Genomic DNA, 56,959 nt, shown 5'->3' on the forward strand with positions numbered 1-56,959 from the left:
CGCGGTCGCGACACCCATGCACAGGATCGCGCCCGTCAACGCCGGCACCGACAACGGCGTGCGTGTGACGAACAGCATCCATACGATGCCGGCGAGCGCTGCGGGCAGTCCGCTCACGATCACGAACGCGTCTCGCCACGAGTGGAAGTTCACGACGATCAGCAGATAGATCAGCAGGACCGCACCGGCGAGGCCGGCGAGCAGCCCGCCGAATGCGCTGTTCATCGTCTGCACCTGGCCACGCACGGTTACGCGCGATCCCTTCGGCAGATCGACTGCGCTCGCCCGCAGCACGCGGTCGATGTCCGTGCTGACCGCACCGAGATCGCGGCCCTGCGTCGTTGCGAAAATGTCGAACAGCGGCGCGATGTCGTAGTGCGACACGACCGCGTCGGTCTGGCCGCGCACGATCGTCGCGAGGCCGCCGAGCAGTTGCGGGGCGCCCGCGCGGCCCGTGACGGGCAGCGCGCGCAGGTCCGACAGCGACGTCATCCGGTACTGCGGCGTCTGCGCGACGATCGGATAGGACACGCCGTTGTGCGGATCGAGCCAGTAGGTCGGCGACACCTGGCTCGTGCCGGACAGGCTCGCCACCACGGCATTGGTGACGTCCTGCTCGGTGATGCCGAGCTGCGCGGCGCGTGCGCGGTCGACCGATACCGTAAACTGTGGATAGGTCGACGCCTGTTGCACGCGCGCGTCGGCGACTCCCGGCACCGTCCGGATGCGCCGCAACAGCTCGGTCGCATAGGCGCGGTTGGCGGCACGGTCGGGGCCTGTCACCTGCACGTCGATCGGCGCGGGCGCGCCGAAATTGAGGATCTGGCTCACGATGTCGGCGGGCAGGAACGCGAACGTCACGCCCGGGAACGCGTGCGGCAGCACGGTGCGCAACCGCTTCACGTAGTCGGCCGTCGGCGCGTGGTCGCCCGTGAGCGACACGAGGATGTCGCCGTCCTGCGGGCCGATCGTGCCGCTGTTGCTGTACGTGAGGTTGATCCCGCTGTTCGGCAAACCCATGTTGTCGACGATGCTCGCGAGCGAGTGCGGCGGCACGACGCCGCGCACCGTGCGCTCGACGCGGTCGAACAGTGCGGCCGTCTCCTCGATGCGCGTGCCGATCGGGGCGCGAACGTGGATCGCGATTTCGCCCGCGTCGACCGACGGGAAGAAATTGCGGCCGAGCCACGGCACCAGTACGAACGACAACGCGACCGCGGCGAGGAACAGCATGACGAAGCGTGCGCGGTGGGCGAGTGCGAGGCCGAGCACGACGCGGTAGCCTGCACACAGTGCCGCGAAGCGGCGTTCGAATCCCTGCTGGAACGCAACGAGCGGATTGCGCGCGCGTGACGGCGGGAACGGTGCGCCTTGCGGCGCGAGCACAGCCGCCGGATGCGCGGCATGCGGTCTCAGCAGGTAACGGGCCATCATCGGCACGAACGTGCGGGACAGCACGAACGACGCGATCATCGCGAAGATCACGGCTTCGGCCATCGGCACGAACAGGAAGCGGGCCACGCCGTCGAGCAGCAGCATCGGTACGAACACGATGCAGATGCACAGCAGCGACACGAAAGCCGGCGCGACGATCTGCGACGCGCCGTCGAGGATCGCGCTGCGCACGTCCTTGCCCTGTTCGAGATGCCAGTTGACGTTCTCGATCGTGACGGTCGCATCGTCGACGAGAATGCCGACGGCGAGCGCGAGCCCGCCGAGCGTCATCACGTTGAGCGTCTCGCCCGCGGCGGCGATCGCGGCGATCGCCGCCAGCACTGCGAGCGGAATGGACGCGGCGATGATCAGCGTCGAGCGCCAGCTGCCGAGGAACAGCAGGATCATCGCGGAGGTGAGCGCGGCGGCGATCAGGCCTTCGCGCGCCACGCCGCTCACGGCGCCCTTGACGAACACGGACTGATCGCCCATCACGACGAGCCTGAGCGACGGCGGCAGCGTTGCCTCGATGCGCGGCAACTGCGCCTTGACGCCTGCGATGATGTCGAGCGTCGACGCCGAGCCGCTTTTCAGCACGCTCATCAGCACCGCGCGGCGGCCGTCGACGCGCACGATGTTGCCCTGCGGCGGAAAACCGTCGCGGACGTGCGCGACGTCGCGCATGAAGATCACCGCGCCGTTCACGGTCCGGATCGGCAGCGCATTGAGTTCGTCGATCGTCAGCGGACTGTCGTTGAGCCGGATGTTGTATTCGAAGCGGCCGATCTTCTGTGTGCCGGCCGGGATGATCTGGTTCTGCTGCGCGAGCGCGGTCGCGACGTCCTGCGCGGACAGCCCCTTCGCCTGCAGCGCCCGCGGATCGAGGTCGATCTGCACCTGGCGCACCTTGCCGCCGTACGGCGACGGAATCGCGACGCCCGCGACCGACAGCAGCTGCGGCCGGATCACGTTGGTCGCGTAGTCGCCGAGCTGCTGCTCGTTGAGCGTGTCGCTCGTCAGCGCAAGCTGCAGCACGGGTACGGTCGACGCGTTGTAGTTGAGGATCTGCGGCGGCGTGGTGCCGGGCGGCATCTGCTTGAGCACGGTCTGCGAGATCGACGTGACCTGTGCCGTGGCCGTGCGGATGTCGACGCTCGGCTGGAAGAAGATCTTGACGATCCCGAAGCTGCGGAACGACTGCGACTCGATGTGCGCGACGTCGTTGACCGTGGTGCCGAGCGTGCGTTCGTAATACGTGACGATGCGCCCCGACATGTCGGCTGGCTGCAGGCCCGCGTAGTTCCACACGACGCTGATGACCGGAATCCGGATGTCGGGGAAGATGTCGGTCGGCGTGCGCAGCGCCGAGAGTGGTCCCGCGATCAGGATCAGCAACGCGAGTACGATGAATGTGTAGGGGCGCGCGAGCGCGAGTCGGACGAGTTTCAGCATCGGCGAGGTCTCCGCCGGCGCGGGGCGCCGGCCTGTCAGCGAGGTGCCGAAGCGTGGCGGGAACCCGGTTCGGCTCGCGCAGTGTGCGTGGCGCCGCTTAACGCCGGGCGCGGACCAGGATGAAAGATGTTTTAGGAAAGCCCGCGGTGAGGGCGGGGCAGGCGCCGATTGTTACAAGACGTTAGCGCACGCTTCCCGTTGCGATGCCGCGCATCAGTTCTTACAAACTTGAAATATGCGGAGACGGCCCTGGCAGTTATAGTCGAATCACACATGACACAACCAGAAGAGGAATCCATGAAGACCTTGCGTGTTGCCTCGCTCTTGAGCGGTATGACGGCCTTGCTCGTGTCGGGCGCAGCAATGGCGGGAGTCAATGTCGGGATCAACGTCGGCGTGCCGGCACCGGTTTACGTCGCGCCCGCGCCCGTGTATGCGCCGCCGCCTCCGCCGGTCATCTATCAGCCGGCGCCCGTGTATGCACCTGCGCCCGTGTATGCGCCGGCCCCGGCGATCATAATCGGCTGGCACGGCGACCGCTACTGGGACGGCCGCCGCTACTGGGGCCGCGACGAGTGGTATCGCCGCCATGGTCGCGGCTGGGGCGGCGATCGCGATCGCGGTCACTGGGATAATGGCCGCCACAACGGCTGGCGCTGATCGACACGCCGCGCACGCGCGATGCGTGCGCGTTGTCCGCTCGTGAAGAAACCGCCCGCGTGGCGGTTTTCTTTTGGCTCGCAGGATTGAATGGGTAGAATCGTCCCACGTTACACCCCTCATTCGACCGACAGGGCCTCTATGACGAAGGGTTCGCCCCTGGCCGCCGCCGCGCGCGTCCGCTTCGGCGCGCTGCGTGCCGTACGGGCCACCGGCCGCGTTGCCGCGGTGTTTGCGATACAGGCGGCGCTGGCCGCGACGGCCGCGCACGCGGCCTACGCCATTGCGCAGTACGGCGAACCGAAGTATCCGCCGGGCTTCAAGCATTTCGACTACGTCAACCCCGACGCGCCGAAGGGTGGCACGCTCGTGCTCGCGAACCCGAGCCGGCTGACGTCGTTCGACAAGTTCAATCCGTTCACGATGCGCGGCAACACCGCACCGGGCATCGACATGCTGTTCGAGAGCCTCGCGACCGGCAACTCGGACGAACCTGCGTCCGCGTACGGGCTGCTTGCCGACGACATCGACATCGCGCCCGATCGCCGTTCGGTCACGTTCCACCTGAATCCTCGCGCGCGTTTCTCGAACGGCGATCGCGTCACGGCCGACGACGTCAAGTTTTCGTTCGACACGCTGAAGAGCAAGCTGGCCGCGCCGCAGTTCGGCGCGTATTTCGCGGAGATCGCGAAGGCGGTGGTCGTCGATCCGGCCACCGTGCGTTTCGAGTTCCGCAGCGCGAATCGCGAGCTGCCGCTGATCGCCGGCGGCGTGCCCGTGTTCTCGCGCAAGTGGGGATTGCGCGCGGATGGTTCGCGCATCCCGTTCGACCAGCTCGCGTTCGAGCAGCCGATCGGCAGCGGCCCATACCTGATCGAGCGTTACGACAACGGCCGTAATATCACGTACCGGCGCAACCCCGCATACTGGGGCGTCGACCTGCCGGTGCGGGTCGGCACCAACAACTTCGAGCGGATCGCCTACAAGCTCTACGGCGAAGGTGTTGCGCGGCTCGAGGCGTTCAAGGCGGGCGAATATGATGTGCTCGTTGAGAACATCGCGCGCAATTGGGTACGGCAGGATATCGGCAAGCGCTTCGACAGTGGTGAGTTGATCAAGCGCGAGTTTCGGCAGCACAATGGCGCGGGCATGCAGGGTTTTTTCATGAACCTCCGCCGGCCGTGGTTTCGCGATGTGCGTGTGCGTCAGGCGCTCGATCTCGCGCTCGACTTCGAATGGCTGAACCGCCAGGTGTTCTATGGTGCCTATACGCGCCTCGACAGTTATTTCGCCGACACCGACTTGCAGGCGACCGGTCTGCCGGGGCCGGGCGAACTCAAGCTTCTCGAACCGCTGCGTGCGCAACTCGATCCGGCCGTGTTCGGCCCGATGGTCGTGCAGCCGAACACGAACCCGCCGAATTCGCTGCGCGCGAACCTGCTGAAGGCGCGTGCGCTGCTTGCGCAAGCCGGCTGGACCTATCGCGACGGCGCGTTGCGCAATGCGCAAGGAGAGGCCTTCACGTTCGAGATCCTCGACGACGCGGGTTCCCCGTTCAAGGGGATCGTGGCCGCTTACCAGCGCAATCTTGCTAAGCTCGGAATCGAGGCGCGCTTTCGGACGGCCGATTTCGCGCTGCTGCAGAAACGCCTCGACGCGTTCGACTACGACATGACGCCGGTCCGCTACATTGGCGTGCAGGTGCCGGGCGCCGAGCAGTTCTCGCGTTACGGCAGCAAGTTCGCCGACGAACCGGGCTCCGACAACATCATCGGGCTGAAGTCGCCGGCCGTCGACGCACTGCTGCACGCGCTCGGCGCCGCGCAGACGCGCGACGACCTGCTCGACGCGACGCACGCGCTCGACCGCGTGCTGATGCACGGCTACTACGCGGTCCCGCAGTGGTACAGCACGACGCACCGAATCGCGTACAAGCGCACGCTCGCCTATCCGCAGACGCTGCCGCTGTACTATTCGGCCGAGGGCTGGGTCGTGTCGACGTGGTGGGCGAAACCCGCTCACTGAACCGCGCCGGTCCTTCGTCCAACCCAGCCTACCGATCACGAGTCGACGCCCTATGTGGAGCTACATCCTCAAACGCCTGCTGCTGATGATCCCGACGCTCGTCGGCGTGCTGACCCTCACGTTCGCGGTGATCCAGTTCGTGCCGGGCGGCCCGGTCGAACAGGCCGTGCAGGAATTGCGCAAGGGCGCGACGGAGCAGGGCGCGGTGCCGTTCGGGATGCGTGCGCACACTGGCGTCGACGCGCAGCAGCTCGCGCAGCTCAAGGCACTGTACGGTTTCGACAAGCCGCCGCTCGAGCGCTACTGGCTGATGCTGAAGCGCTTTGCGCGCTTCGATCTCGGCGACAGCTACTTCCGCCACCAGAGCGTGTGGTCGCTGGTCGTGCAGAAGCTGCCCGTGTCGATCAGCATCGGGCTCTGGACGTTCTTCCTCACGTACCTCATATCGGTGCCGCTCGGCATCGCGAAGGCGGTGCGCAACGGTTCGCCGTTCGATGTCGCGACGAGCCTGGTCGTGCTCGTCGGCTATGCGATTCCGGGCTTCGTGCTCGGCGTGCTGCTGCTCGTGCTGTTCGGCGGCGGCTCGTTCTGGCAGCTCTTTCCGCTGCGCGGCCTCACGTCGGACAACTTCGCCGAGCTGTCGCTCGTCGGCAAGGTGCTCGACTACCTGTGGCACATCGCGCTGCCGATCACGGCGTCGGTCGTCGGCAGCTTCGCGGTCATCACGATGCTCACGAAGAACGCGTTCCTCGACCAGATCCGCCGGCAATACGTGCTGACCGCGCGCGCGAAGGGGCTCTCCGAGCGCAGCGTGCTGTGGAAGCACGTGTTCCGCAACGCGATGCTGCCGCTGATCGTCGGCTTCCCGGCCGCGTTCATCGGCGCGTTCTTCACCGGCAGCCTGCTGATCGAGACGCTGTTCTCGCTCGACGGCCTCGGGCTGCTGTCGTACGAGTCGGTCGTGCGGCGCGACTATCCGGTCGTGCTCGGCACGCTGTACCTGTTCACGCTGATCGGGCTCGCGACCAAGCTGATTTCCGACCTCTGCTATGTGTGGGTCGACCCGCGCATTCAATTCGACAACCTGGAGCGCTGACATGAAACAGTCCGTCCGCATGCCTGGCGTTACCGGGCGAGGGTCGCGATGAACCGGGCCGTCGTGTCGTCCCGCATCGACGCGGCGCGCGCGCGCGTGTCGCCGTCGCCCGCGCGCCGCGTGTGGCAGCGCTTCAGGCAGCAGCGCCTCGGCTACTGGAGCTTCGTGATCTTCGTCGTCGCCTTTGCCGCGAGCCTCGCGGCGCCGCTGTGGTCGAACGACAAGCCGCTCGTCGTGCGCTACGACGGTCAGACCTATTTCCCGCTGTTCCAGACGTACCCGGAGACGACCTTCGGCGGCGATTTCCCGACGCCGGCCGACTATCTCGATCCGTATGTGCGCAAGCGGCTCGAGGCGCCCGGCAACTTCGTCGTCTACCCGCCGAACCGCTACTACTACGATACGCTGAACTACTTCTCGAACGTGCCGAACCCGGCGCCGCCGTCGCGCCAGAACTGGCTCGGCACCGACGCGCAGGGGCGCGACCTGCTTGCGCGGCTCGTGTACGGGTTTCGCATCTCGGTCGAGTTCGGGCTGATCCTGACCGTGATCGGTACGCTGCTCGGGATCGCCGCGGGCGCCGTGCAGGGCTTCTTCGGCGGGCGCATCGACATCGTCGGGCAGCGGCTGATCGAGATCTGGAGCTCGCTGCCCGAGCTGTACCTGCTGATCATCTTCGCGTCGATCTTCGAGCCGAGCTTCCTGTTGCTGATCGTGCTGCTGTCGCTGTTCGGCTGGATCGGGCTGGCCGACTACGTGCGCGCGGAATTCCTGCGCAACCGCACGCAGGACTACGTGCGCGCGGCGCGTGCGATGGGGCTCACGAACTGGCAGATCATCTGGCGCCACGTGCTGCCGAACAGTCTCACGCCGGTGATCACGTTCCTGCCGTTCCGGATGAGCGGCGCGATCCTCGCGCTGACGAGCCTCGATTTCCTCGGGCTCGGCGTGCCGCCGCCGACACCGAGCCTCGGCGAGCTGCTCGCGCAGGGCAAGGGCAACCTCGACGCATGGTGGATCTCGCTGTCGACGTTCGGCGTGCTGGTCGCGACGCTGCTGCTGCTGACCTTCATGGGCGACGCGCTGCGCAACGCGCTCGATACGCGGATCGCCGATTCGGTGCGCGCGGCGGGAGGCCAGCGATGAGCGAAACGGTCGTAACGAGGCACGACGAGCCGCTGCTGTCGCTCGAACGCCTGCATGTGCGCTTCGGCGACACGGTCGCGGTGGAGGACGTGACGCTCGCGATCGGTCGCGGCGAGCGCGTCGCGCTCGTCGGCGAGTCGGGGTCCGGCAAGAGCGTGACCGCGCTGTCGATCCTGCGGCTGCTGCGCGACGCCGACGTGAGCGGCGCGATCCGCTTCGCGGGGCAGGACCTTTCGGCCAAGAGCGAGCGCGAGATGCGCGGGCTGCGCGGCTCGGACATCGCGATGATCTTCCAGGAGCCGATGACGGCGCTCAACCCGCTGTATACGATCGGCGTGCAGATCGGCGAGACGATCGTGCTGCACGACGGCGTATCGGCCGTCGAGGCACGCAAGCGCGCGATTGCGCTGCTCGCACGCACGGGCATCGCGGAGCCGGACAGGCGCGTCGACAGCTACCCGCACCAGTTGTCGGGCGGCCAGAGGCAGCGCGCGATGATCGCGATGGCGCTCGCGTGCCGGCCGCGCCTGTTGCTCGCCGACGAGCCGACCACCGCGCTCGACGTGACGATCCGCGCGCAGATCGTCGACCTGCTGCTGGAGCTGCAGCGCGAGGAAGCGGAAAAGCGCGGGATGGCGATCCTGCTGATCACGCACGACCTGAATCTGGTGCGGCACTTCGCCGAGCGCATCGCGGTGATGGAGCACGGCCGGCTCGTCGAGAGCGGGCCGGTCGAGCGAATCTTCGCGGAACCCGAGCATCCGTATACGCAACGGCTGCTGAACAGCCGGCCGCAACGCGCGGTCGTGCCCGTGATGCCGATTGCGCCCGTCGTGCTCGACGCGCGCCACGTGAGCGTGCGGTTCGCCCGCAAGCGGCCGGGTTTCGCGGGCTGGTTCGGCACGGTGCCCGTAGCGGCCGTCGCGGACGTGTCGGTGTCGGTGCGGCAGGGCGAGACGCTCGGCATCGTCGGCGAATCGGGTTCCGGAAAATCGACGCTCGCGATGGCGCTGCTTGGGCTGCAGAAGACGGCCGGCGGCGAGATCGAATTCCAGGGACGCCCGCTGTCGACCTATCGCGGTCGCGAACAGACGGCGCTGCGCTCGAACATGCAGGTCGTCTTTCAGGATCCATTCAGTTCACTTTCGCCGCGTCACACGATCGAGCGGATCGTCGGCGAGGGGCTCGAGCTGCATCGCCCGGAAATGACGCCCGATGCGCGCCGAGCGAAGTCGCTCGCGGTGCTGCGCGAAGTCGGCCTCGACCGCACGGTGCTGCACCGTTATCCGCACGAATTCTCGGGCGGGCAGCGCCAGCGGATCGCGATCGCGCGTGCGCTGGTGCTGGAGCCGCGCATCCTGATCCTCGACGAGCCGACTTCCGCGCTCGACGTGTCGATCCAGCAGCAGGTGCTGAAACTGCTCGCGAATTTGCAACAGAAATACAACCTCGGCTATGTATTCATCAGCCACGATCTCGAGGTGATCGGTGCGATGGCGCACCGCGTCGCCGTGATGCAGGACGGCGCCGTCGTCGAGTCGGGAGACGTGGCCGACATCTTCACCAAACCGTCACATCCTTACACACAAAAGCTGTTGAAAGCGGTCTGGAAAGCGTGATAGGCGTCCAATGGTCTGATCATCTCGATTGAATTTATTAATTTGTTTTGACAAACGATTACGCGCTGGCTAGTATCGACCGAAATTTTCCGCCAATCAGCTGATTTTTAAGCACAATCCATCGACCAATGCAGCATCGATCCCTGACCCAGGCATGCGCGCGCACCATCGCCGGGCTGTTCATCGGCGCCCTGTTCGCAGCAGCTCCCGGCGCGTTCGCCGACGAAGTCAGCAGTTTTAACCAGAATGTCACGAATTCGACCCAAGTCGGGTCGGGTTCCTCCCTCCAGCAGACCAATGCCCAGCCGTCGAGCGGCGGCGCGAAGTCGTTCCTTGCCGGCATGGCGGGCAAGGCAGGCGACGTCGTCGTCGGCGCGTTGAACATGATCGGCGTGCGCTATCGCTGGGGCGGCAACTCGCCGGATTCGGGCCTCGACTGCAGCGGCTTCGTCCGCTACGTGTTCCAGGACACGCTCGGCATGTCGCTGCCGCGTCGCGCGGAAGAGATGAGCCGCGTCGGCGAGAAGGTGAGCATGAGTAACCTCAAGCCGGGCGACCTCGTGTTCTTCAACACGATGCGCCGCACGTTCTCGCACGTCGGCATCTACATCGGTGACAACAAGTTCGTGCACTCACCGTCGACGGGCAGCACCGTCCGCGTCGACGATCTCGATAGCGGCTACTGGGAAAAGCGTTTCACCGGCGCACGCCGGATCGAATCGGAGTTCCCGATGAAGCCCGAAGATCTGCGCCAGCGCGTGCGCGCGACGCTCGGCAACGATTCGGCGAGCGGCAACAACTGACGACGTTCGCCGGTCAGCCGGACCGGATTGAAAAAACCCTGTCACCGAAAGGCGGCAGGGTTTTTTGTTTTGGGGCCGGCGCCGGCGCCGGCGCCGGCGCCGGCGGCGACGCGGAAGTCGTTCCGCCGGTCGCGGGGCGGCGGCGCATGCCGTCCCGCCTCGCGAATGGCGTGCTTCTTACGCGGCAGCCGTGCCGCGCGCCGCCGCGAGCTTGCGCTGCAGTTCCGGCATGATGCGCGCGACCGCTTCCTCGCCCGCGAGGATCGCTGCGTTGCGCTGGTTGAAGTCGCTGCCGCCCATGGCCGCGAGGTTCGGGCGGATCACGACGTCGGCGTATTTGTCGAGTTCGTAGGTCTTGATCGTCTGGCCCATGATCGTGAAGGTCTGCAGCAGCATCTCGATCGGGTTGTTGGTCGCCGCGCCGTCCGGCCGGGCCGAGATGTCGACCGCGATCACGAAGCTCGCGCCCATCTTGCGCGCGTACGACGCGGGCACCGGGCTCACGAGGCCGCCGTCGACGTATTCGCGATTGCCGATCTTCACCGGTTCGAACACCGACGGCACGCTGCACGACGCGCGCACCGCGAGCCCCGTGTTGCCTTGCTGGAACAGGATCGGCTGGCCGCTCTGCAGATCCGTCGCGACGACGCCGAGCGGCTTCGCCATCTTCTCGATCGGCCGGTTGTTGAGCGTCTTGTTCAGGAAATTCTGCAGTGCGACGCCCTGCAGGAGGCCACGCGAGCGGAACGGCAGCGCCCAGTCGCTGATCGATGCCTGGTCCATGTCGAGCGCGATCTTGTTGATCTGCAGTGCGCTCATGCCCGACGCGTAGAGTGCGCCGACCACCGAGCCGGCGCTGGTGCCCGCGACGATCTCGATCGGGATGCCGCGCGCCTCGAGCGCCTTCAGCACGCCGATGTGCGAGAAGCCGCGCGCGGCGCCGCCGCCGAGCGCGATGCCGATCTTCACGGGCTTCTCGTGCGGCTGCGTGGGGCTGGATGCGTTGTCGGGGCGGGACTTGCCGCCGAACGACGTACAGGCGGCGAGGCTGGCGGACGCGCACGCGATCGTGAAGTGGCGGCGCGACAGGCGAGGGGACGACATCGAATGGTTCTCCGGCGGCTTGGCGGCGGGTCATACGGCCCGCGGCGGCGATAGGTTCCGAGCGGCCGCGCGGCGGGTTCCGGGCGGTCGGCGCCGCGCCGGCTGGCGGCCACGGCGCGCACATCATAAAGCAAGCGGTGCGCTTGGCGCGATGTCAGGCACGAGTATAATTCCGGCTTCTTTTCCGTTCCGGGCGTCGCCGGCCCCGTTGTTGTCCGCGCTGCCGCCGTCGATCCCGCGTCGAATCATTCATGCGCCCCAGGCGTTCGAGTTACCGTTTATGACCCGTCCTGTCCGTACCCGCTTCGCGCCGAGTCCCACCGGCTTCATCCACCTTGGCAACATTCGCTCCGCGCTCTATCCGTGGGCGTTCGCCCGCAAGATGAAGGGCACGTTCGTGCTGCGCATCGAGGATACCGACGTCGAGCGCTCGTCGCAGGAAGCGGTCGATGCGATCCTCGAGGGGATGCAGTGGCTCGGCCTGGATTTCGATGAAGGCCCGATCTACCAGATGCAGCGGATGGACCGTTATCGCGAGGTGCTCGCGCAGATGCTCGAGAAGGGCCTCGCGTACCCGTGCTACATGTCGGCCGAGGAACTCGACGCGTTGCGCGAACGCCAGCGCGAGGCCGGCCTGAAGCCGCGCTACGACGGCACATGGCGCCCGGAGCCCGGCAAGGTGCTGCCCGAGCCGCCGGCAGGCGTGAAGCCCGTGCTGCGCTTCCGCAATCCGCTGACCGGCACGGTCGTGTGGGACGACGCCGTGAAGGGGCGCGTCGAGATCTCGAACGAGGAACTCGACGACCTCGTGATCGCGCGCCCGGACGGCACGCCGATCTACAACTTCTGCGTGGTGGTGGACGACATGGACATGGGCATCACGCACGTGATCCGCGGCGACGACCACGTGAACAACACGCCGCGCCAGATCAACATCCTGAATGCGCTCGGCGGCGAGGCGCCCGTCTATGCACACCTGCCGACCGTGCTGAACGAGCAGGGCGAGAAGATGAGCAAGCGGCATGGCGCGATGAGCGTGATGGCGTACCGCGACGCGGGCTTCCTGCCCGAAGCGGTCGTCAATTATCTCGCGCGCCTCGGCTGGTCGCACGGCGACGCGGAGATCTTCTCGCGCGAGCAGTTCGTCGAATGGTTCGATCTCGAGCATCTCGGCAAGTCGCCCGCGCAGTACGACCACAGCAAGCTGAGCTGGCTGAACGCGCATTACATCAAGGAAGCCGACAACGCGCGCCTCGCCGCACTCGCGAAGCCGTTCCTCGACGCGCTCGGCATCGACGACGCGGCGATCGCGACGGGCCCGGCGCTCGACGCCGTGGTCGGCCTGATGAAGGATCGCGCGACGACGGTCAAGGAGATCGCGGAGGGCGCCGCGATGTTCTACCGCGTGCCGGCACCGGAAGCCGACGCGCTTGCGCAGCACGTGACCGATGTGGTGCGGCCGGCGCTGGCCGATCTCGTCGTCGCGCTGAAGGCGGCCGACTGGACGAAGGAAGCGGTGTCCGCTGCGCTGAAGGCGACGCTCGGCACGCACAAGCTGAAGATGCCGCAACTCGCGATGCCGGTGCGCCTGCTGGTGGCGGGCACCACGCACACGCCGTCGATCGATGCGGTGCTCGTGCTGTTCGGTCGCGACGTCGTGGTGTCGCGCATCGCGGCCGCGCTGGCCTGAGGTTCGTGCGCGAGCGAAGCTGTCTGCGCGTGAGATCGCGGCAGCTTCGCAAAAAATTTCGCTCGAATCGCAAAAAGGGTATTTACAAGTTCAAAGTCGGTCCATATAATCTCATTTCTGTTCTGCAAGGGGGTATAGCTCAGCTGGGAGAGCGCTTGCATGGCATGCAAGAGGTCAGCGGTTCGATCCCGCTTACCTCCACCAACAGAACAAATTGGATTGATTTGCGAAGCAGCAGTGGTAGTAATAAATGCTTCACAGAACGATCTAAAGCAGTTAGAATTCCGGCCTTCGCTGTTGATGAGAAGTGAATAGCGAAAGTCAGACAGATCTGAAAAGATTTTGTCCCCTTCGTCTAGAGGCCTAGGACATCACCCTTTCACGGTGAGTACAGGGGTTCGAATCCCCTAGGGGACGCCAGATTCAGCGGCGTTTCGTAGAAGTGTCGCGAGGCTCGCAGGAACGTAACCGACGTCCCGCGGGTTGGGTAAGAAAGCTGGAGCGGTAGTTCAGTCGGTTAGAATACCGGCCTGTCACGCCGGGGGTCGCGGGTTCGAGTCCCGTCCGCTCCGCCAGAACGAAGCCCGTTCAAGACGTTTTTGAGCGGGCTTTTGCATTAAGGATGTAAGCAGTACGTTGTCCCCTTCGTCTAGAGGCCTAGGACATCACCCTTTCACGGTGAGTACAGGGGTTCGAATCCCCTAGGGGACGCCAGATTCAGCGGCGTTTCGTCAGAAGTGTCGCAACGCTTGCAGGAACGTGAACGAGGTCCTGCAAGCGGGGTGAAGAAAAAGCTGGAGCGGTAGTTCAGTTGGTTAGAATACCGGCCTGTCACGCCGGGGGTCGCGGGTTCGAGCCCCGTCCGCTCCGCCAGAACGAAGCCCGTAAAAAAAACGTTTTTGAACGGGCTTTTGCATTAAGGATGTAAGCAGTACGTAGTCCCCTTCGTCTAGAGGCCTAGGACATCACCCTTTCACGGTGAGTACAGGGGTTCGAATCCCCTAGGGGACGCCAGATTTCGGCGTCGTTCGAACAAACGACGCGCCGGCAGGAAGCAACCGACGCCTGCCAGGCAAGCAGCAAGACTGGAGCGGTAGTTCAGTCGGTTAGAATACCGGCCTGTCACGCCGGGGGTCGCGGGTTCGAGTCCCGTCCGCTCCGCCAAACAAACGAAAGTGCCCGCCTTGTGCGGGCATTTTCGTTTGTGCGTCCCGTTGTTGCGCCCGTTTTCGGGCGCGTGACTGTGGAGTGGAGGAAGCCGCCTGCGCGGCTTCCGGCGGGACTCGAAGGGCTGCGCTTGCAAGCGCAGCCGCGGCCTGCGGGATGTAGGCGAGTCCCGTCCGCTCCGCCAGAAAATGAAGAAGCCCGCCTCGCGCGGGCTTTTTCATTTGCGTTTCCGGTTGCGTCTGCCGCCCCCCGCGCCTCTACGTCCTGCGCCGCGCCGCTACGAGAAATTCGCGATTGCATCCGCGCGCGACTGCGCTATCGTGGCGGGATGCGTTCTTGACCCCTGCGCGATGCTCGATCCGACCGACCTGCGACTCCTGTATCAGCTCCGGCCCGCGGAGCCCGGCGATTTCCCGTTTGCCGAAGCGCTGACGCACGGCAACATGGGCGGCTACTACAAGCGCCATGGGCTCGTGTGGCGCAGCGACCTGTTCTTTGCGAGCTGGCGCGAATCCGAAAATTTCATCCTCGAGGCCGACGGCGAGCGCATCGGCGTGCTGCGCGTGACCGAGGAAGGCGACTCGCTGCATATCCGCGACGTCCAGATTGCGGCCGGCCATCGCGGGCAGGGCGCCGGTACCTACATGCTCGACATGTCGCACCGCTGGGCGCGTGCGCGCGGTCTGCACGAACTGCAGTTGCGCGTGTTCGTCGACAACCCCGCCGCGCGTCTCTACCTGCGCATGGGCTACCGGGTCGCCGGCTCGCGGCTCGCGCAACTCGGCTCGATTCGCCACATGGTGCGGCCGGTCTGAAGGGTTGACGATCCGGAGCGCGGCGCTCAGCGGGCAGCGTCGATCGCGTCGTCGTCCGGCGCTTCGTCGTCCGCGCTGCGGCCTTCCGCGCCGCGGTGCTCGTAGCCGCGCAGCATGAACGCGCGCGGGCTTTCGCCGAATGCACGGCGGAACATCGCCGAGAACGCGCTCTGGCTCTGGTAGCCGAGTTCGCGCGCGATATGCGACAGCGGGCGCCCCTGGTTCAGCAGCGGGATCGCCCGCGCCAGCAGCGCCTGCTGGCGCCACTGCGAAAAGCTCACGCCCAGTTCCTGCTTGAAGAGCCGCGAAATCGTGCGCGTGCTCGCGCCGACCTCGCTGGCCCAGTGTTCGAGCGATTCCGCATGCGCGGGTTGCGCGAGTACCGATTCGCACAGCATGCGCAGCCGTTTCTCGTCGGGCATCGGCACCGCGAGCGGCAGCGGCTCGGCATGGCTCAGCTCGTCGAGCACGAGCCCGCACAGCAGGCGCTCGCGCGCGGTGCTCAGGTCGCGCGCATCGAGTGCGACGATCAGTTCGCGCAGCAATCCCGTCACTTCGACGACACGGCACGCGTCGAGCCCGTCCGGCACGATCGACTCGTCGATATACAGCGTACGCAAATACGCTTCCTCGACGATCACGACCTCGTGCGTCACGCGCGGCGGCACCCAGATCGCGCGGGACGGCGGCACCATCCACGTCGTACCGGTCGTCGCGACGCGCAGCACGCCGCGCGACGCGTACGCGAGCTGTGCCCACGCATGCGTGTGCAGCGGGATGCGGCGGCCGGCGTCGACCTGCCGTGCGCGCACGCGCATCGGATGGACGGCGGTCGGCGCGAATTCGGGCGGGATGTCGATGACGTCGTATGGGTTCGATACGTCGGCTTGGACGGGCGGATTCATGGACGGTTCGGGCTGCGCGGCGGCGATGCCGTTATTTTAGAAGGCGCCGCGCAAGCGCATGCGGCGGTTTTTCGGGCGATCATGCCGTGGTCAAATGAACTTTGTATGGGGCCGGGCTAATTCGGGGCGACTATCCGGGGCCGCGCGCTTGCCGGTCAGAACCATCGGGCCGATCCCGTGGTCTATCGATGCGTGCGCAATTTCGCACGAATCGCGCGCGAACACGGCAACACACGAATCGAAGAGGAGAACCAAGATGCGCTACGTATTCGTCTACGGCACCCTGAGAGCCGGAGAGACCAACGACATCGGCCATGCGGCCGCGCGGCACGGGATCGCCGCGCCGATGCTGCTTGGCGCGGTCGCGCTGCCGGGCGAGCTGTACGATTTCGGCACGTATCCGGGGATGATCGTCGGGCCGGCCGGCAAGTCGCTGGTCTGGGGCGATGTCTACGAGGTCGATGAGCAGCTCGTTCCCGTGCTCGACGAGATCGAGCGCGTTTATCCGGGCGTCGACTCGCTGTTCAAGCCGGAACAGGTGACCGTCGAGCTCGGCGGCCGACAGTACGCATGCCTGTATTATCCGGTCGCCGCGCACGCGGCAGCCGGGCGTCCACGCATCGCGTCGGGCGACTGGGTCCAGCACCGGCGCGAGCGGGAAACCGCCTGAGCATCCATGCGGCATCGGGTCTTGCCGCAAAAGGAAAAGCGCCCCGCGGGGCGCTTTTTTCATGTGGTCGCCGCGTGCGACCGGCGACAGACGTGGCCGGCCGCCGATCGCAGCGGGCCGCTTCGTCAGATTTCCTCGTACAGCGGCAACGTCAGGAATTCGGTGAAGCCTTCCGACGTCGACATCTGCTCGAAGATCGCCGCGGCGCGCTCGTACGGCTGCGTGTTGCCGCCGACCGAACGCTTCACGTTGCCCAGCTCGATCTTCGCGAATTCACGCACGAGTTCGGCCGTGACCTTGCGGCCGTCGTCGAGCACGCCCTTCGGCGAGCGGATCCACTGCCACACCTGCGAACGGGAAATCTCGGCGGTGGCCGCGTCTTCCATCAGATTGTGGATCGGCACGCAGCCGTTGCCGTCGAGCCACGCACCGAGGTAGTGGATGCCGACGTTGATGTTGTTGCGCAGGCCGGCTTCGGTGATCGGCGCTTCGGGCTGGAAGTCGAGCAGGTTCCTGCCTTCGACCTGCACGTCGTGGCGCTGCTTCGCGATCTGGTTCGGCTGGTCGCCGAGCACCTTGACGAATTCTTCCATCGCGATCGGCACGAGGCCCGGGTGTGCAACCCAGCCGCCGTCGTAGCCGTCGGTCGCGTCGCGCTGCTTGTCCGAGCGCACGCCGCCCATCGCCTTGTCGTTCGCTTCCGGATCGTTCTTGATCGGGATCAGCGCGCTCATCCCGCCGATCGCCGGCGCGTTGCGCTTGTGGCAGGTCTTCAGCAGCAGCAGCGCGTATGCGCGCATGAACGGCACCGTCATCGTGATCTTCGAACGGTCGGCCAGGCAGAATTCGCGGTCGTTCCTGAACTTCTTGATCGCCGAGAAGATGTAGTCCCAGCGGCCGGCGTTCAGGCCCGAGCTGTGCTCGCGCAGTTCGTACAGGATCTCGTCCATCTCGAACGCGGCGAGGATCGTCTCGATCAGCACCGTCGCGCGGATCGTGCCGCGCGGCACGCCGATCGCTTCTTGCGCGGCGACGAAGATGTCGTTCCACAGGCGCGCCTCGAGATGGCTTTCCATCTTCGGCAGGTAGAAGTACGGGCCCGAGCCGCGCGCGATCAGTTCCTTCGCGTTGTGGAACAGGAACAGCGCGAAATCGAAGATGCCGCCGGACACGCGCTGGCCGTCGACCGTCACGTGCTTCTCGTCGAGGTGCCAGCCGCGCGGACGCACGATCAGCGTCGCGACCTTGTCGTTCAACCGGTACGACTTGCCGTTCTGCTCGAGCGAGATCGTGCGGCGCACCGCGTCCTTCAGGTTGATCTGGCCGTCGATCTGGTTGGTCCAGCTCGGCGCGTTCGAATCCTCGAAGTCCGTCATGTACGAATCGGCGCCCGAGTTCAGCGCGTTGATGATCATCTTGCGCTCGACGGGGCCCGTGATCTCGACCCGGCGGCATTGCAGGTCGGCCGGCAGCGGCGCGACCTTCCAGTCGCCTTCGCGGATCGCCTTGGTATCGGCGAGGAAGTCCGGGCGCTCGCCCGCGTCGAGGCGTTTCGTGCGCTCGACGCGCGCCTGCAGCAGCGCCCGGCGGCGCGGTTCGAACGTGCGGTGCAGCGCTGCGACGAGTGCGAGCGCTTCGGGCGTCAGGATCGCTTCGTAAGCCGGCTTGATTTCGCCGGTGATCGCCATGCCTTGCGGCAGCGTGATCGGGGTGCTCATGAGTCTCATCTCCTTGGTCGGTCAGTTGCGGTTTCGGTGAAGGGGGAAGGCGGCAGCTGCGAGCGTCATGCACCCGGGCCGGGGCGCGTGCGGTTTGCGTGTCTGCCGGACGGAGCCGGGGTGGCGAGGAATGCGAGCAGGTCGGCCATGCCGGTGCCCGTGCCGTCGGGCGGCGCCCCGAGTTCCTCGGCGGGCGCGCCCGTGCGGTTGAGCCAGAACGTCGTGTAGCCGAACCACGCGGCACCGGTGACGTCCCAGGCGTTCGACGACACGAACACGATGCCGCGCGGGTTTGGCCCGAACGCGGCGGTGCCGAGCGCGTAGACGGCCGGACTCGGCTTGTACGCGCGCACGGTGTCGGCCGACAGCACGCGATCGAACAGCCCGGACATGCCAGCGCTCTTGATCGCGATGTCGAGCATCTGCGGGTTGCCGTTCGACAGGATCGCGAGCGGCGGGCGCGGCTCGAGCGCGCGCAGCTTGCGCAGCGCGGGCACCGTATCGGGATAGGTGGACAGGCACGCGTATTCGTCCATCAGGCGCTTCTCGGCCGCGCTGTTCAGCGCGAGGCCGAGCGCGCGCGCGGCGAACCGCAGCGCATCGAGCGTGATGTCCCGGAACGGGCGATAGCGGGCGCCGGCCGGATCGGCGAGCGTGCGCAACTGCGAGTATTCGATTTGCTTGCGTCGCCACAGCTGCGACAACCGTTCCCCGTGACTGGGAAACATCTGCTCTGCCGCGGGCACGACCGCGCGCACGTCAAACAACGTGCCGAATGCGTCGAAGAGGATTGCGTCGGGAGAGGAGAGTGTCGTTGTGGCCGACATAGCCTTGCGCTCCAGTTTCAGAGGTCGAATCGATTCTATTCGTGATCGTAGGTACTAAAAAAGACGCTAATCATCACTTGATCTTTTACTTTCATATACCTAATCTTGAACGGTTTAAGCTATTTGAAGGGCGGCGGTGCCGCCCTGCGAGTCATGGACCGGTTCAAACAGATCGAAACGTTCGCCGCGGTCGCGACGAAGGGCAGCCTGTCGGCGGCCGCGCACGCGGAAGGCGTCGCGCCGGCGATCATCGGCCGCCGCCTCGACGCGCTCGAGGAGCGGCTCGGCGTCAAGTTGCTGGTGCGCACCACGCGCAAGCTCACGCTGACGTTCGAGGGATCGGCATTCCTCGAGGATTGCCAGCGGATCATCAACGACATGCAGAACGCGGAGGCGAGCGTGTCCGCCGGCGGCGTCAAGGCGAGCGGCCACCTGCGCATTTCCGCGCCGGCGGGTTTCGGCCGGCGGCACGTCGCGCCGCTCGTGCCCGAATTCAGCGTCGGGCATCCGGACGTGTCGGTCACGCTCGACCTGTCCGACCGGATGGTCGACCTCGTCAACGAAGGGTTCGATTGCGCGGTGCGGCTCGGCGAACTGCCCGATTCGTCGCTGGTGTCGCTGAAGCTCGGCGAGAATCGCCGCGTGTGCGTCGCGTCGCCCGCGTATCTCGCGCGGCGCGGCACGCCGGCCACGCTCGCGGAGCTGGCGCGGCACAACTGCCTCGCGCTCGCGGCGAACGCGAACCAGCAACGCGGCTGGGCGTTCCAGGAGGACGACAAGGTCGTGTCGATCCGCGTGAACGGTACGATGGAGTGCTCGGACGGCGCGGTGCTGCACGAGTGGTGCCTCGCCGGATACGGCCTGGCGTGGCGTTCGTGGTGGGAAGTCGGCGAGGACATCGCGGCCGGCCGGCTCGTCAGCGTGCTCGACGCGTTTGCGGCGCCGCCGATCGGCATCCATGCGGTATTTCCGCAGCGCCGGCACCTGCCGCTGCGCGTGCGCCTGTTTCTCGATTACCTGAAACACACGTACGAGCGGCCCGGTTACTGGGGCGAGTAGGCCGCGTGTGCCCGCGCGTTTCCGATATGAGGGCGAACCCGCTGCCGGTGCCGGTTGCGCCGTTTCGCACACTACAATCGTAGGTGACGTAACCGACGCGTCGCGGCCGGCTCGAACGGGATCGCGGCGCGCGGAGTGCGATTGACGAAGGAGGGCGCGATGTTCCAGCACATCCTCGTTCCAACCGACGGTTCCGAACTGTCGCAAAAGGCGATCGACGGCGCGATCGACCTGGCTCGCGCGGTCGGCGCACGCGTGACGGCCTACGCGTGCCTGCCGCAGTATCCGTACTCGCCGTTTTCCGAAGTGATCATCGAGCCGCCCGCCGATTTCCGGGCGCGCAGCGAGCGCGAGGCGCGCGCGCATCTCGACGGAGTCGAATCGGCCGCGAAGGCGGCCGGCGTCGTCTGCGACACGTGGACGAGCGTGCATCCGTCGCCGTATCTCGGCATCATCGAGGCGGCCGAACGCGGCGGTTGCGACGTGATCTTCATGGCGTCCCACGGACGTCGCGGGCTTGGCAGCCTGCTGATCGGCAGCGAGACGCAGCGCGTGCTGACCCATACGAAAATTCCGGTGATCGTCTATCGGTAGGGCGGCGCCGGTTGTGGCCGCGCGGGCGGCAACTGGATCGGCAGCGCAGAAAAAGGGCGCGCCGGACAGAGCCGGCGCGCGTCGTTGCTGGCGGCCCGCAGGCCGCGCGGCCGGTCGCGCGATCTGTATCGCGCGCCTGCCGTCTCCTCCCTGATTGTTGTTCTGTGGCCGATGCCGCGCCGCTTGCGAGACGGCGCGGCATCGGCGCGACGCTTGCGCGTGTTACGCGACCTTCTTGCCGTCGAAGAACTGTTCGTCCTCGGTCGAGCCGTGCAGCGCGGTCGTCGATGCTTCGCGCTCGACCGTCTGCGTCACTGCGTCGAAGTAGCCGGTGCCGACTTCACGCTGGTGCTTGACGGCAGTGAAGCCCTTGTCGGCTGCCGCGAACTCGGCCTGCTGCAGTTCGACGAACGCGCTCATCTGCGTACGGGCATAGCCGTGCGCGAGGTTGAACATCGAGTAGTTCAGCGCATGGAAGCCGGCCAGCGTGATGAACTGGAACTTGTAGCCCATCGCACCGAGTTCCTTCTGGAACTTCGCGATCGTCGCGTCGTCGAGGTTCTTCTTCCAGTTGAACGACGGCGAGCAGTTGTACGACAGCAGCTTGCCCGGGAACTGCTTGTGGATCGCTTCCGCGAACTTCTTCGCGTACTCGAGATCCGGCTTGCCGGTTTCGCACCAGATCAGGTCGGCGTGCGGCGCGTACGCGAGACCGCGCGAGATCGCCTGCTCGAGGCCCGGCTTCGTGCGGAAGAAGCCTTCCACCGTGCGCTCGCCCGTCAGGAACGGCTTGTCGTTGTCGTCGACGTCGGACGTGATCAGGTCGGCTGCTTCCGCGTCGGTACGTGCGACCAGCACGGTCGGCGTGCCCATCACGTCGGCCGCGAGACGCGCAGCCGACAGCTTTGCGACGGCTTCGCGCGTCGGCACGAGCACCTTGCCGCCCATGTGGCCGCATTTCTTCACCGAAGCGAGCTGGTCTTCGAAGTGAACACCCGAGGCGCCTGCCTCGATCATCGCCTTCATCAGTTCGAAGGCGTTCAGCACGCCGCCGAAACCGGCTTCCGCGTCAGCCACGATCGGCGCGAAGAAGTCGACGTAGCCTTCGTCGCCCGGGTTCTTGCCTTCCGACCACTGGATCTGGTCGGCGCGCGTCAGCGTGTTGTTGATGCGCTTCACGACGAGCGGCACCGAATTCGCCGGGTACAGCGACTGGTCCGGGTACATTTCGCCCGCGACGTTCGCGTCGCCGGCCACTTGCCAGCCGGACAGGTAGATGGCCTTCAGGCCGGCCTTCACCTGCTGCATCGCCTGGTTGCCGGTCAGTGCGCCGAGTGCGTTGACGAACGGCTCATTGTTGACGAGGCTCCACAGCTTTTCCGCGCCGCGCTTGGCCAGCGTGTGCTCGATCGGGATCGAGCCGCGCAGGCGGACCACGTCCTCGGCCGAGTAGCCGCGCTTGATGCCCTTCCAGCGCGGATCGGTTTCCCATTGCTTTTGCAGTTCCTGTGCCTGTTGCTGACGCGACATGATGAGCTCCTTGATGCGGTGTGTTGCCTAATGGGTCGAATCTGACGGTGGTGATGCCGTTCTCGAAGCGGGGAGCGGTGCGTTCCGTTTCGTGAAGTCTTGTATAAGAGTCTAGGCAAATCGGCCGGAGCGAAACAGGGGCTGCCTCAGGAAGTGCGTAATTTTTTAGTTGTTTTAAATCAATGGCTTGAATTTGTAATTTCGAGATAAGAAATGACTTTTCCCATCCTGCAATCGTCTGGGTTGTGCCACGCAACATGATTTTTTACGACGCAAAAAAATTTTCCGCATCGTGAAATGTGCGGCAAGGCGAAAAAAAAACCGGCGCAGATGCGCCGGTTGGCTGGATTGGCGGGGTGGCCATCCGTGGGGCGGCCAGCGGCCGCCCGTGCGTGCTTACGACGCGGAGTTGCCGCGGCGCGGGCCGCTGCTACGCTGGCCGTCGCGACGCGGGCCGCCGTCACGGCTGCCGCCCGGCTTGCCGCTCCAGCCGCCGCCATTGCCGCCGCCGTAGCTGCGGCCGTTGCCGCCATGACCGCCGCCCGGCTTGCCGCCGAAACGTCGACCGCCGCCGTTACCGCCGCCCGGACGGCCACGGCCGCCGGTGCCGCCGTTGCGCGGGGGAGCCTTGCGCGGCTCGAAACCTTCGATCACGTTGACCGGCAGCGGCGCGCGCACGAAGCGCTCGATGCGCTTGAGCGCGCCCTGCTCGGCGTGGTGCACGAGGCTCACCGCGGTGCCCGAACGGCCCGCACGGCCCGTACGGCCGATACGGTGCACGTAGTCTTCCGCGAACTTCGGCAGGTCGTAGTTGAATACGTGCGTGATGCCCGGGATGTCGATACCGCGTGCCGCGACGTCCGTCGCGACCAGCACGCGCACGCGGCGCTCGCGCAGCGCACGGATCGTGCGGTTACGCGCGCCCTGCGGCAGGTCGCCGTGCAGCGCGGCCGACTCGAAGCCAGCGTCGGCGAGACGGCCGGCGAGCTGGTCCGCGTCGATCTTGGTCGCCGTGAAGATGATCGCCTGGTCGAGCGCGTCGTCGCGCAGAAGGTGATCGAGCAGGCGATCCTTGTGATCGCGGTCGTCGACGTAGTGCACGGTCTGCGCGATGTTCGTGCGCGATTCGAGGCGCTGCTGGATCTCGATGCGTTCCGGATCCTTCAGCAGGCGGCCCGTCAGCGAACCGATCTTGCCGTCGAGCGTGGCCGAGAACAGCATCGTCTGGCGCGACGCGGGCGTTGCCGCGACGATCGTTTCGATATCGTCGATGAAGCCCATGTCGAGCATGCGGTCGGCTTCGTCGAGCACGAGCATCTTCAGCTCGGACAGGTCGATGCGGCCACGCTCGAGGTGATCGAGCAGGCGGCCCGGCGTGGCGACCAGGATTTCGGGGTTCTTCGCGAGCAGCATCAGCTGCTGGCCGTAGGCGACGCCGCCGAGGATGCTGACCGTGCGCAGACGCTTCAGGTGCTTGCCGTAGGTCGATGCGGCCGTGGTGACCTGCATCGCGAGTTCGCGGGTCGGCGTCAGCACGAGCAGGCCCGGGCGCGCGACGGGTTGCGGGCGGCGCACGCGGCGGTCGCCCTGGTTCGGTTCGCGCGGCGCACGCGGTTGCTGCGCCTGCGTCTTCTGGAGCTGCGCGAAACGTTCGATCGCCGGCAGCATGAATGCGGCCGTCTTGCCCGAACCGGTCGGGCTCGACACCAGCAGGTCGCGGCCGGCGATGCCGGCCGGAATCGCGCGCTGCTGGACCGGCGTCGGCTTCACATAGCCGGCGGCCTCCAGCGCGGAGACGATCTCCGGCGACAACCCGAGCGACGCGAAGCTCGGCTCGTCCGACGCCGGTTCGACCGCGGCCGGTGCGGCGGCGTCGTCGAGACCGAGCGCCTGGTCGGCGATCGCGTTGAGCGGGCTGGAGTTGATGCTCGAAGTCATAACAATCCTTGAAACACAGTGGGTGAAACGTCGGCGCCAATCGCGCATACCCAAGTCGTCGGATTCAGCGAGCAAATCGGGAAACGGGTGCAATCCGCCGAACAGTCGGCGGATGAGGCATTAGAAGCTGTTTTGGGTGCGGCGCGCTTCAGGAGCGGGGCCGCCAGCCTGATAAGTGACGACCGCGAGGGTCGAAGCAGGAGGGGACAGGTTCTAAACCGGATTGGAGCTTAACGCTACGAGGCGTCGGGCCGGAACGGCTTGCGAGCCGAGCGCGGGAGGTGACGCAGGCCGCATTATAAAGAAATTTGCTGCGCTGCGCCACTGATTTGATTGCCTATTGCGTCGGGAGCGGTTCGGTCAGGAGGCCGTGCCGTTTTTCAGCGATTCGACGAGTTCGATGTACTGCTGCTTCGCCGCATCCTGCGACGTGCCCTTCAGCGCATCCCATGCGTCGTACTTGTATTTGCCGACGATGTCGGTGAAGCCCGGCTTGTCGCCGTGGGCATCGCCGTCGGTCGCCTGCTTGAAGAGCGCGTACAGGCGCAGCAGGGTCAGGTTGCCCGGCCGTTCCGTCAGTTGCTTGACGTCGATCTGGGCCTGGTCGAATTGGGCGGTGAGTTCGCTCATCGGGTGTCTCCGTAAGGGTTTCAGGTCGGGCGATCTTAACAAGCGGACCGCCGCGCGGGGTCGAGCGATCCTTCCAAACCGCCGCCGGCGCCGCGCGCGTGCACAGATCGGGCCCGATCGCCCGTGCGAGCGGGGCGCCGCATTACAATGTCGGCCATGACGCAAACAGTGCTCCTCGCCATCGATACGTCGACCGAATACTGCTCGGTCGCGCTGCTGCGCTCGGCTCAGGCCGATGACGCCGTTTCCACCCCGCAAACCTGGGTCCGCCACGAACTGACGGGCGCCGTGTCGAGCACGCGCGTGCTGCCGGCGATCCAGGAGCTGTTCGCCGAATCGGGGCTGACGCTCGCCGATTGCGACGCGATCGCGTTCGGCGCGGGCCCCGGCTCGTTCACGGGCCTGCGCACCGCGACCGGCATTACCCAGGGCCTCGCATTCGGGCGCGGGCTGCCGGTCGTGCCGATCGGCACGCTGCTCGCGTGCGCGGAGCACGCGCGGCTGCGCGCGTCCGGCACGACCCGCGTGCTCGCCGCGCTGGACGCGCGGATGGACGAAGCCTACTGGGCGGACTTCGCGTGGGACGACAGCGCCGGCGACTGGCGCACGCTGCATCCGGCGTCGCTCGACGCGCCGGGCGCCGTCGGCGTGCCCGATGTGCCGTTCACGCTCGCAGGCAATGCGGCTGCCGCGTTCGGCGCGCAGTTGCCGGCCGCGACGCGCGCGGCCGTGATCGACGGCGAAGCATTGCCGCATGCGCTGGCGATCGCGCATGCCGCGCTGCGCGCGTTCCGAGCCGGGCGCACGGTGCCGGCCGATCAGGCCGCGCCCGAATACGTGCGCGACAAGGTCGCGCAGACGACGGCCGAACGGGTCGCGGCGCGGGCCGCGCAGACGGGCGGGGCGAAGGGATGACGGGTGTACTGCTGAGCGAGCGCTATCTGGCGCCGATGACGGATGCCGATCTCGACGAGGTCGTTGCGATCGAGCACGTCGCGTACGAATTCCCTTGGAGCCGCGGCAACTTCGAGGATTCGTTGCGCAACGGCTATCTGGGCGTGTGCCTGCGGCACGTGACGGGTTCGCTGATCGGCTACTGCGTGCTGATGCCGGTGGTCGACGAGATGCACTTGCTGAACCTGTGCGTTGCACCGGACGCGCAGCGTGCGGGCGCGGGCCTCGCACTGCTGCGCGAGGCCGTGCGCATTTCGCGCGCGGAACGGCTCGACGGCGTGCTGCTCGAGGTGCGGCCGTCCAATCCGCGCGCGATCCATCTGTACGAGCGTTTCGGCTTCGTGACGATCGGCCGGCGCAAGAACTACTATCCGGCGAAGCATCGCGGCCGGGAGGACGCGATCGTGATGCGTCTGACGCTGAACAAGGACGAGGGGGACGCGCATGGCGTGGGCTGAAGCGGTGCTCGAGGAAATGGGCCTCGCGCAGATCTGGGTGCGGCGCGGGCAGCGCGCGGACGAAGGCGCGGCAGCCGAAACGCCCGCCATCGCGCAAACCGGTGCGGCGGACGACGTGTCCGCGGTCGCGGCCGATCGGCCGGCGCGCGCGATGCGCGCACCGGTGCAGGACGATGCGCCGCCGGCCGTCGTGCGTGCTGCGGAGGCTTCGCCGGCTCGTGAGTCGGGCGTACCGGCTTCGGGCATACCGGCGCGCCGTGTCGTCGATGGCGATCGCGCACGCGCGCCGGCGGCTTCCGCCGATGCGATGCCGCCGATGGACGACGCGCCCGAAGATTTCGCGTGGTTCGACGCGGCGCCGCCGGGCGATCCCGTGCCGGCAGCCGGATCGCGTCCCGCCGAAACGCCGGTTGCGATGCTCGACTGGGATGCGCTGGCCGCGCGCGTGGCCGATTGCACGCGCTGCCGGTTGTGCGAGAAGCGGACCAACACCGTGTTCGGCGTCGGCGACCGTGAAGCGGACTGGATGCTGATCGGCGAAGCGCCGGGCGAGAACGAGGACAAGCAGGGCGAGCCGTTCGTCGGCCAGGCCGGCAAGCTGCTCGACAACATGCTGCAGTCGCTGGCGCTCAAGCGCGGCGACAACGTGTACATCGCGAACGTGATCAAGTGCCGGCCGCCCGGCAACCGCAACCCGGAACCGGACGAGGTCGCGAGCTGCGAGCCTTATCTGCAGCGCCAGGTCGCGCTCGTGAAGCCGAAGCTGATCGTCGCGCTCGGCCGCTTCGCCGCGCAGACGTTGCTGAAGACGGACGCCAGCATCGCGTCGCTGCGCGGCCGCGTGCATGCGTATGAAGGTGTGCCGGTGATCGTCACCTACCACCCGGCGTACCTGCTGCGCAGCCTGCAGGACAAGTCGAAGGCGTGGGCCGATCTGTGCCTCGCACGCGACACGTTCCGGCGCGCCGAGGGCACCGACGCGAACGGGCCGGCCGGGCAATGACGACCGGCGCGGCGTTCGCATTCGTCGATACGCTGCGTGACGCCGCGGTTCGCGATCTGGGCTGGCTGCTCGCGAGCCCGAGCCTGCTGACCGCGGCACCCGGTGCGCCGCTCGCGCAACCGTGGCCGGATGCGGCCGGACAGTCGGCCGTCGAAGCATGGCTCGCCGCGCTCGATGCAGCGCCCGAGCCGCTGCGCCGCGCGCTCGACGGGTTGCGGCCCACCCGGCTCGGCCGCTACGCCGAATGCCTGCTCGAGTATTTCCTCACGCACGGACCGTCGCTGCGGCTCGTCGCGGCCAATCTCCCGCTGCGCAGCAACGGCCTGACGCTCGGCGAAGTCGATTTTCTCGTCGATGCGCCAGGCGGGCAGCGCCTGCACTGGGAACTCGCGGTGAAGTGTTATCTGTGCGCGCCGGTGCGCGGCGGCGCATCGCTTGCCGACTTCGTCGGCCCCAATCTCGTCGACCGCTTCGACCGCAAGCGCAGCCGGTTGCTCGACCACCAGCTTCGGCTCGGCGATCGGGCCGGGTTTGCGCTGCTCGGCTACGGCGCGCCGTCCGACGCACAGATGTTCATCAGGGGCTGGCTGTTCTATCCGCACGGCGCGCCGTTGCCGCCGGTGTCCGCTGAAATCGCGCCGGATCATCCGCGCGGTTTCTGGCTGACGCATGCGCAGTGGCCGGCGTGGGCGGCCGCGCAGCGTGCCGGCGTTGCGTGGAGCGTGTTGCCGCGGCTTGCGTGGCTCGCGCCGCGGCGCGCTGCCGCCGACGCAGGCTTCGAACCCGAACCGCTGGCGGCTGCATGCGAGTTGCCGCGCGTGCTGGCGACGCGTCAGGCTCCCGACCTGATCGGCATCCATGAGAAGGGCGACGATGGCACGTGGCGCGAGACGGCGCGCGGTTTCGTCGTGCCCGACGATTGGCCGGCGCGGGCGCAGGCGTTCGCGGCGCAGGACAACTGACGCCGCGTCAGGCGGCGCTTACCACCAGCGATAGAAGTGATGGACAGGGCCGACGCCGTGGCCGACGTCGAGGCGGCCGCTCGCGGCGATCGCGCCGGTCAGGTAGGCCTTCGCTTCGCGCACCGCGCTTTCGAGATCGGGCTGCTGCGGCAGCAGCGCGGCGATCGCCGACGACAGCGTGCAGCCCGTGCCGTGCGTGTTGCTGACCGGCACGCGCGGGCCGTCGAGCCGCACGGTGCGCGCCGCATCGACGAGCCAGTCGGGGCTCGCGGACGCGTCGGGCAGGTGGCCGCCTTTCATCAGCACGGCGCGCGCGCCCGTCTGCAGCAGCGCCCGCCCTTGCCGGACCATGTCGTCTTCGGTGGTCGCGGGCGAGTCGCCGAGCAGCGCGGCCGCTTCGGGCAGGTTCGGCGTGACGACGGTCGCCAGCGGCATCAGTGCGTCGCGCAGCGCGTCGACCGCGTCGGGCGCGAGCAGCGCGTGCGAACTCTTCGAGATCATCACCGTGTCGAGCACGACGAAGCGCGGCGCGTAACGGCGCAGCGCGTCGGCTACCGCGTGCACGATCGCCGCGTTCGCGAGCATCCCGATCTTGACCGCGTCGATGCGGAGGTCGTCGAACACCGCATCGAGCTGCGCGGTCACGAACGCGGCGTCCGGCGCGTGCACGCCCGTCACGCCGCGCGTGTTCTGCGCGGTCAGCGCGGTGATCACGCTGGCGCCGTACGCACCGAGCGCGGAGAACGTCTTCAGGTCGGCCTGGATGCCTGCGCCGCCGCCCGAATCGGAGCCGGCGATCGTCAGGATGTTGGGTATCGGGTGCGTCATGATGGCAACGCGCCGGCTCGAAGACCGGCGCTGGCGGACGGAAACGGGAAGTGTAGCGTCAGTGCCGCGATTCGCCGATCAGCGCGACCGAGTCGAACTGACGCTGGTTCGCCTGGTGGCGGCGCATCACGAGCCACATCGTCAGGCAGACGAACGTGCCGAACAGCACGATCACGACGCCGACCGGCACGTCGAGCCACACGAGCACCGCATACAGGCACAGCATCACGAGCACCGACAGGTTCTCGTTGAAGTTCTGCACCGCGATCGAGTGGCCGGCCGACAGCAGCACGTGGCCGCGATGCTGCAGCAGCGCGTTCATCGGCACGACGAAGTAGCCCGACAGCGCGCCGACGCAGATCAGGAAGATATACGCGACGATCAGGTAGACGGGCATGCGCAGGTGGCCGAAATGCACGGCCCAGTGCGACGGGAACAGGTCGCGCGTGTAGAACGCCATCAGCATCACCGCGATGCCCATGATGATGCCGACGGGCAACACGGTCAGCGACTTCTTCAGCGGGATCCTGGCCGCGGCGGCGATCGCGCCGGCCGCGACGCCGACCGCGACCACGGCCTGCAGGATCGCGCCTTCCGATAGCGACATGCCGAGCGACACCTCGGCCCACTTCAGCACGATGAACTGCAGTGTCGCGCCCGCGCCCCAGAACAGCGTCGTGACCGCCAGCGAGATCTGGCCGAGCTTGTCGCGCCACAGCACCATGAAGCAGTCGGCGAAATCCGTGAGGAGCTTGACCGGGCCGCGCTCCTGCTTCGGATAACGGGCGCCCGTATCGGGAATGCGCAGGTTGAACAGCGCGGCGATCACGTAGATCGCCATGATGATCGCCATCGCCGCTTCGGCGGGCGTGCCGATCCAGTTGGGCGTGTGCGCGATCACGTGCGACGCGATGTGCGGGCTGATCAGCGCGCCGCCGAGCACCGTGCCGAGGATGATCGAACTGACGGTCGTGCCTTCGATCCAGCCGTTCGCGGCGACCAGCCGGTCGGCCGGCAGCAGCTCGGTGAGAATCCCGTACTTCGCGGGCGAGTAGGCCGCGGCGCCGAATCCGACGATCCCGTACGCGATCAGCGGGTGGGCGCCGAACAGCATGATCAGGCAGCCGATCACCTTGATCGAGTTGGTGATGAACATCACGCGACCCTTCGGGCGCGAATCCGCGAAAGCACCGACATACGCCGCCAACACCACATAGGACAACACGAAGAACAGCTTCAGCAGCGGTGTCATCCAGTTGGGGGCGTGGAGGTCTTTCAGCAGGGCGATGGCGGCGATGAGTAGCGCATTGTCGGCCAGCGACGAGAAAAACTGCGCGGCCATGATGGTGTAAAAACCTTTTTTCATCTGATGCGATGCTTTCGTCGCTGCGGCAGGGCCGCGTAGGCCGCCTGATATGCGATCGGCTTATTCCGTTCGAAATGGGTTGTGCGCACGGCTTTATAACATGAAAATACGCCAATTCGGACTAGCAAGATTCCCCGATCGTTCCGCAAATTGTCGGCTTCGGTGCTCAAAAGGCGCGGTAAGCTGATGATTCGCAAGCGTCTTTACGTAAATTTCCCATGCCGCGCCCGATCTCCGCCACCATCCACACCGCCGCTCTCGCGAACAATCTCTCCGTCGTCCGCCGCTTTGCCGGCCCGTCCAAGGTCTGGGCGGTCGTCAAGGCCAACGCGTACGGCCACGGTCTCGCCCGCGCGTTTCCCGGCCTGCGCGGCACCGACGGTTTCGGCCTGCTCGACCTCGACGAGGCCGTGAAGCTGCGCGAGCTCGGCTGGGCCGGCCCGATCCTGCTGCTCGAAGGCTTCTTCCGGTCGACCGACATCGACGTGATCGACCGCTACAGCCTGACGACGACGGTCCACAACGACGAGCAGATGCGGATGCTGGAAACGGCGCGGCTGTCGAAGCCCGTCAACGTGCAGCTCAAGATGAACAGCGGGATGAACCGGCTCGGCTACGTGCCGGAAAAATACCGCGCGGCCTGGGAGCGCGCCCGCGCGTGCCCCGGCATCGGACAGATCACGTTGATGACCCATTTTTCGGACGCGGACAACGAGCGCGGCGTCGCCGAGCAACTCGCGACGTTCGAGCGCGGTGCGGAAAATATCGCCGGCGCGCGCAGTCTCGCGAACTCGGCCGCCGTACTGTGGCATCCGGATACGCACTTCGACTGGGTGCGGCCGGGAATCGTGCTGTACGGCGCGTCGCCGTCGGGGCTGTCGTCCGATATCGCCGACACGGGGCTGAAGCCCGCGATGACGCTCGCGTCCGAGTTGATCGCGGTGCAAACGATCGCGAAGGGCCAGGCCATCGGCTATGGCTCGACGTACTCCGCGCAGGCGCAGATGCGGATCGGCGTCGTCGCGTGCGGCTATGCGGACGGATATCCGCGCGTCGCGCCCGAAGGCACGCCCGTGATCGTCGACGGCATCCGCACGCGGATCGTCGGCCGCGTGTCGATGGACATGATCACCGTCGACCTGACGCCGTGCCCGCAGGCGGGCGTCGGTGCACGCGTCGAGCTGTGGGGCAACGCACTGCCGATCGACGACGTCGCCCGCCATTGCGGCACGATCGGTTACGAGCTGATGTGCGCGGTCGCCGGCCGCGTGCCCGTGCGCGCGGAATAAGGGCGTCGCGCGTGGCCAAACAGAAAACCGTCTATGTCTGCAGCGAGTGCGGCGGGCAGACCCCGAAGTGGCAGGGGCAGTGTCCGTCGTGCCAGGCCTGGAACACGCTCGTCGAATCGGTCGCCGAGTCGCCGTCGGCCCACCGTTTCCAGTCGCTCGCGAAGCGGGCGCCCGTCCAGCGACTCGTCGACATCGAAGCGGCCGACGTGCCGCGCTTCTCGACCGGCATCGGCGAATTCGACCGCGTGCTCGGCGGCGGGCTGGTTCCCGGCGGCGTCGTGCTGATCGGCGGCGACCCGGGCATCGGCAAGTCGACGCTGCTGCTGCAGTCGCTCGCGGACATCGCGAGCGAGCGGCGCGCGCTCTATATCAGCGGCGAAGAATCGGCCGCGCAGATCGCGTTGCGCGCGCAACGGCTTGCGCTGCTCGACGGCGGTACGCCGGCAGCCGAGCTGCAGCTGCTCGCCGAGATCCAGCTCGAAAAGATCCAGGCCGCGATCGACGCGGAACGGCCGGACGTGGCCGTGATCGACTCGATCCAGACCGTCTATTCGGAGGCGCTCACGTCGGCGCCGGGCTCGGTCGCGCAGGTGCGCGAATGCGCGGCGCAGCTCACGCGCATCGCGAAACAGTCGGGCACCGCGATCATCATGGTCGGGCACGTGACGAAGGAGGGCAACCTCGCCGGCCCGCGCGTGCTCGAGCACATCGTCGACACGGTGCTGTATTTCGAAGGCGACACGCATTCGTCGTTCCGGCTCGTGCGCGCGTTCAAGAACCGCTTCGGCGCGGTCAACGAACTCGGCGTGTTCGCGATGACCGAGCGCGGGCTGCGCGGCGTCGCGAATCCGTCCGCGCTGTTCCTGTCGCAGCACGAGCAGGTCGTGCCCGGCTCGTGCGTGCTCGTCACGCAGGAAGGCACGCGTCCGCTGCTCGTCGAAATCCAGGCGCTCGTCGATACCGCGCACGTGCCGAACCCGCGCCGGCTCGCGGTCGGCCTCGAGCAGAACCGGCTCGCGATGCTGCTCGCGGTGCTGCACCGGCACGCGGGCATCGCGTGCTTCGACCAGGACGTGTTCCTCAATGCAGTGGGTGGCGTGAAGATCACCGAGCCGGCTGCCGACCTCGCGGTGCTGCTCGCGATCCATTCGTCGATGCGCAACAAGGCGCTGCCGAAGGGGTTGTTCGTGTTTGGCGAGGTGGGGCTGGCGGGCGAAATCCGGCCGTCCCCGCGCGGGCAGGAACGGCTGCGCGAGGCGGCGAAGCTCGGCTTCACGTCCGCGCTGATCCCGAAGGCGAATGCACCGAAACAGCCGATCGAAGGGCTGAACGTGATGGCCGTCGAGCGCATCGAGCAGGCGATCGACCGCGTGCGCGATCTCGAGTGACCGGCCCGGCAGCCGCGCGGGCTGTGCCTGTCGGCGATCTGTCGCGTAATTCGCTGTAAAGAAGATGTAGGCTTCTGTAACCCGCAGGACATTGCTTTTCCCTATCCTTTGCCGAATTGTCGAACCGCGCAATGCGAAGGGAACCTATGTTGAAATCGTACGGGGAAGCGCCGAGCGGAAGCCTTTACAACCTGCGCGGCTGCCGCGTGTCGGAGCCGATTCGCCAGCCCTGGGGCGGCGGATGCCGGATCGTCGAATGGATCGACGACGAAGGGCGCCTGGCGCGCAAGGTCGTGTCCGAGGACGTGACGGAAGCGGAGGTCGCCGCGGCGATCCGGCGGCCGACCGAAGGGCGCCGGCACCTGATGGGCGACGACGAGCAGATGCCGCGCGACACGTTGCCGCGACGCTGAGCCGGCAGACGGCCTGCGAATCGACGAACAAGGGTAATGAACAGGCCGGGCCAGTGCGTCCGGCCTTGTCGCATCTGGGCCCGGCAAGTGGGCGATGGTTTGTCGAAGCGCCCGTGCCGGGCTGGCGGCACGGCGGCCGCGTTCAGCCGATCTGTTCGAGTTCTTCGTGCGCGGCGAGCCAGTCGGCTTCGATCGTTTCGAGACGTGTGTTGACGTCGCCGAGCTTGCGGATCGCGTCGGTCAGCTCCGTCTTGCGCGTGGCCTCGTAGCTCGCCGGGTCCGCGACGAACGCGTCGAGGCGCCCCTTCTCCACGTGCAGCGTCTCCATTTCCTTTTCGAGCTTCGTGATGCGCGTCTGCAGAGGCTTTTTCAACACCGACAGGCGCTGCCGCTCCTCGGCGGCCTGACGCTTCTGGTCCTTGCGGTTGGCCGCGGCGCCTGCGCCCGACGCGGCCGCGCTGTCGGCCTTCGCGGCCGCGCGCTGCTCGGCCGCGTGTTGCAGCAACCAGTCGCGGTAGTCGTCGAGGTCGCCGTCGAACGGCTGCAGCCGATGCTTCGCGACGAGCATGAACTGGTCGGTCGTCGCGCGCAGCAGGTGGCGGTCGTGCGATACGAGGATCAGCGTGCCTTCGAACTGCGCGAGCGCCATCGTCAGCGCGTGGCGCGTTTCGAGATCGAGGTGGTTCGTCGGCTCGTCGAGCAGCAGCAGGTTCGGCTTCTGCCAGATGATCAGCGCGAGCGCCAGGCGCGCTTTCTCGCCGCCCGAGAACGGGCCGACGGCGCTGGTCGCCATGTCGCCCGAGAAATTGAAGCCGCCCAGGAAATCACGCAGCTCCTGCTCGCGCGTGTCGGGCGCGAGCCGCGCGAGATGCGCGAGCGGCGAATCGTCCTCGCGCAGCGTTTCGAGCTGGTGCTGCGCGAAATAGCCGATCGTCAGCCCCTTGCCCTCGCGGACGTCGCCCGACAGCGGCGCCAGCGTGCCGGCCAGCGTCTTGATCAGCGTCGATTTGCCCTGGCCGTTTGCGCCGAGCAGCCCGATGCGCTGCCCGTTCTGGATCGACAACGCCACGCGTTCGACGATCGGGATGTCCGCGCCGTTGTCGGCATGGTAGCCGCAGCGGACGTCTTCCATCACCATCATCGGGTTCGGCGCGGCGTCGGGCGTGCGGAATTCGAACGTGAACGGCGACGCGATGTGCGCGGGCGCGATCAGCTCCATCTTCTCGAGCGCCTTCATCCGGCTTTGCGCCTGTTTGGCCTTGGTCGCCTTGGCCTTGAAGCGGTCGACGAAGCTCTGCAGGTGCTCGATCGTCTTCTGCTGCTTTTCGTATGCGTTTTGCTGCAGCGCCAGTTGCTGCGCGCGGAGCACTTCGAATTGCGAGTAGTTGCCGCCGTAGCGCTTCACCTGGCGGTTTTCCAGATGCAGCGTGACGTTGCAGATCGAATCGAGGAATTCGCGGTCGTGCGAGATCACGACGAGCGTGCCGGGGTAGCGGTGCAGCCAGTCTTCGAGCCAGACGATCGCGTCGAGGTCGAGGTGGTTGGTCGGTTCGTCGAGCAGCAGCAGGTCGGAGCGGCACATCAGCGCCTGCGCGAGGTTCAGGCGCATGCGCCAGCCGCCGGAGAAGCTGGCGACGGGTTCGCGTGTCTGGGCGAGCGTGAAGCCGAGGCCGAGCAGCAGCGCTTCGGCGCGGGCGGGCGCGGTGTAGCCGTCGGCGTCGGCGAAGGCCGCGTGCGCGTCGGCTTCGGCGGCGCCGTCATGGGCGGCGGATGCGGCGGCGATGCGCGCCTCGATCTCGCGCAGCGCGGCATCGCCGTCGAGCGTGTAGTCGAGCGCCGAGCGGTCGACCGCGGGCGTTTCCTGCGACACATGGGCGATCCGCCACGACGGCGGCATCGCGAAATCGCCGGCGTCCGAGTGCAGCTCGCCGCGCAGGACCGCGAACAGCGTCGACTTGCCGGCGCCGTTCGCGCCGATCAGGCCGGCTTTCTCGCCGGGATTGAGCACGAACGAGGTCGACTCGAACAGCGGCTTGGTGCCGCGTGCAAGGCTGAACTGATTGAAACGGATCACGGCGGAAATAACTGGCCAAAACCGCTATTCTAGACTGCGCGCCGCTCGTGCCGGGCATCGGCCGCTCGGCGGATGCCGCGACGGCGCGATTTCGCCTAGACTCCACGTCGATCCGGTTTCGTAAAAGGAGTGCCCGATGTCCACCCTGTATTCGTTCAGCGCAGAGACGCTCGCCGGCGCGCCGGCATCGCTCGACGCGTATCGCGGCAAGGTGCTGCTGATTGTCAACACCGCAAGCGAGTGCGGTTTCACGCCGCAATACGCGGGCTTGCAGAAACTGTACGACCAGTACGCGGCGCGCGGCTTCTTCGTGCTCGGCTTCCCGTGCAACCAGTTCGGCAAGCAGGAGCCCGGCGACGCCACGCAGATTGGCGCGTTCTGCGAGCGCAACTACGGCGTCACGTTCCCGATGTTCGCGAAGATCGACGTGAAGGGCGATCACGCGCATCCGCTGTACCGCTACCTGACCGACGAGGCGCCCGGCATTCTCGGCCTCAAGGCGATCAAGTGGAATTTCACGAAATTCCTGGTCGACCGCGACGGGCGCATCGTCAAGCGCTACGCACCGTCGACCAAACCCGACGAAATCGCCGCGGATATCGACAAGCTGCTGTGACGGCGGGCGGCGGCGTGCGCCGCGCCGGTGCGGTTCGTGCGGGCGCGGCCGGCCTTCCGGCGGTTACAGGATCGGTGCGAACAGCCGCGCGACGTGCATCGCGATCCGCCGCCATGCGGGCGACTGGCGGTATTCGTTCGCATCGACCTCGTACGCTTGCGCGAAGTCGGCATCGAGCATGGTCTCGACCTCGTCGGCGAATGCGCGGTCGACGGTCAGCACCATGATCTCGAAGTTGAGGCGGAACGAGCGGTTGTCGAGATTCGCGCTGCCGATCGCCGCCGCGATGCGGTCGATCAGCACGACTTTCTGGTGCAGGAAGCCGGGCCGGTAGCGGAATACCTTGACACCCGCATCGACCAGGTCGCGCGCGTACAGCTTCGACGCCTCGAACACCACGTAGTGATCGCGCCGGCTCGGGATCAGGATGCGCACGTCGACGCCGCGCATCACCGCGAGCTTCAGCGCGGCGATCACGGCTTCGTCGGGGACGAGATACGGCGTGGTGATCCAGATCCGCTCGCGCGCGGCATTGATCGCCTCGACGAAGAACAGCGAGCCGGTTTCCTGCTTGTCGGCCGGCCCCATCGGCACCGCGAGGCAATGCATGCCGTCGCCGGGCTGCGCGGGCGGCGGCAGCGCGAGCGGCGGCAGCTTCTGCGTCGCCCAGTGCCAGTCTTCGGCGAACACGTACTGGATGCTCGCGACCACCGGGCCGCGAATCTCGATGTGCGTGTCGCGCCACGGCGACAGGCGCGGCTTCGCGCCGAGATATTCGACGCCGACGTTGTGGCCGCCGACGAACGCGCGGTTGCCGTCGACCACGACGATCTTGCGATGGTTGCGGAAGTTGAGCTGGAAGCGGTTCACGAACTTGCGATTGGTCGCGAACGGATGAACCTCGACGCCGCCCCGGCGCAATGTGTCGACGTAGCTGTGCGGCAGGTCGAAACTGCCGATGCTGTCGTACAGCAGGCAGCAGCGCACGCCGGCCGCCGCGCGTGCCAGCAGCGAGTCGCGCAGCATCTGGCCGAGCGCATCGTCGCGCACGATGAAGAACTGGACGACCACGTAGTCGCGCGCACCGTCGATCGCCGACAGGATCGCCGAGAACGTCGCGTCGCCGTTCACGAGCGTGCGTACCGAATTGCCACCGAGGAACGGCATGCCGCCTAGCCGCGTGAGCGCGAGCACGGCGGCCTGGCCGAGCGCGTCGGCGGCCGGCCCGTCGGTCGCGTCGGTTGCATCGGTGCTGAGCCACGGCGAGCGCGGTGTGTGCGTGCGCAACAGTTCCAGCTCGTGGCGCCGCGCGTCGACGTAGCCGGAGAACTTGCTGCGGCCGAGGAACAGGTACGGAACGAGCGTCAGGTACGGCATCGCGGCGAGCGAGACGGCCCACGCGATCGCGCCTTGCGACGTGCGCGTGTTCATGATCGCGTGGCACGCCGCGACGATCCCGAGCACGTGGATGGTCAGGATCAGGGTGCCGAGATGTAGCCAGTCGAGGGTCATGGGCGCGTGACGGACTCCTGAGGTCGTGCGGCGCGGCGGCCGCTTACACGCATCTTACCCAACCGTGCAGCGCAGCGGTGCGCCGCGCGGTTGGGGAGCCGGGAGGCTCAGGCCTTGCGCGGCAGGTCCGACGCCTGGATCAGGAACACGGTGTCGTCGCCCGCGCTGGTGGGCAGCCACGTGAGTTCGAGGCCGCCGAACGCGGCTTCGACGTGTTCGCGCTCGTTGCCGATCTCGACGACGAGCACGCCGTCGTCGTGCAGCCAGCGGTGCGCTTCGGCGACGATGCGTCGCACGATGTCCATCCCGTCGTCGCCGCCCGCGAGCGCCATCTCCGGCTCGTGCCGGTATTCGGGCGGCAGCGCGGCCATCGACGACGCGTTCACGTACGGCGGGTTCGTCAGGATCACGTCATAGCGTGAGCCGGGGTCGGTGCGGAACGCGGGCAGCGGTGCGTAGAGGTCGCCGCGATGCAGTGCGACGCGGTCTTCGAGGCCGTAATCGCGCACGTTGATCTCCGCGACTTCGAGGGCCTTGTCGGACAGGTCGACCGCATCGATCTCGGCGTTCGGGAACGCGCTTGCCGCGAGGATCGCGAGGCAGCCGGAGCCCGTGCACAGTTCGAGCACCGCGCCGACCTGCTCGGGATCGGCGACGTACGGCTGCAGCCCGTCGTCGAGCAGTTCGCCGATGAACGAGCGCGGCACGATCACGCGTTCGTCCACATAGAAGCGGTGGCCATGCATCCAGGCTTCATGCGTGAGATACGCGGCCGGTACGCGGTCGGTCGCGCGCCGTTCGATCACTGCGAGCACGGCCGCGATTTCGTCGGGCAGCAGCCGCGCGTCGAGGAACGGTTCGAGCGTGTCGAGCGGCAGGTCCAGCGTACGCAGCACGAGGTAGGCCGCTTCGTCGTACGCATTGTCGGAGCCATGGCCGAACGCGAGCTGCGCCTTCGAGAAGCGCGTGACCGCGTAGCGCAGCAGGTCGCGAACAGTGGCAAAAGGTGTCGTCATGCGAGGCTCCATCAGGCGATCAGTTGTTCGAGCACGCGGCGGTACACGTTCTTCAGCGGATCGACGAAGCGCACTTCGATGTGCTCGTCGATCTTGTGGATGCTGCCGTTCGGCGGGCCGAACTCGATCACCTGCGGGCAGATGCGCGCGATGAAGCGGCCGTCCGACGTGCCGCCCGTCGTCGACAGTTCGGTCGTGATGCCGGTCTCGGTGCGAATCGCGTTTTCCAGCGCGTTCGACAGTTCGCCGCGCGGCGTCAGGAACGGCAGGCCGCTCACCGACCACTTCAGCGTGTATTCGAGGCCGTGCTTGTCGAGGATCGCGTGCACGCGTGCCTGCAGGCCCTCGACGGTGCTCGCGGTCGAGAACCGGAAGTTGAACAGCAGGTCGGCGTGGCCGGGGATCACGTTGGTCGCGCCGGTGCCGGCGTGCAGGTTCGACACCTGCCACGTGGTTGGCGGGAAATATTCGTTGCCTTCGTCCCACTGCTCGGCGGCGAGCTCGGCGAGCGCCGGCGCGAGCAGGTGGATCGGGTTCTGCGCGAGGTGCGGATACGCGATGTGGCCCTGCACGCCCTTGACGACCAGTTCGCCCGACATCGACCCGCGGCGGCCGTTCTTGACGACGTCGCCGAGCTCGGCGGTCGACGTCGGCTCGCCGACGATGCAGTAGTCGAGGCGCTCGCCGCGTGCCTGCAGCAGTTCGACGACCTTCACGGTGCCGTCGGTGGCCGGGCCTTCCTCGTCGCTCGTGATCAGGAACGCGATCGCGCCGCGGTGGCCGGGGTGGGCCGCGACGAATTCCTCGGACGCGACGACGAACGCCGCGAGCGACGTCTTCATGTCGGCCGCGCCGCGGCCGTACAGCTTGCCGTCGCGATGGGCGGGGATGAACGGCGGCGAGGTCCACTGCTCGAGCGGGCCGGTCGGCACGACGTCGGTGTGGCCCGCGAACGCGAGCAGCTTGCCGTCGCGGCCGTCGGTGCCGCGCTTGACGGCCCACAGGTTGGTCACGCCGTGCGACGCGATGGTCTCGCATTCGAAACCGAGCGCGACCAGGCGCTCGGTCATGATCTGCTGGCAATGCTGGTCGTCGGGCGTCACGGACGCGCGGGCGATCAACTGTTCGGTAAGGGCTAGGGTGGCGGACATGGTTCGGACCACTTTCGATAAAAAATGCCGGCGCGGTGGCCGGCAGCGACAAGACGTCGGGCTAGGGCCTGTTCACGCTAATAACGGGCTTGCGAACGTGCCTTGCCGGCTGCAGTGCAAGAAGCAAGGAGCGCCGTTTGGCCGAGCCAAACAAGCGACGCGCGACGCCGCAATGCGGCCGGCAAGGCACGTTCCCCTGTTTGGAAAAAATCATTCGTGGGGCTGGCCCCCAGAAGGGCCGATCGCCGCGTCATGCTCCTCGCGAATACGTCGAGTATTCGCTTCGTCGCGATCCTTGCGCTCGGCCCTTCTGGGGGCCAGCGCAAGCCCGTTATTAGCGTGAACAGGCCCTTCTACAGGCGCAGCGCGGGCAGCCCTATGCGGCAAACAGCGCCGCGTATTGATCGGATGCGAAGCCGAGCGATTTCACGCGGCCGTTGACGACGAGCACGGGGCGCTTGATGACCGACGGCTTGTGGATCATCAGCGCGACCGCGCCGGTCTTCGTTTCGGCAGCCGCCTTCATCGCGTCGTCCAGGCCGCGCCACGTGGTGCCGCGCTTGTTCACGAGCGCGTCGAGCGACACGTCCTTCAGCCAGTCTTCAATCAGCGGCGCACTGACGCCGAGCTTCTTGAAATCGTGGAACTCGAATTCGACGCCGTGATCGTCGAGCCACACGCGGGCCTTCTTCACGGTGTCGCAGTTCGGAATGCCGTAGACGACCACGGTGTGCGGCTTCGCCATCAGTCGCCTCGCAGCAGCTCGTTCAGGCCGACCTTCGCGCGGGTCTTCGCGTCGACCTTCTTGACGATCACCGCGCAGTACAGGCTGTGCGAACCGTCCTTCGACGGCAGGTTGCCGGCAACGACGACCGAGCCGGCCGGGATGCGGCCGTAGCTGACTTCGCCCGTCTCGCGGTCGTAGATCTTCGTGCTCTGGCCGAGGTACACGCCCATCGAGATCACCGAGTTTTCCTCGACGATCACGCCTTCGACGACTTCCGAGCGTGCGCCGATGAAGCAGTTGTCTTCGATGATGACCGGGTTCGCCTGCAGCGGCTCGAGCACGCCGCCGATGCCGACGCCGCCCGACAGGTGCACGTTCTTGCCGATCTGCGCGCACGAACCGACCGTTGCCCACGTGTCGACCATCGTGCCTTCGTCGACGTAGGCGCCGATGTTGGTGTACGACGGCATCAGCACGACGTTCTTCGCGATGAACGAGCCGCGGCGCGCGATGGCCGGCGGGACGACGCGGAAGCCGCCCGCGGCGAAGTCTTCGGCCGTGTAGTTCGCGAACTTCGACGGCACCTTGTCGTAGAACTGCGAGTAGCCGCCGGCCGGCATCGGCGCGTTGTCCTCCAGGCGGAACGACAGCAGCACGGCCTTCTTCAGCCACTGGTGCACGGTCCAGTTGCCGTCGATTTTCTCGGCGACGCGCAGTGCGCCGCGGTCGAGCTGCTCGATCGCGTGAGCGACGGCCTCGCGGACGTCGGCGGGCGCGGCCTTCGGCGACAGCTCGGCGCGGTTTTCCCAGGCGGTATCGATGATTTGCTGAAGTTGTTGCGACATGTTCGTTTTCGCAGGAGATGGATGGAATTGATCGGGATGGACGATTACCGCGCGAGAGCCCGGCAGAAATCGACGATGCGTTGCGCGCCCTCGACGCATTCGGGGGTGCCCGCGACGAGCGCGATCCGGATGAAATCGCGGCCCGGGTTCGTGCCGTGCGCATCGCGCGCGAGGTACGAGCCGGGCAGAACCGTCACATTATAGTCGGCGTACAGGCGGCGGGCGAACTCGGTGTCCGACAGCCCGGTGCGCGACACGTTGGCCCACAGGTAGAACGCGGCGTCGGGCAGCTTCACGTCGATCACGTCGGCGAGCATCGGCGTGACCGTATTGAACTTCTGCAGGTACAGCGCGCGGTTCTCGCGCACGTGCGCCTCGTCGTTCCACGCGGCGATGCTCGCGTGCTGCCAGACCGGCGACAGCGCGGCACCGTGGTACGTGCGGTACAGCAGGAATTTCTTCAGCAGCGCCGCGTCGCCGGCGACGAAGCCCGAGCGCATGCCCGGCACGTTCGAGCGCTTCGACAGGCTCGACAGCATCACGAGCCGTTCGAAGCCGCGGCCGAGGCGGTGCGCGGCCTCGAGGCCGCCGAGCGGCGGCGCTGCTTCGTCGAAATAGATTTCCGAATAGCATTCGTCCGACGCGATCACGAACCCGTGGCGGTCGGACAGCGCGAACAGCTCGCGCCAGTCGTCGAGCGTCAGCACGGCGCCCGTCGGGTTGCCTGGCGAGCACACGTACAGCAGTTGCGTGCGCGCCCAGACGTCGTCGGGTACGGCCGCGTAGTCGCACGCGAAGTTGCGGGCCGGATCGCTGTTCGCGAAATAGGGTTCGGCGCCGGCCAGCAGCGCCGCGCCTTCGTAAATTTGATAGAACGGATTCGGACAGAGTACGATCGCCTTCTCGCCGTGCCCGGACGGGCGCGCGTCGATCACGGTCTGCGCGAGCGAGAACAGCGCCTCGCGCGACCCCGACACGGGCAGCACCTGCGTGGCCGGATCGATCGCGGGCAGCCCGTAGCGGCGCTCGAGCCAGTGCGCGATCGACGTGCGCAGCGCGTCCGAGCCGGCCGTGGCCGGGTACGACGCGAGGCCGTCGAGCGCGGCCACCACGGCGTCGCGGATCAGCGCCGGGGTCGGGTGCTTGGGCTCGCCGATGCCGAAGCTGATCGGTTTGAGGTCGCCGGAGGGCGTCACGTCCTTGAACAGGGCGCGCAGCTTTTCGAAGGGATAGGGCTGGAGCGAGTCGAGTCGAGGGTTCACGGGCGAAGCGGCCATCGCGGCCGGTTGGAGCGAAAGAAGCGGCGGGCGTGCCGCGCGGCTGCGAACGGGCGCCGACGGCGCGCGGGTCGCAACGAATGATTATAGCGTGACGGAATGCGGTCACGGCCTGCCTGAGCGGCGGCCGGGCCGGTCGAATAAAGGGTATCGAACCAAATGAACAACGCGGTACGCGGCAGCCTGCCGACGCTGGCCATCCTGATCGGCGCGTCGGTATGGGGCCTGATCTGGTATCCGCTGCGGATCCTCGCGTCGCTCGGGGTGACGGGCACGCTGGCGAGCGCGCTGACGAGCCTCGTCGCGCTCCTGTTCGTGATCGTCACGCGGCACCGCACGATCGCGACGCTGCGCTGGCACTGGGTGCTGCCGGGCATCGCGGTCACGGCCGGCGTGACGAACCTCGGTTTCGTATGGGGCACGATCCACGGCGAGGTGCTGCGCGTGATGCTGCTGTTCTACCTGACGCCCGCATGGACCGCGATCTACGCGCACTTCTTGCTGCGCGAACGGCTGACCTGGGCCGGCGCGGGGCTCGCGGCGCTGTCGATCGGCGGCGCGATGCTGATGCTGTGGTCGCCGAAGCTCGGCTTGCCGCTGCCGGCCAATCCGGCCGAATGGGCTGGCCTCGCGGCCGGGCTGAGCTTCGCGATGAGCAACGTGCTCGTGATCAAGGCGAGCCGCGAGCTGCCCGGGATGCGCGCGGAGATGCGCACCGCGACGCTGTTCGGCGGCGCGGCGGTATTCGGCGCGATCGCGTCGCTGTTCGAAGGGCTGCCGGCCGCGCCGGCGGGCGGCCAGCTCGGCGTCGCCGCGCTGATCATCGCCGCGATCGGCGTGACGATGGCGGCGAACAACCTGCTCGTGCAATACGGCCTCGCGCGGGTGCCGGCGAACCGCGCGTCGATCATCATGCTGTTCGAGATCGTGATCACCGCGCTGTCGGCGTGGGTGTTCGCGAACGAGCTGCCGAGCGCACGCGAGTGGGCGGGCGGCGTGTGCATCGTGCTGGCGACGCTGCTGTCCAGCCGGGTCCATCGTGCCGCGCCGGCACCGGACAAACCCGGCGACGGTCGGGACGGCGCACGCGCGATGGTATGATGGAAGCCGTTTGCGGGGCCCAACGCTGGATGCGCGCGGCCCCGCTTTTGAATTCCGGGGCGCGTCGCGCGCATGGGCCGTCCGGCCCCGCGCAGCACGGCCCCGTCCGTTTCACACCTTCTTCACATCCGATACCGCCGTGCGTCTGAGCTCGATCAAACTCGCTGGCTTCAAATCCTTCGTCGATCCCACGCATTTCCAGGTTCCGGGCCAGCTTGTCGGCGTGGTGGGCCCGAACGGGTGCGGCAAGTCCAACATCATCGACGCCGTGCGCTGGGTGCTCGGCGAGTCGCGCGCCTCCGAGCTGCGTGGCGAGTCGATGCAGGACGTGATCTTCAACGGCTCGACCGCCCGCAAGCCCGGCAGCCGGGCCAGCGTCGAGCTGATCTTCGACAACTCCGACGGCCGCGCGGCCGGGCAATGGGGCCAGTACGGCGAAATCGCCGTGAAGCGCGTGCTGACGCGCGATGGCACGTCGAGCTACTACATCAACAACCTGCCGGCGCGCCGCCGCGACATCCAGGACATCTTCCTCGGCACCGGCCTCGGGCCGCGTGCGTACGCGATCATCGGGCAGGGCATGATCGCGCGGATCATCGAGGCGAAGCCGGAAGAGCTGCGCGTGTTCCTCGAGGAAGCCGCCGGCGTGTCGAAGTACAAGGAACGCCGCCGCGAAACCGAGAACCGCCTGCACGACACGCGCGAGAACCTGACGCGCGTCGAGGACATCGTCCGCGAACTCGGTGCGAACCTCGAGAAGCTCGAGGCGCAGGCCGTCGTCGCGACCCGGTACAAGGAACTCGTCGCCGACGGCGAGGAGAAGCAGCGCCTGTTGTGGCTGCTGCGCAAGAACGAGGCCGCCGGCGAGCAGCAGAAGCAGCAGCGCGCGATCGAACAGGCGCAAATCGACCTCGAGGCGCAGACGGCGAAGCTGCGTGAGGTCGAGTCGCAGCTCGAGACACTGCGCGTCGCGCATTACGCGGCGAGCGACGCGATGCAGGGCGCGCAGGGTTCGCTTTACGAGGCGAATGCCGAGGTGAGCCGCCTCGAAGCCGAAATCAAGTTCATCGTCGAATCGCGCAATCGCGTGCAGGCGCAGATCGCCGCGCTGAACGCACAGCGCGAGCAATGGCGCGCGCAGGCCGAGAAGTCGCAGGACGAGCTCGAGGAAGCCGAAGAGGCGCGCGCGATGGCCGACGAAAAGGCGGCGCTCGCCGAGGACAACGCGGCCGCGAAGCACGACGCGCTGCCTGCGCTCGAGGCGAAGTGGCGCGACGCGCAGGCGCAGCTCAACGACGAGCGCGCGCGGATTGCGCAGACCGAACAGTCGCTGAAGCTCGAAGCCGCGCACCAGCGCAACGCCGACCAGCAGCTCCAGCAGCTTCAGCAGCGCCATGAGCGCCTGAAGGGCGAAGCGGGCGGGCTCGACGCGCCGGACGAGGCACAGCTCGAAGAGTTGCGCATGCAGCTCGCCGAGCAGGAAGAGATCCTGGCCGAAGCGCAGGCGCGCCTCGCCGACGCGCAGGAAACGGTGCCGCGCCTCGACGGCGAACGCCGGGCCGCGCAGGAGCGCGTGCAGGCCGAAGGCGCGCAGATTCACCAGCTCGAGGCGCGCCTGGCCGCGCTGAAGCAGCTTCAGGAAAACGTGCAGACCGAAGGCAAGGTGCAGCCGTGGCTCGACAAGCACGAGCTCGGTGCGCTGCCGCGCCTGTGGAAGAAGCTGCACGTCGAAGCGGGCTGGGAAGCGGCGCTCGAGGCCGTGCTGCGCGAGCGCCTCGCCGCGCTCGAAGTGTCGAATCTCGACTGGGTGAAGGCGTTCGCGACCGATGCGCCGCCCGCGAAGCTCGCGTTCTACGCGCCGCCCGCGGCCGGCGAACCGCCCGCGGCGGTGGCAGGGCTGCGTCCGGTGCTGTCGCTCGTGCGCATCGACGACGCAGGCATTCGTGCGGTGCTGAACGACTGGCTCGGCAACGTGTATGTCGCCGACGACGTCGCGCAGGCGCTCGCGACGCGCACGCAGCTGCCGGCAGGCGGCGCGTTTGTCGTCAAGGCCGGCCATATCGTCACGCGCGTCGGCGTGCAGCTTTACGCGGCCGATTCGGAGCAGGCCGGGATGCTGGCCCGCCAGCAGGAAATCGAGAACCTGACGCGCCAGGTGCGTGCGCAGGCACTGCTCGCCGACGAGGCGCGCACGGCCGCGGTACGCGCGGAAGCCGCGCACACGCAGGCCACGCAGGCGCTCGGCGACGTGCGCGCGCAGGCCGAGCGTGCGACGCAGCGTGTGCATGCGCTGCAGATGGACGTGCTGAGGCTCGCGCAGGCACATGAGCGCTATACGCAGCGCAGTACGCAGATCCGCGAGGAACTCGAGGAAATCGGTGCGCAGATCGAAGAACAGCGCGCGCTGCGCGCGGAGTCGGAAGCGAATTTCGAACGCTTCGACGGCGAACTCGCGGAGCTGCAGGCGCGCTTCGAGGACAACCAGCTCGCGTTCGAATCGCTCGACGAATCGCTGACGCAGGCGCGTCAGGAAGCACGTGATCTGGAGCGCGGCGCGAACGACGCGCGCTTCGCCGCGCGCAACGCGGTGACCCGGATCGACGAGCTCAAGCGCAGCATCCAGGTCGCGCACGAGCAGAGCGAGCGTGTCGCCGCATCGCTGGAAGACGCGCGCGCCGAGCTCGAGACGATCAACGAACAGACCGCGCACACGGGCCTGCAGGACGCGCTCGAGATTCGCGCGGTGAAGGAAGAAGCGCTGCAGGCTGCGCGGATCGAGCTCGACGACCTGACCGCGAAGCTGCGCGCGTCGGACGAGCAGCGTCTCGTCGCCGAGCGTTCGCTGCAGCCGCAGCGCGACCGCATCACCGAATTGCAGTTGAAGGAGCAGGCCGCGCGCCTGGCCGTCGAGCAGTTCGCCGAGCAACTCGCGACGGCGGAGGTCGACGAAGCCGCGCTGCTCGAGAAGCTGACGCCGGACCTGAAGCCGTCGTACCTGCAGGGCGAAGTCACGCGGCTCAACAACGCGATCAACGCGCTCGGCCCGGTGAACATGGCCGCGCTCGACGAGTTGAAGGCCGCGAGCGAGCGCAAGGTGTTCCTCGACGCGCAGTCGGCCGACCTGCTCGACGCGATCACGACGCTCGAGGACGCGATCCACAAGATCGACCAGGAAACCCGCACGCTGCTGCAGGGCACCTTCGACGAGGTCAACCGTCACTTCAGCGACCTGTTCCCGCGCCTGTTCGGCGGCGGCCAGGCGAAGCTGATCATGACGGGCGACGAGATCCTCGATGCCGGCGTGCAGGTGATGGCGCAGCCGCCCGGCAAGAAGAACGCGACGATCCACCTGCTGTCGGGCGGCGAGAAGGCGCTGACCGCGACCGCGCTGGTGTTCGCGATGTTCCAGTTGAACCCGGCGCCGTTCTGTCTGCTCGACGAGGTCGACGCGCCGCTCGACGACGCGAACACCGAACGTTTCGCGAATCTCGTGCGTGCGATGTCCGACAAGACGCAGTTCCTGTTCATCTCGCACAACAAGATCGCGATGGAGATGGCGCAGCAACTGATCGGCGTGACGATGCAGGAGCAGGGCGTGTCGCGGATCGTGGCGGTGGACATGGAAACCGCAGCGGGTTTTGCCCAGAATTGACGTTTGACGAAACCGGACCGCGTTCGCGCGGCGCATGGGCGCCCGTTCGCGGTTCCGACGAAAAAGAATTGCTGATGGAGCGTGCATGGACGAGTTGACACTCGGTTTGATCGGCGCGGGCGCCGTCGTGGTGGGCGGCGTCGTGGTCTACAACGCATGGCAGGGCGCCAAGGTGCGGCGCAGGATGCCGCGCCCGATGCCGGAGGAAGCGGCCGAGGCGATGAATCGCCCCGAGCGCGACGAAGAGTTGCCGTTCATCGAGCCGGTGCGTCAGCCGGTGCGGCGCGAGCCCGCGGCTCCGGCCGTGGCGGCCGCCACGCCGGCCGAAGTCGCGCGCGTCGAGCCGACGTTCGGCGGTGTGGCACCGGCCGATATGGCGGCCGATCTGCAGGCCGAGGCGACCGGCGTCGACATGCCGTCCGAGTCGACCGACCCGGCCACCGGTGAAGAAGCCGTACCTGCCGCCGTGCACGAAGCGGCCGCCGAGCCGTCCGAACCCGTGCTGCCGGCCGCGACGACAATCTCGTCGGCGCCGCCCGCGATCGTCGACCGCCGGATCGACTGCATCGTGCCGATCCGCCTCGCCGGGCCGCTGCCGGGCGACAAGATCCTGCCGGCCGCGCAGCGGCTGCGCCGCGCGGGCAGCAAGCCCGTGCACATCGAAGGCAAGCCGGAAGGTGGCCAGTGGGAACTGCTGCAGAACGGCGTGCGCTACGACGAACTGCGCGCGGCCGCACAGCTCGCGAACCGCAGCGGTGCGCTGAACGAGCTCGAGTTCTCCGAATTCGTGACGGGCGTCCAGCAGTTCGCCGACACGATCGACGGCGCGCCGGAATTCCCGGACATGATGGAAACGGTGGCGATGGCGCGCGAGCTCGACGCCTTTGCCGCGCAGTGCGATGCGCAACTGTCGATCAACGTGATGTCGGACGGCGCGCCGTGGTCGGCGAACTACGTGCAGGCTGTTGCGTCGCAGGACGGGCTGCTGCTGTCGCGCGACGGCACGCGTTTCGTGAAGCTCGACGCGAAGCAGAACCCCGTGTTCATGCTGCAGTTCGGCGACACGAACTTCCTGCGCGACGACCTCACGTACAAGGGCGGCAACATGATCACGCTGGTGCTCGACGTGCCGGTTGCCGAAGAGGACATCCTGCCGTTCCGGCTGATGTGCGATTACGCGAAATCGCTGTCCGAACGGATCGGCGCACGGGTCGTCGACGATTCGCGCCGGACGTTGCCGGAGTCGACGCTGCTGGCGATCGAACAGCAGTTGATGAAGCTGTACGCGAAGCTCGAGGAAGCCGGCATCCCGGCCGGTTCGCCGGTCACGCGGCGCCTCTTCAGCCAGTAACGCGATGGCGCGGACGGCGGGCCTCGGCACTGTCGTCCGCCGTTGCAGCGCACGCCTTTCCGTGTGCGCTGCAGCACGCTTGTCCGGCGTGCATTGCATGCCCCGCCGCGGCGTCAAACTGAGATAATCGGGCATCCGATTTTTCAGAACGAATCTGCCGCCAGCATGGCCCGAACCCAAGCCGAACCGCCAGCCAGCCAGCCCGACGCGCGCGCCGCGTGGCTGCGCGACCAACTCGAGCGGGCGAACTACGCCTACTACGTGCTCGACCAGCCGGATCTGCCCGACGCCGAATACGACCGGCTGTTCCGCGAACTGCAGCAGCTCGAAACCGACCATCCCGAACTCGTGACGCCCGATTCGCCGACGCAGCGCGTCGGCGGCGAAGCAGCCGGCGGTTTCACGCCGGTCGTCCACGACGCGCCGATGCTGTCGCTGAACAACGGCTTCGCCGACGAGGACATCACCGCGTTCGACAAGCGCGTCGCCGACGCGCTCGACAAGACAACGGATCTCGCCGGCTCGGTGACGGAGCCCGTCGAATACGCGTGCGAGCTCAAGTTCGACGGGCTCGCGATCTCGCTGCGCTACGAGCGCGGCGTGTTCGTGCAGGCGTCGACGCGCGGCGACGGCACGACGGGCGAGGACGTGACCGAGAACGTGCGCACGATCCGCTCGATTCCGCTGAAGCTGAAGGGCGAGAACGTGCCGGCCGTGCTCGACGTGCGCGGCGAGGTGCTGATGTTCAAGCGCGATTTCGCGCGCCTGAACGAACGCCAGCGCGCGGCCGAGCAGCGCGAATTCGCGAACCCGCGCAACGCGGCGGCCGGCAGCCTGAGGCAGCTCGACTCGAAGATCACCGCGCAGCGTCCGCTTTCGTTCTTTTCATACGGGATCGGCGTGCTCGAAGGGATGCCGATGCCCGACACGCACAGCGCGCTGCTCGACTGGTACGAAGCGCTCGGCCTGCCGGTGAACCGCGAGCGCGCGGTCGTGCACGGCGCCGACGGATTGCTCGGCTTCTTCCGCAAGATCGGCGAGAAGCGCGAGTCGCTGCCGTACGACATCGACGGCGTCGTCTACAAGGTCAACCGGCGCGACGAGCAGGAGCGCCTGGGCTTCGTGTCGCGCGCGCCGCGCTTCGCGCTCGCGCACAAGTTCCCCGCGCAGGAAGCGTTGACGAAGCTCGTCGCGATCGACGTGCAGGTCGGCCGTACGGGCGCGATCACGCCGGTCGCGCGCCTCGAGCCCGTGTTCGTCGGCGGTGCGACCGTGACCAACGCGACGCTGCACAACGAGGACGAGGTGCGCCGCAAGGACATCCGGATCGGCGACACCGTGATCGTGCGACGCGCGGGCGACGTGATTCCCGAGGTGGTCGGTGCGCTGCTCGACCGGCGCCCGGACGACGCGGCCGAATTCGTGATGCCGACCGAATGCCCGGTGTGCGGCTCGAAGATCGAGCGCCTGCCTGACGAGGCGATCGCGCGCTGCACGGGCGGCCTGTTCTGCCCGGCGCAGCGCAAGCAGGCGCTGTGGCACTTCGCGCAGCGTCGCGCGCTCGACATCGACGGGCTCGGCGAGAAGATCATCGATCAGCTCGTCGAACTGAATCTCGTGCGCACGCCGGCCGACCTGTTCAATCTCGGCTTCGCGACGCTCGCCGAACTCGACCGGTTCGCCGAGAAGTCCGCACAGAATCTGCTCGACTCGCTCGAGAAGGCAAAGCACACGACGCTCGCGCGCTTCATCTACGGGCTCGGCATTCGCCATGTCGGCGAATCGACCGCGAAGGATCTCGCGAAGCATTTCGGCTCGCTGACGCCGATCATGGACGCGTCGCTCGACGAACTGCTCGAAGTCAACGACGTCGGGCCGATCGTCGCCGAGTCGCTCCACCAGTTCTTCGCGGAAGAGCACAACCGGACCGTGATCGAGCAGTTGCGCGCGCCGGGCAAGGTCACGTGGCCGGAAGGGCCGCCCGCGCCAAAGGCGCCGCAGGGCGTGCTGGCCGGCAAGACGGTCGTGCTGACGGGCACGCTGCCGACCCTCACGCGCGATGCCGCGAAGGAGATGCTCGAAGCGGCGGGCGCGAAAGTGGCCGGCTCGGTATCGAAGAAGACGGATTACGTGGTCGCGGGCGCCGAAGCCGGCAGCAAGCTCGCGAAGGCCGAGGAACTCGGCATCCCCGTGCTGGACGAAGACGGCCTGCACCAACTCCTGGAGGGCAATACGCCATGATTCGCGAGATCCTGAAGATGGGCGATCCGCGCCTGCTCGAAGTCGCCAAACCGGTCGAGCGATTCGACACGCCCGAGCTGCACGAGATCGTCGCGGACATGTTCGAGACGATGCACCATGCGAACGGCGCCGGGCTGGCCGCGCCGCAGATCGGCATCGGGCTGCAGCTCATCATCTTCGGCTTCGGCAACAACAACCGCTATCCGGATGCGCCGCCAGTGCCCGAAACCGTGCTGATCAACCCGAAGATCGAGTACCTGCCGCCGGACATGGAAGAGGGCTGGGAAGGCTGCCTGTCGGTGCCGGGCATGCGCGGCGTCGTCAGCCGCTACGCGAAGGTGCGCTACAGCGGCTTCGACCAGTTCGGCGAGAAGATCGATCGTGTCGCCGACGGTTTTCATGCGCGCGTGGTCCAGCATGAATACGATCACCTGATCGGCAAGCTGTATCCGATGCGGATCACCGACTTCACGCGCTTCGGCTTCACCGAGGTGCTGTTCCCGGGGCTCGATCCGGCGGCCGACGACTGACCGGCGCGCGGGGTGGCAGGCGTCCGGTTTCGCGTCGCCCGCCGGAAACGACAAAGCCCGCTTGCGCGGGCTTTGTCATGGCGTGGACGGAGGGCGTGCCCGCGGTCAGAACGTCTCGTCGGCCAACAGATAGCGCCATTGCCCCTGCGGCAGCGCGCCCAGCATCACGCGGCCCATCCGCACGCGCTTGAGGCCGATCACGTCGAGGCCGACCAGTTCGCACATGCGGCGGATCTGGCGTTTCTTGCCTTCGCGCAGCACGAAGCGCAGTTGCTCGCCGTTCTGCCAGCTCACCATCGCGGGCTTCAGCGCGACGCCGTCGAGCTCGAGGCCGTGGCGCAGCTTCGCGAGCGATTCCGCGGGGAAGTGCTGGTCGATGTCGATGAGCCGTTCGCCGAAGCGCACGCGCACCAGGTACTCCTTGTCGATGTCCGACTGCTCGCCGATCAGTTGCTTCGCGATCCGGCCGTTCTGCGTCAGCACGAGCAGGCCGGTCGAATCGATGTCGAGCCGGCCGGCCGGCGCGAGCGCGTGCAGGTGCTGCGGCGAGAAGCGCAGCGGCGAGCGGTCGCCGTTCCAGTGGTTCCCGCGCGTGATCAGCACGGCCGCGGGCTCATAGCCGTCTTCCGCCTGGCCCGACACATAGCCGACCGGCTTGTGCAGCAGGATCGTCACCTGCGCGGCCTGCGCGGCGCTCGCGCGCTCGTCGATCTCGATTTTCTGGTCGGCGCGCACCTTGGTGCCGAGCGTGTCGATGCGTTCGCCGTCGACGAGCACCCAGCCCTTTTCGATCCATTCGTCGGCTTCGCGGCGCGAGCACATGCCAAGCTCGGACATCCGCTTCGACAGGCGCATCAGGCCCGTTTCGTCGCCGTAATCGGTGTCGGCCGCCTGGCGCTTGACGGGTTGCGCGGTCTTCAGGCCCGCGCCGGACGAGCGGCGCTCGCCGAAGCTGCGCTTCGCGCCTTCGCCTGCCTTGTCGCGATAGGGCGTGCGCTTGGCGTCGTCAACGCCTGCGCGGCGCGGACGTGCATCGTCGTCGCTGCGGCGGGCCGGGCGGTCGGATGACGTACGGCGGTCGCCGAAGCTGCGCTTCGCGCCTTCGCCGGCTGCCTTGTCGCGATAGGGTGCGCGCGTACCGCCTTCGGCGCCTGCGCGGCGCGGCCGTGCGTCGTCATCGCTGCGACGGGGCGGGCGGTCGGACGACGTACGGCGGTCACCGAAGCTGCGTTTTGCACCTTCGTCGGCCGTCCTGTCGCGATACGGCGTGCGCTTGACGTCGTCAGCACCTGCGCGGCGCGGCCGTGCGTCGTCGTCGCTGCGACGGGGCGGACGGTCGGACGACGTACGGCGGTCGCCGAAGCTGCGTTTTGCACCTTCGTCGGCCGTCCTGTCGCGATACGGCGTGCGCTTGACGTCGTCAGCACCTGCGCGGCGCGGACGTGCATCGTCGTCGCCGCGACGGGGCGGGCGGTCGGACGACGTACGGCGGTCGCCGAAGCTGCGTTTTGCACCTTCGTCGGCCGTCCTGTCGCGATACGGCGTGCGCTTGACGTCGTCAGCGCCTGCGCGGCGCGGACGTGCATCGTCGTCGCTGCGACGGGGCGGGCGGTCCGACGTCGTGCGGCGCTCGCCGTAGCTGCGCTTCGCGCCTTCGCCTGTTGCGTTGTCACGATAGGGCGCACGCGCGCCGCCTTCGGCGCCTGCGCGGCGCGGCCGTGCATCGTCGTCGCCGCGACGGGGCGGGCGGTCCGACGTCGTGCGGCGCTCGCCGTAGCTGCGCTTCGCGCCTTCGCCTGTTGCGTTGTCACGATAAGGCGCACGCGCGCCGCCTTCGGCACCCGCGCGGCGCGGCCGCGCATCGTCGTCGCTGCGACGGGGCGGGCGCGAGTCGGGCTTGCCGTCAGTGCCGCGATAGCCGCGTTCGGCACCGCCGTCGCGCGGCGCACGCTTGGCCGTTGCGCGATCCGCGCCCGGGCGCTCGGCGCCCGCGGCACCGCGCGGCTTGAACGAGCGTTCGCCGCCGGCTGCCGGGGACGCCTTCTTCGGGCGGGCCGGCTTGTCTCCCGCGGGCGGCGCAGCGGGGCGCACCGCCTTGCGGGCGACGAGGCTGCCGGAGCGGACAGGTGCGCGGGTCGGCGACGCCGGCCGCGGATTCTTGACGGTCAATTTGGTGCGCATAAACGCTGGGATTCATTCAGACTGCGATCGCACGCAGCAATTCGGTTTCGAGCTGGATCTGCAGGCGGTTGTCGGACAAGCCGGCGCCCGCGAGCAGGAAGATGTCCTCGACGCGTTCGCCGAGCGTATTGATCCGCGCCGCATGGACGCCGATCCGATGCTCGGCGAGTACGCGCGCGATCGAATAGAGAAGGCCCGGCCGGTCGTTGGCGGACACGGACAGGATGTAGTACTGGCCGCGCTCGTCGGCCCGCAGGTCGACGCGCGGCGTGATCGGAAACGTCCGGGACAGCCTCGACAGGCGGCCCTTGGACGGCTCCGGCAGCGGTGCGGTTTCGGTGAGCCGCGTCGAGAGCTGCTGTTCGACGAGATTCGCGATGTCGCGGTAGCGCACGTCGCGTTCGGTCTGCGTGACGATGAAGTTGTCGAGCGCATAGCCGTGCCGCGTCGTGCTGACGCGCGCGTCGAGCACCGACAGCCCGTTGCGGTCGAAATACGCGCAGATGCCCGCGAACAGGTCGGGGCGATCCTTCACGTACACGAGCACCTGCAGCGCATCGCCGATCGGCGACGGCCGCGCGCGGACGATCGCGGTTTCGGCGTTCACGTGCCGGTACAGCACACGCGTCTGCCATGCGATGTCGGCTGCGTCGTGACGCAGGAAGAAGCCGACGTCGAGCTGATCCCACAGCGCGCGGTGCGCGTCGTCCGGCACGGTCTCGAGGCGCAGCAGCGCGAGCGCCTGTTCCTGCCGCGACTTCAGCTCCGAGTGTGCGTCGGGGTTCGCGCCGCCGAGCACCGCGAGCGTGATGCGGTACAGATCCTCGAGCAGCTTGCCCTTCCACGTGTTCCACACCTTCGGGCTCGTGCCGCGGATATCGGCGACGGTCAGCAGGTAGAGCGCGGTGAGGCGGCGTTCGTTGCCGACGAGTTCGGCGAAGCGCTTGATGACTTCAGGGTCGCTGGTGTCCTGCTTCTGCGCGACCTGGCTCATCGTCAGGTGATGCTGGACAAGCCACACGATCAGCGCCGCGTCGTCGCCGGCGATCCCGTGTTCGCGGCAGAAGCGTCGCGCGTCGGCCATCCCGAGCGTCGAGTGGTCGCCGCCGCGGCCCTTCGCGATGTCGTGGAACAGCGCCGCGACATACAGCACCCACGGGTGCTCGAAGTTGCCGATCAACTGGCTGCAGAACGGGTATTCGTGCGCATGCTCGGCGACCGCGAAGCGGCGGATGTTGCGCAACACCATCAGGATGTGCTGGTCGACCGTGTACACGTGGTACAGGTCGTGCTGCATCTGGCCGACGATGCGGCGGAAGTTCAGCAGGTAGCGGCCGAGCACGCTCGTCTGGTTCATCAGCCGGAATGCGTGCGTGATCCCTTCGGGCTGCTGCAGGATCCGCATGAACGTGTCGCGGTTCTGCGGATCGCGACGCCACGCGTTGTTCATGATTTCGCGCGAGTTGTACAGCGCGCGCAGCGTGCGTGCGGACAGGCCCTTCACGCCGCGGGTCGTTTCGTACAGCAGGAACGCTTCGAGGATCGCGTCGGGATGGCGTTCGAACACGCCGTCGTCGACGATTTCGAGCATCCCCTGTTTCTCGACGAAGCGGTCGGGCGACAGCACGCGCGTGATGCCGCTCGTCGCGGGGAAGAGCTGCGCCTCGATGTTCTGGATCAGGATCGTCGCGAGCTGCGTGACGGCTTTCGCGGCCCAGTAATAGCGGCGCATCAGTTGCTCGCTCGCGCGCTTGGCCTGCGTCGGCTGATAGCCGAAGCTCTCGGCGGCCTGCGTCTGCAGGTCGAAGACGAGCATGTCCTGGCGGCGGCCGGCGATCACGTGCAGCCGCGCGCGCAGCGTCTTCAGGAAACCTTCGTTGCGGCGCAGCTCGCGCGCTTCGCGATCGGTGATGAGGCCGCGCGTGTCGAGCTCGCGCCAACTGCTGCCGAAGCCCGCCGCGCGCGCGATCCACAGGATCGTCTGCAGGTCGCGCAGCCCGCCGGGGCTTTCCTTCACGTTCGGTTCGAGGCTGTACGGCGTGTCCTGGAACTTCGCGTGGCGCTGGCGCATCTCGAGCACCTTCGCGGTGAAGAACGCGCGGGCGTCGAGCGCCTCGTGGTAGCGCACCGTGAAGCGCTCGAACAGCGCGGTGCTGCCGACGATGCGGCGCGCTTCCAGCAGCGAGGTTTGCACCGTGACGTCCTGCGATGCCTCCTCGATGCACTGCGCGACCGTGCGCACGCTGCTGCCGATCTCGAGGCCGAGATCCCACGCCATCCCGATGAAGCGCTCGATGCGCGGATCGAGCGCAGGATCGTGCGCATCGGGCAGCAATACGAGGATGTCGACGTCGGATTGGGGCGCAAGCTCGCCGCGCCCGTAGCCGCCGACGGCGACGAGTGCGAGCGTCGCGGGCAGCCCGCAGTCGTCCCACACGCGCTTCAGCGCGTCGTCGGTGAGTTTCGACAGCGCGTGCATCAGCGACGCGACGTTCGTCGCGCGGCGAAAGCGCTCGAGCATCTCGGCTTTGGCGGCCTTGAATTCGGCGCGCCGCGACAGCGCTTCGGGCGAGGGGGCGGCGTGAGCGTTCATGGGCGGCCGTTCAGGTGCGGGCGGGGCGGGCTGGCGCGACGGCGCTCAGACTGCGGCGGCCGGTTGCGCGAACACGGGGCGCACCGGCGTGCCGGCCGACACGGTCAGCACGTCGTAGCCGGTTTCGGTGACGAGCACCGTGTGTTCCCACTGCGCGGACAGGCTGCGGTCGCGCGTCTTGACCGTCCACTGGTCGGGCATCGTGCGGATGTCGCGCTTGCCGGCGTTGATCATCGGCTCGATCGTGAAGATCATCCCGGGCTTCAGCTCGATGCCCGTGCCCGGCCGGCCGTAGTGGACGACCTGCGGATCTTCGTGGAACACCGTGCCGATGCCGTGGCCGCAGTATTCGCGCACGACGCTGTAGCCCTGCGCTTCCGCATGCTTCTGGATCGCGTAGCCGATGTCGCCGAGGTGCGCGCCGGGCTTGACCTGGTCGATGCCGAGCCACATGCACTCGTAGGTGGTCTGCACGAGGCGCTTCGCGAGGATCGAGCCCTCGCCGACGATGAACATCCGGCTCGTGTCGCCGAAGTAGCCGTTCTTGAT

The 56,959-nt window shown here is 67.4% G+C and carries 44 protein-coding genes and 7 tRNA genes (2 of these 51 cut by a window edge); 31 read left to right on the plus strand and 20 right to left on the minus strand.

The window, feature by feature from the left end; all coding sequences use genetic code 11:
- Positions 1–2,886, minus strand: partial view of an efflux RND transporter permease subunit gene (locus tag JYG32_RS02370; RefSeq protein WP_213264530.1) — the 5' portion only. The gene continues 333 nt to the left of window position 1, outside the view; only the first 2,886 of its 3,219 coding nucleotides appear in the window; its start codon is at positions 2,884–2,886; its stop codon lies beyond the left edge, outside the window.
- Between the two features lie 297 nt (positions 2,887–3,183).
- Between JYG32_RS02370 and JYG32_RS02375 the strand changes: the two genes are divergently transcribed.
- From JYG32_RS02375 to JYG32_RS02400, 6 genes are all read left to right on the plus strand, one after another.
- Positions 3,184–3,546 (plus strand): hypothetical protein, encoded by a 363-nt coding sequence (locus JYG32_RS02375; protein WP_213264531.1) that lies wholly within the window; start codon positions 3,184–3,186, stop codon positions 3,544–3,546.
- Positions 3,547–3,687: 141 nt separating this feature from the next.
- The gene (locus tag JYG32_RS02380) at positions 3,688–5,571 is read left to right on the plus strand and encodes an extracellular solute-binding protein (RefSeq protein ID WP_213264532.1); all 1,884 of its coding nucleotides are present in this window, start codon (positions 3,688–3,690) and stop codon (positions 5,569–5,571) included.
- A gap of 52 nt (positions 5,572–5,623) precedes the next feature.
- Complete coding sequence (locus JYG32_RS02385) at positions 5,624–6,667, plus strand: microcin C ABC transporter permease YejB (protein WP_174380436.1); 1,044 nt, start codon at positions 5,624–5,626, stop codon at positions 6,665–6,667.
- Between the two features lie 48 nt (positions 6,668–6,715).
- Positions 6,716–7,813: an ABC transporter permease gene (locus JYG32_RS02390; protein ID WP_174380435.1), complete on the plus strand. Its 1,098-nt coding sequence runs from the start codon at positions 6,716–6,718 to the stop codon at positions 7,811–7,813.
- Positions 7,810–9,432 carry an ABC transporter ATP-binding protein gene (locus JYG32_RS02395; RefSeq protein ID WP_213264533.1) on the plus strand — a complete coding sequence of 541 codons (1,623 nt, stop codon included), beginning with the start codon at positions 7,810–7,812 and terminating at the stop codon, positions 9,430–9,432. Before JYG32_RS02390 ends, JYG32_RS02395 begins: the two co-directional genes overlap by 4 nt.
- Before the next feature lie 128 nt (positions 9,433–9,560).
- Positions 9,561–10,235, plus strand: a complete 675-nt coding sequence (locus tag JYG32_RS02400) for a C40 family peptidase (protein ID WP_174380433.1) — start codon at positions 9,561–9,563, stop codon at positions 10,233–10,235.
- A 177-nt stretch (positions 10,236–10,412) separates the two neighbouring features.
- On the opposite strand, the gene JYG32_RS02405 is transcribed toward JYG32_RS02400, so the two are convergent.
- Positions 10,413–11,339 carry a patatin-like phospholipase family protein gene (locus tag JYG32_RS02405; protein WP_213264534.1) on the minus strand — a complete coding sequence of 309 codons (927 nt, stop codon included), beginning with the start codon at positions 11,337–11,339 and terminating at the stop codon, positions 10,413–10,415.
- 280 nt (positions 11,340–11,619) lie between these two features.
- On the opposite strand from JYG32_RS02405, the gene gltX reads away from it, so the two are divergent.
- The 9 genes from gltX (at position 11,620) to JYG32_RS02450 (ending at position 15,011) form a co-directional block, all read left to right on the plus strand.
- On the plus strand, positions 11,620–13,029 hold the full coding sequence (gene gltX, locus JYG32_RS02410; RefSeq protein ID WP_174380431.1) for a glutamate--tRNA ligase: 1,410 nt from the start codon (positions 11,620–11,622) through the stop codon (positions 13,027–13,029).
- 128 nt (positions 13,030–13,157) lie between these two features.
- Positions 13,158–13,233 (plus strand) — tRNA-Ala (locus JYG32_RS02415).
- A 140-nt stretch (positions 13,234–13,373) separates the two neighbouring features.
- Positions 13,374–13,449: transfer RNA gene (locus JYG32_RS02420), tRNA-Glu, on the plus strand.
- 78 nt (positions 13,450–13,527) lie between these two features.
- Positions 13,528–13,604: transfer RNA gene (locus JYG32_RS02425), tRNA-Asp, on the plus strand.
- Positions 13,605–13,667: 63 nt separating this feature from the next.
- Positions 13,668–13,743, plus strand: a tRNA-Glu gene (locus JYG32_RS02430).
- 82 nt (positions 13,744–13,825) lie between these two features.
- Positions 13,826–13,902 (plus strand) — tRNA-Asp (locus tag JYG32_RS02435).
- Positions 13,903–13,967: 65 nt separating this feature from the next.
- A tRNA-Glu gene (locus JYG32_RS02440) sits at positions 13,968–14,043 on the plus strand.
- Between the two features lie 73 nt (positions 14,044–14,116).
- Positions 14,117–14,193, plus strand: a tRNA-Asp gene (locus JYG32_RS02445).
- Positions 14,194–14,546: 353 nt separating this feature from the next.
- A complete protein-coding gene (locus JYG32_RS02450; RefSeq protein ID WP_174380430.1) occupies positions 14,547–15,011 on the plus strand; it encodes a GNAT family N-acetyltransferase in 465 nt (154 codons plus the stop codon).
- 26 nt (positions 15,012–15,037) lie between these two features.
- Here JYG32_RS02450 and JYG32_RS02455 read toward each other — a convergent pair whose 3' ends face one another.
- Positions 15,038–15,916 carry an AraC family transcriptional regulator gene (locus tag JYG32_RS02455; protein ID WP_213264535.1) on the minus strand — a complete coding sequence of 293 codons (879 nt, stop codon included), beginning with the start codon at positions 15,914–15,916 and terminating at the stop codon, positions 15,038–15,040.
- A gap of 256 nt (positions 15,917–16,172) precedes the next feature.
- On the opposite strand from JYG32_RS02455, the gene JYG32_RS02460 reads away from it, so the two are divergent.
- The gene (locus JYG32_RS02460; RefSeq protein WP_213264536.1) at positions 16,173–16,586 is read left to right on the plus strand and encodes a gamma-glutamylcyclotransferase family protein; all 414 of its coding nucleotides are present in this window, start codon (positions 16,173–16,175) and stop codon (positions 16,584–16,586) included.
- A 125-nt stretch (positions 16,587–16,711) separates the two neighbouring features.
- Here the strand turns inward: JYG32_RS02460 and aceB are convergent, their stop codons facing one another.
- Together aceB and JYG32_RS02470 are read right to left on the minus strand one after the other, a co-directional pair.
- Entirely contained in the window at positions 16,712–18,304 is a 1,593-nt protein-coding gene (gene aceB / locus JYG32_RS02465; RefSeq protein ID WP_213264537.1) for a malate synthase A, read from the minus strand.
- A 65-nt stretch (positions 18,305–18,369) separates the two neighbouring features.
- Positions 18,370–19,131, minus strand: coding sequence for a haloacid dehalogenase type II (locus tag JYG32_RS02470; RefSeq protein WP_213264538.1), 762 nt, complete (start codon positions 19,129–19,131; stop codon positions 18,370–18,372).
- Positions 19,132–19,284: 153 nt separating this feature from the next.
- On the opposite strand from JYG32_RS02470, the gene JYG32_RS02475 reads away from it, so the two are divergent.
- Both JYG32_RS02475 and JYG32_RS02480 read left to right on the plus strand, forming a co-directional pair.
- A complete protein-coding gene (locus JYG32_RS02475; RefSeq protein ID WP_174380425.1) occupies positions 19,285–20,190 on the plus strand; it encodes a LysR family transcriptional regulator in 906 nt (301 codons plus the stop codon).
- A 159-nt stretch (positions 20,191–20,349) separates the two neighbouring features.
- Complete coding sequence (locus JYG32_RS02480; RefSeq protein WP_174380424.1) at positions 20,350–20,784, plus strand: universal stress protein; 435 nt, start codon at positions 20,350–20,352, stop codon at positions 20,782–20,784.
- A gap of 222 nt (positions 20,785–21,006) precedes the next feature.
- Here the strand turns inward: JYG32_RS02480 and aceA are convergent, their stop codons facing one another.
- From aceA to JYG32_RS02495, 3 genes are all read right to left on the minus strand, one after another.
- Positions 21,007–22,314 (minus strand): isocitrate lyase, encoded by a 1,308-nt coding sequence (aceA, locus tag JYG32_RS02485; RefSeq protein WP_174380423.1) that lies wholly within the window; start codon positions 22,312–22,314, stop codon positions 21,007–21,009.
- A gap of 396 nt (positions 22,315–22,710) precedes the next feature.
- On the minus strand, positions 22,711–24,252 hold the full coding sequence (locus JYG32_RS02490; protein ID WP_213264539.1) for a DEAD/DEAH box helicase: 1,542 nt from the start codon (positions 24,250–24,252) through the stop codon (positions 22,711–22,713).
- A gap of 360 nt (positions 24,253–24,612) precedes the next feature.
- Positions 24,613–24,882 carry an acyl-CoA-binding protein gene (locus JYG32_RS02495; protein ID WP_011352486.1) on the minus strand — a complete coding sequence of 90 codons (270 nt, stop codon included), beginning with the start codon at positions 24,880–24,882 and terminating at the stop codon, positions 24,613–24,615.
- 147 nt (positions 24,883–25,029) lie between these two features.
- Here JYG32_RS02495 and tsaB point away from each other — a divergent pair, with 147 nt between their 5' ends.
- The 4 genes from tsaB to JYG32_RS02515 are packed head-to-tail and all read left to right on the plus strand — an operon-like array spanning position 25,030 to position 28,259.
- Entirely contained in the window at positions 25,030–25,797 is a 768-nt protein-coding gene (tsaB, locus tag JYG32_RS02500; RefSeq protein ID WP_213264540.1) for a tRNA (adenosine(37)-N6)-threonylcarbamoyltransferase complex dimerization subunit type 1 TsaB, read from the plus strand.
- Complete coding sequence (rimI, locus tag JYG32_RS02505) at positions 25,794–26,294, plus strand: ribosomal protein S18-alanine N-acetyltransferase (RefSeq protein ID WP_174382543.1); 501 nt, start codon at positions 25,794–25,796, stop codon at positions 26,292–26,294. The genes tsaB and rimI overlap by 4 nt, the downstream gene beginning before the upstream one ends.
- On the plus strand, positions 26,281–27,297 hold the full coding sequence (locus JYG32_RS02510) for a uracil-DNA glycosylase (protein WP_213264541.1): 1,017 nt from the start codon (positions 26,281–26,283) through the stop codon (positions 27,295–27,297). The genes rimI and JYG32_RS02510 overlap by 14 nt, the downstream gene beginning before the upstream one ends.
- Positions 27,294–28,259: a DUF1853 family protein gene (locus tag JYG32_RS02515; protein ID WP_213264542.1), complete on the plus strand. Its 966-nt coding sequence runs from the start codon at positions 27,294–27,296 to the stop codon at positions 28,257–28,259. The genes JYG32_RS02510 and JYG32_RS02515 overlap by 4 nt, the downstream gene beginning before the upstream one ends.
- Positions 28,260–28,277: 18 nt before the next feature.
- Here JYG32_RS02515 and thiD read toward each other — a convergent pair whose 3' ends face one another.
- Together thiD and lplT are read right to left on the minus strand one after the other, a co-directional pair.
- Positions 28,278–29,087, minus strand: coding sequence for a bifunctional hydroxymethylpyrimidine kinase/phosphomethylpyrimidine kinase (gene thiD / locus JYG32_RS02520; protein ID WP_213264543.1), 810 nt, complete (start codon positions 29,085–29,087; stop codon positions 28,278–28,280).
- A gap of 58 nt (positions 29,088–29,145) precedes the next feature.
- Positions 29,146–30,453, minus strand: coding sequence for a lysophospholipid transporter LplT (gene lplT / locus JYG32_RS02525; RefSeq protein WP_174382547.1), 1,308 nt, complete (start codon positions 30,451–30,453; stop codon positions 29,146–29,148).
- 218 nt (positions 30,454–30,671) lie between these two features.
- Between lplT and alr the strand changes: the two genes are divergently transcribed.
- The 3 genes from alr to JYG32_RS02540 all read left to right on the plus strand — a co-directional run bounded on the left by alr (position 30,672) and on the right by JYG32_RS02540 (position 33,543).
- Positions 30,672–31,742, plus strand: coding sequence for an alanine racemase (gene alr, locus JYG32_RS02530; RefSeq protein WP_174382548.1), 1,071 nt, complete (start codon positions 30,672–30,674; stop codon positions 31,740–31,742).
- 11 nt (positions 31,743–31,753) lie between these two features.
- Entirely contained in the window at positions 31,754–33,130 is a 1,377-nt protein-coding gene (gene radA, locus JYG32_RS02535) for a DNA repair protein RadA (RefSeq protein ID WP_174382549.1), read from the plus strand.
- 146 nt (positions 33,131–33,276) lie between these two features.
- Positions 33,277–33,543 (plus strand): DUF2866 domain-containing protein, encoded by a 267-nt coding sequence (locus tag JYG32_RS02540; RefSeq protein WP_174382550.1) that lies wholly within the window; start codon positions 33,277–33,279, stop codon positions 33,541–33,543.
- A gap of 142 nt (positions 33,544–33,685) precedes the next feature.
- Here the strand turns inward: JYG32_RS02540 and JYG32_RS02545 are convergent, their stop codons facing one another.
- On the minus strand, positions 33,686–35,617 hold the full coding sequence (locus tag JYG32_RS02545) for an ATP-binding cassette domain-containing protein (RefSeq protein WP_213264544.1): 1,932 nt from the start codon (positions 35,615–35,617) through the stop codon (positions 33,686–33,688).
- 136 nt (positions 35,618–35,753) lie between these two features.
- Between JYG32_RS02545 and JYG32_RS02550 the strand changes: the two genes are divergently transcribed.
- On the plus strand, positions 35,754–36,233 hold the full coding sequence (locus JYG32_RS02550; RefSeq protein ID WP_174382552.1) for a glutathione peroxidase: 480 nt from the start codon (positions 35,754–35,756) through the stop codon (positions 36,231–36,233).
- 63 nt (positions 36,234–36,296) lie between these two features.
- On the opposite strand, the gene cls is transcribed toward JYG32_RS02550, so the two are convergent.
- The 6 genes from cls to dapC form a co-directional block, all read right to left on the minus strand.
- Positions 36,297–37,745 (minus strand): cardiolipin synthase, encoded by a 1,449-nt coding sequence (cls, locus tag JYG32_RS02555; RefSeq protein WP_213264545.1) that lies wholly within the window; start codon positions 37,743–37,745, stop codon positions 36,297–36,299.
- A 107-nt stretch (positions 37,746–37,852) separates the two neighbouring features.
- Positions 37,853–38,761, minus strand: a complete 909-nt coding sequence (gene prmB / locus JYG32_RS02560) for a 50S ribosomal protein L3 N(5)-glutamine methyltransferase (protein WP_174382554.1) — start codon at positions 38,759–38,761, stop codon at positions 37,853–37,855.
- Positions 38,762–38,772: 11 nt separating this feature from the next.
- Positions 38,773–39,912: a succinyl-diaminopimelate desuccinylase gene (gene dapE / locus JYG32_RS02565; RefSeq protein ID WP_213264546.1), complete on the minus strand. Its 1,140-nt coding sequence runs from the start codon at positions 39,910–39,912 to the stop codon at positions 38,773–38,775.
- A 376-nt stretch (positions 39,913–40,288) separates the two neighbouring features.
- Positions 40,289–40,657, minus strand: a complete 369-nt coding sequence (locus tag JYG32_RS02570) for an ArsC family reductase (protein ID WP_174382556.1) — start codon at positions 40,655–40,657, stop codon at positions 40,289–40,291.
- Positions 40,657–41,484 carry a 2,3,4,5-tetrahydropyridine-2,6-dicarboxylate N-succinyltransferase gene (gene dapD / locus JYG32_RS02575; RefSeq protein ID WP_006759623.1) on the minus strand — a complete coding sequence of 276 codons (828 nt, stop codon included), beginning with the start codon at positions 41,482–41,484 and terminating at the stop codon, positions 40,657–40,659. Before dapD ends, JYG32_RS02570 begins: the two co-directional genes overlap by 1 nt.
- Before the next feature lie 44 nt (positions 41,485–41,528).
- A complete protein-coding gene (gene dapC, locus JYG32_RS02580; protein ID WP_174382557.1) occupies positions 41,529–42,761 on the minus strand; it encodes a succinyldiaminopimelate transaminase in 1,233 nt (410 codons plus the stop codon).
- Positions 42,762–42,920: 159 nt separating this feature from the next.
- Between dapC and JYG32_RS02585 the strand changes: the two genes are divergently transcribed.
- From JYG32_RS02585 to def, 5 genes are all read left to right on the plus strand, one after another.
- The gene (locus JYG32_RS02585; protein ID WP_213264547.1) at positions 42,921–43,862 is read left to right on the plus strand and encodes a DMT family transporter; all 942 of its coding nucleotides are present in this window, start codon (positions 42,921–42,923) and stop codon (positions 43,860–43,862) included.
- A 139-nt stretch (positions 43,863–44,001) separates the two neighbouring features.
- On the plus strand, positions 44,002–47,514 hold the full coding sequence (gene smc, locus JYG32_RS02590; RefSeq protein WP_213264548.1) for a chromosome segregation protein SMC: 3,513 nt from the start codon (positions 44,002–44,004) through the stop codon (positions 47,512–47,514).
- Positions 47,515–47,599: 85 nt separating this feature from the next.
- Positions 47,600–48,865, plus strand: a complete 1,266-nt coding sequence (locus tag JYG32_RS02595) for a cell division protein ZipA C-terminal FtsZ-binding domain-containing protein (protein WP_213264549.1) — start codon at positions 47,600–47,602, stop codon at positions 48,863–48,865.
- A gap of 165 nt (positions 48,866–49,030) precedes the next feature.
- A complete protein-coding gene (gene ligA / locus JYG32_RS02600) occupies positions 49,031–51,106 on the plus strand; it encodes an NAD-dependent DNA ligase LigA (RefSeq protein WP_174382561.1) in 2,076 nt (691 codons plus the stop codon).
- Positions 51,103–51,636 (plus strand): peptide deformylase, encoded by a 534-nt coding sequence (gene def, locus JYG32_RS02605; RefSeq protein WP_174382562.1) that lies wholly within the window; start codon positions 51,103–51,105, stop codon positions 51,634–51,636. Before ligA ends, def begins: the two co-directional genes overlap by 4 nt.
- A gap of 105 nt (positions 51,637–51,741) precedes the next feature.
- Here def and JYG32_RS02610 read toward each other — a convergent pair whose 3' ends face one another.
- The 3 genes in view from JYG32_RS02610 to map are tightly spaced (at most 45 nt apart) and all read right to left on the minus strand, a layout consistent with a single transcriptional unit that may run on beyond the window.
- The gene (locus tag JYG32_RS02610; RefSeq protein WP_213264550.1) at positions 51,742–53,817 is read right to left on the minus strand and encodes a pseudouridine synthase; all 2,076 of its coding nucleotides are present in this window, start codon (positions 53,815–53,817) and stop codon (positions 51,742–51,744) included.
- Positions 53,818–53,833: 16 nt separating this feature from the next.
- Positions 53,834–56,410: a [protein-PII] uridylyltransferase gene (locus JYG32_RS02615; protein WP_213264551.1), complete on the minus strand. Its 2,577-nt coding sequence runs from the start codon at positions 56,408–56,410 to the stop codon at positions 53,834–53,836.
- Between the two features lie 45 nt (positions 56,411–56,455).
- Positions 56,456–56,959: the 3' portion of a type I methionyl aminopeptidase gene (gene map / locus JYG32_RS02620; RefSeq protein WP_213264552.1), read on the minus strand. Its footprint extends 312 nt past the window's final position; 504 of the gene's 816 nt are visible here — the last part of the coding sequence; the start codon falls outside the window, past its right edge — the gene reads right to left on this strand; it ends in the stop codon at positions 56,456–56,458.

Origin of the sequence: Burkholderia pyrrocinia (assembly GCF_018417535.1) — a bacterium.
Lineage (GTDB): Bacteria > Pseudomonadota > Gammaproteobacteria > Burkholderiales > Burkholderiaceae > Burkholderia > Burkholderia pyrrocinia_E.

What these genes read in the sequence shown, in the direction of transcription:
- JYG32_RS02375 (WP_213264531.1), top strand. Translation starts at nt 3,184, where the DNA reads ATGAAGACCTTGCGTGTTGCCTCGCTCTTGAGCGGTATGACGGCCTTG.
- JYG32_RS02380 (WP_213264532.1), top strand. Translation starts at nt 3,688, where the DNA reads ATGACGAAGGGTTCGCCCCTGGCCGCCGCCGCGCGCGTCCGCTTCGGC.
- JYG32_RS02385 (WP_174380436.1), top strand. Translation starts at nt 5,624, where the DNA reads ATGTGGAGCTACATCCTCAAACGCCTGCTGCTGATGATCCCGACGCTC.
- JYG32_RS02390 (WP_174380435.1), top strand. Translation starts at nt 6,716, where the DNA reads ATGAACCGGGCCGTCGTGTCGTCCCGCATCGACGCGGCGCGCGCGCGC.
- JYG32_RS02395 (WP_213264533.1), top strand. Translation starts at nt 7,810, where the DNA reads ATGAGCGAAACGGTCGTAACGAGGCACGACGAGCCGCTGCTGTCGCTC.
- JYG32_RS02400 (WP_174380433.1), top strand. Translation starts at nt 9,561, where the DNA reads ATGCAGCATCGATCCCTGACCCAGGCATGCGCGCGCACCATCGCCGGG.
- JYG32_RS02405 (WP_213264534.1), bottom strand. Translation starts at nt 11,339, where the DNA reads ATGTCGTCCCCTCGCCTGTCGCGCCGCCACTTCACGATCGCGTGCGCG.
- gltX (WP_174380431.1), top strand. Translation starts at nt 11,620, where the DNA reads ATGACCCGTCCTGTCCGTACCCGCTTCGCGCCGAGTCCCACCGGCTTC.
- JYG32_RS02450 (WP_174380430.1), top strand. Translation starts at nt 14,547, where the DNA reads ATGCTCGATCCGACCGACCTGCGACTCCTGTATCAGCTCCGGCCCGCG.
- JYG32_RS02455 (WP_213264535.1), bottom strand. Translation starts at nt 15,916, where the DNA reads ATGAATCCGCCCGTCCAAGCCGACGTATCGAACCCATACGACGTCATC.
- JYG32_RS02460 (WP_213264536.1), top strand. Translation starts at nt 16,173, where the DNA reads ATGCGCTACGTATTCGTCTACGGCACCCTGAGAGCCGGAGAGACCAAC.
- aceB (WP_213264537.1), bottom strand. Translation starts at nt 18,304, where the DNA reads ATGAGCACCCCGATCACGCTGCCGCAAGGCATGGCGATCACCGGCGAA.
- JYG32_RS02470 (WP_213264538.1), bottom strand. Translation starts at nt 19,131, where the DNA reads ATGTCGGCCACAACGACACTCTCCTCTCCCGACGCAATCCTCTTCGAC.
- JYG32_RS02475 (WP_174380425.1), top strand. Translation starts at nt 19,285, where the DNA reads ATGGACCGGTTCAAACAGATCGAAACGTTCGCCGCGGTCGCGACGAAG.
- JYG32_RS02480 (WP_174380424.1), top strand. Translation starts at nt 20,350, where the DNA reads ATGTTCCAGCACATCCTCGTTCCAACCGACGGTTCCGAACTGTCGCAA.
- aceA (WP_174380423.1), bottom strand. Translation starts at nt 22,314, where the DNA reads ATGTCGCGTCAGCAACAGGCACAGGAACTGCAAAAGCAATGGGAAACC.
- JYG32_RS02490 (WP_213264539.1), bottom strand. Translation starts at nt 24,252, where the DNA reads ATGACTTCGAGCATCAACTCCAGCCCGCTCAACGCGATCGCCGACCAG.
- JYG32_RS02495 (WP_011352486.1), bottom strand. Translation starts at nt 24,882, where the DNA reads ATGAGCGAACTCACCGCCCAATTCGACCAGGCCCAGATCGACGTCAAG.
- tsaB (WP_213264540.1), top strand. Translation starts at nt 25,030, where the DNA reads ATGTCGGCCATGACGCAAACAGTGCTCCTCGCCATCGATACGTCGACC.
- rimI (WP_174382543.1), top strand. Translation starts at nt 25,794, where the DNA reads ATGACGGGTGTACTGCTGAGCGAGCGCTATCTGGCGCCGATGACGGAT.
- JYG32_RS02510 (WP_213264541.1), top strand. Translation starts at nt 26,281, where the DNA reads ATGGCGTGGGCTGAAGCGGTGCTCGAGGAAATGGGCCTCGCGCAGATC.
- JYG32_RS02515 (WP_213264542.1), top strand. Translation starts at nt 27,294, where the DNA reads ATGACGACCGGCGCGGCGTTCGCATTCGTCGATACGCTGCGTGACGCC.
- thiD (WP_213264543.1), bottom strand. Translation starts at nt 29,087, where the DNA reads ATGACGCACCCGATACCCAACATCCTGACGATCGCCGGCTCCGATTCG.
- lplT (WP_174382547.1), bottom strand. Translation starts at nt 30,453, where the DNA reads ATGAAAAAAGGTTTTTACACCATCATGGCCGCGCAGTTTTTCTCGTCG.
- alr (WP_174382548.1), top strand. Translation starts at nt 30,672, where the DNA reads ATGCCGCGCCCGATCTCCGCCACCATCCACACCGCCGCTCTCGCGAAC.
- JYG32_RS02540 (WP_174382550.1), top strand. Translation starts at nt 33,277, where the DNA reads ATGTTGAAATCGTACGGGGAAGCGCCGAGCGGAAGCCTTTACAACCTG.
- JYG32_RS02550 (WP_174382552.1), top strand. Translation starts at nt 35,754, where the DNA reads ATGTCCACCCTGTATTCGTTCAGCGCAGAGACGCTCGCCGGCGCGCCG.
- cls (WP_213264545.1), bottom strand. Translation starts at nt 37,745, where the DNA reads ATGACCCTCGACTGGCTACATCTCGGCACCCTGATCCTGACCATCCAC.
- prmB (WP_174382554.1), bottom strand. Translation starts at nt 38,761, where the DNA reads ATGACGACACCTTTTGCCACTGTTCGCGACCTGCTGCGCTACGCGGTC.
- dapE (WP_213264546.1), bottom strand. Translation starts at nt 39,912, where the DNA reads ATGTCCGCCACCCTAGCCCTTACCGAACAGTTGATCGCCCGCGCGTCC.
- JYG32_RS02570 (WP_174382556.1), bottom strand. Translation starts at nt 40,657, where the DNA reads ATGGCGAAGCCGCACACCGTGGTCGTCTACGGCATTCCGAACTGCGAC.
- dapD (WP_006759623.1), bottom strand. Translation starts at nt 41,484, where the DNA reads ATGTCGCAACAACTTCAGCAAATCATCGATACCGCCTGGGAAAACCGC.
- dapC (WP_174382557.1), bottom strand. Translation starts at nt 42,761, where the DNA reads ATGGCCGCTTCGCCCGTGAACCCTCGACTCGACTCGCTCCAGCCCTAT.
- JYG32_RS02585 (WP_213264547.1), top strand. Translation starts at nt 42,921, where the DNA reads ATGAACAACGCGGTACGCGGCAGCCTGCCGACGCTGGCCATCCTGATC.
- JYG32_RS02595 (WP_213264549.1), top strand. Translation starts at nt 47,600, where the DNA reads ATGGACGAGTTGACACTCGGTTTGATCGGCGCGGGCGCCGTCGTGGTG.
- ligA (WP_174382561.1), top strand. Translation starts at nt 49,031, where the DNA reads ATGGCCCGAACCCAAGCCGAACCGCCAGCCAGCCAGCCCGACGCGCGC.
- def (WP_174382562.1), top strand. Translation starts at nt 51,103, where the DNA reads ATGATTCGCGAGATCCTGAAGATGGGCGATCCGCGCCTGCTCGAAGTC.
- JYG32_RS02610 (WP_213264550.1), bottom strand. Translation starts at nt 53,817, where the DNA reads ATGCGCACCAAATTGACCGTCAAGAATCCGCGGCCGGCGTCGCCGACC.
- JYG32_RS02615 (WP_213264551.1), bottom strand. Translation starts at nt 56,410, where the DNA reads ATGAACGCTCACGCCGCCCCCTCGCCCGAAGCGCTGTCGCGGCGCGCC.